The following is a 57,671-nucleotide window of genomic DNA, read 5'->3' on the forward strand; positions in this document are numbered from 1 at the left end:
GAGCAAGCAGCAGCTCGTTCTTCTCGGCCTCGGTCAGAACATGAAGCGGCGGTGGCGGCATCCGTAGGGTGAATCAGCCAATCGACCTCCGCGCAACACTTTTCTGCCAACCCCGTGAGCAATTACGATCTGGCTGCACTGGGCGCGGGGCCGAACCTGCACGGCGTGCGCATCGACGTGTCGGACACCGCTTCGGTCGAGGCGGGGTTCGCCGATGCCGATCGCTGGCTGGCCGGGCAGCCGCTGGACGTCGTGGTGAACTGCGCGGCGGTCTGTCCACTGGGCGCGGTGGAGGTGCAGTCCGAACAGGTCGTGCTCGATACGCTCAACGTCAACACGGTGGGTTCGGTGCGGATGCTGCGTGCCGCGCTGCCGCGCCTGCGCGGGCATGGCGGGCGCATCGCCCTCGTCACCTCGCTGTGGGGCAAAGTATCGGGGCCGATGCTGAGCGCCTACTGCGCCTCCAAGTTCGCCATCGAGGCGGTGGTCGATGCCGCCCGGCGCGAGACGGCGGGGCAGGACGCGCGCATCATCCTGATCGAGCCGGGCGTCGTGCGCACCCGCATGGTCGAGGGGCAGGTGGCCGAAGCCGAGCGCGCCACCCAGGCGCTGACCGGCGAGGACGCGCGGCTCTATCAGGACCTCTACCGGAAATACCACGCGATGATCCGCAAGAACGGCGGCGGCGGTGTCTCCGCCGAGGAATGCGCGCGGCAGATCGACGCGGCCGTCTCCGCCGCCAATCCGCGCACCCGCTACAAGGTGGGCGCGGACGCCAAGGCGGTCACCGCGCTGGCGCGCCTGTTCCCCGACCGCGCGCTGGACCGCGCCTTCGCGATGCTGCTCAAGTAGCGCAAAAAACGAATAGCAAGCATACCGGATTCGGCGATCATCCTGATGCTTCAGGATAATTCCATGTGCGCGGTTCTGCTGAATATTGCGGGGATTACCACCGGACATTCCGGAAATCAGCTGATCGCACCGAACACGAAATCTCTTGACAGATAGTATGCCAGCATATCATTTATCCGTCTGACCGGACGGAGATTCCGGCATCAAGGACAAGGAGAGCAGGGCACCAGACCCTGTCCGTACACAGGCCGGCGCGGATGCGCGGCCTTCAGAGGAGGATGACATGAAGCGCCATTTCCCAATTCTGCTGAGCGGAGCAGCGGGCCTTGCCATCGCGGCGGCTCCTGCGCTGGCCCAGACCACGCCGTCCGATGCGGCCACCACCAGCACTACGGCCGCCACCGCCTCGACCCCGCCGGAAACGCGCGGCATCCAGGACATCATCGTCACCGCGCAGCGCCGTTCGGAGCGCCTGCAGGACGTGCCGATCTCGGTCAACGTGGTGGGCGGCGATACGCTGAAGACCTCGGGCGTCTCGCTCTCGGCGGACCTGCCGACGCTGGTTCCGGCGCTGAACTTCTCGCACGTCGCGGGCGCGGGCACTGCCTTCCTGCGCGGCATCGGCTCCAACGCCGCCAACCCGAACGACGAGCCTTCGGTGGCGACGTATGTGGACGGCGTCTACATCGCCTCGCCTTATGCCAACATCATGAACCTCAACAACCTTGAGCGCGTCGAGGTTCTGAAGGGGCCGCAGGGCACGTTGTTCGGCCGCAACGCCACCGGCGGCGTCATCCAGCTTGTCACCCGCACACCCAGCTTCGCGCCGACGCTGGAAGCCGACGTGGGCTATGCCAACTACGATACGATCTCCGGCTCGGTCTATGCCTCGGGCGGGCTGGGCGACGTGGTGGCAATGGACGTCGCCGCGATGTATTCCAACCAGCGCAACGGCTGGGGCCGCAACCTCACCGTCGATGCGGATACCTTCCTCAGCAAGAGCAAGTCGATCCGCTCGAAGATCCTCATCAGCCCGTCGGACGCGTTCAGCCTGACGCTGGCGGGGGACTATTCGACGATCAAGGCCAACTTCGCCGATTACCGCCTGCCCAAGGGCGCCATCGGCGCTGATGGCGTGGAAGCGCCCGCCAACGGCTACGACACGCGCGGCGCGATCACCAGCTTCGGCGATCCCTTCGTGCCGGTCATCAAGAACCGGCAGTACGGATTTTCCGCCAAGGCCAACGGCGACATGGGCTTCGCCGATCTGGTGACGACGTTCGCCTATCGCCATCAGGACGGCTACTATTACGCCGAGGCCGACGCTACGCCGCTGACGCTCGTGGAAGCGAAGCTGCCCACGTATCAGGCCAACGTATCGGGTGAATTGCAACTGGTGTCGAAGAAGGGCTCGAAGCTCGACTGGACCCTGGGCGGCTATTATTACAGCAACAAGGCCGGGTACAAGGATCTGATCTTCATCGTGCCCTCGGTACCGGTGCCGATCTCGGCGACGACGCTGCAGAGCACGGAATCGATCTCCGGCTACGTGCAGGCGACGTATGAAATCCTGCCGCGCCTGCGCATCACCGGCGGCGCGCGCTATACCGACGAACGCCAGAGCATGCGCGGCAATGTCGGCCTCGTCGGCGTGCTGCCCAACTTCGGGGTCAGTTCGGGCAAGCGCGGCTACAAGGAATGGACCTGGCGCGCGGCGATCGACTACGGCTTCACCGACGACATCCACGCCTATGCCAGCTTCAACCGGGGCGTGAAGGGCGGCGGCTTCGACGTGCTGTCGATCTTCAACGCGCTGGGCGGCGCGCCGGTCACCAGCTTCGACCCCGAATTCCTGAATGCCTACGAAGTGGGCATCAAGAGCAAGCTGCTGGGCAACACGCTGCGCCTGAACGTGGCGGGCTTCTACTACGATTACACCAACATCCAGGTGCAGGTAATTCCGGCGGGCGCCACCAGCGCGGGCGTGGTGCAGACCACCAATGCGGCGGCGGCGACGATCAAGGGCATCGAGACGGACTTCGAATGGCGGCCCTTCGGCGGCTTCGCCCTGTCGGGCGGCGCGGCCTATATCCATGGCCGCTATGACGATTTCCAGAACACGGTGTCCTACGGCAATTCGGCGGGCGTGGTCGTCGCGCCCTATGACGCCAGCGGCAACCCGACCGTGCGCCCCCCCAAGTTCACTGGCAACCTGACCGCCAGCTACGATTTCGAGGGCAGCTTCGGCAAGGTCACCCCTTCGGTGACCGCCAGCTACAACAGCGGCTTCTCGTTCGGTTCGGACAATCTCCTGCGCAACAGCGGCTACACGCTGCTCAATGCCTCGCTGCAGTGGCGCTCCGAAGACGACCGCTTCGGGGTGCGCGTGTGGGGCCGTAACCTGCTCGACAAGTACTATCTGGCGCAGGGCGTGCCTTCGGCGCTGGGGGCGCTGACGACACCTGCCGCGCCGCTGACATATGGCATCACGCTGAGCACCAAATTCGGCGGATAAGCGGCGACTGAAGGGTTGGGGCCGGGCGTGTTGCAGGCGCGTCCCGGCCGCATTCCACGACTGGAACACCGAGGAGAGAACGGATGACCGACCAGCCATTCTATCTGGCCAACAACGCGGCGCTGCGACAGGCCGTGCCCGAAGACGATCTGCTGCACCCCGCCGTCAATGCCGGGGTATCGGGGGATACGCTCACCGAGACGCAGTATTTCGGCTTCAACGTGCCGGAGGAAAACATCCACGGCCTCACCTACATGTGGCACCATCCCAACCTGAATGTGGTGACCGGCGGGCTGATGGTCTGGCAGGGCATCAAGCCGGTCAGCATGGCGGCGGAGCTGTTCGACTTCCGCGCTTATATGAATGATGGTGTGCTGGCGAACGACCTTCACGACTACCGGCTGGACAACGGTTTCGGCGTGAAGATCCTGGAGCCGAACAAGCGCTTCCACCTGACCTACGACGACGCGGCGCGCGGCAACGGCATCGACCTGATCTCCGAAGGCGTCACCCCGATCGCGCTGTTCGGCGACGGCAAGCACTTTGAGCAGGGCATGCGCGTGCGCGGCACCCTGCGCCTGCGCGGCAAGGAGTACGCGGTCGACTGCCACAACGTGCGCGATCGCAGCTGGGGCAAGCTGCGCCCCGAAGCGATCATGCCGATGCCGCCGGTCGCCTGGATGACCGGCTGCTTCGGCGACGACTTCATCTTCAACTGCAACATGATGGACCACGTCGGCAGCAACCCGCAGCTGACCGCCCCGTTCGAGATCCCGACCGACAAGGCGCTCAACGGCGGCTGGGTCTGGAAGGACGGCAAGCAGTTGCTGGTCACTTCGGCCCGCAAGCAGGTGCGGCGCGACGACGGCAATTTCAGGCCGCAGACGATCGTGCTGGACATGACGCTGGAGGACGGATCGCAGATCACCGCCAACGGCCGCACGATCGCCAGCTGCCCTTATGCGACTTGGCCGAACATGCTCGCCCACATCTCGCTGATCCGCTGGGAGGTCGACGGCCGCATCGGGCACGGTGACGAGCAGTGCGTGATCTGGAACGATTTCGCCCATGCGGTGCACAGTCAGGAAGCGCTGGTCGACGGATGACGGACCTGCGCTCTGCCCGGTTGCTCGACACGGCGGTCGCCACGCTGAGGGGGGAAATCCTGCCGCTGCTGGGCGACCCGGTGTCGCGGATAAAGCTCGATCACGTGACGCGCCTGTTGTGGGACGTTTCCGCGCGGATGTCGGCGCGTGAGGCGGGCTTGCGTACCCTTGTAGGCACGTTGAGTGCCATTGTGTGTCTGCCCCCGCCTCCCGCCGATGCGGACCTCGAAACCCTCGAAAGGCTGCGGGGCGAGGCAGAGGCGAAAGTGGCGGAAAAGCTGCCCGAATGGCTGTCCGGGGCCGATGGCGAGGGGGGGGAGGCGCTGGCCAAACTGGTCGCGGCAGAGCGCGATTTCTACATCTCGCAGGATCCCGACGTCGCCAACGGCAGCGCCGTAGTCTACCGCGGCGGGCGCATCGAAAACGAGCGGGTGAAGGCGGTTGGGGCCGGTTTTCCGGACCTCGATGCAGAGGGGCTGACCGGCTATCTGCGCACCCGTTTCGGCCGCGACGAGGTGACCGCGACGGGCCTGAAACGGATCCCCGGCGGCTTCTCGAAGGAGACGATCTTCTTCACGCTGGAGGATGCCGCGAGCGGCAAAAGCGACCCGCTGGTGATCCGCAAGGATCTGCCCGTGCCGCTGATCGAGAAGACCGTGGTGCGGGAATTTCCGCTGCTCAAGCACTTGCACGCGCAGGGTTTTCCTGTGGCCGAGCCGTTGTGGCTGGAAGACGACGCGGCCCGTTTCGGCGGCGCCTTCCTCGTCTCGCGCCGGGTCGCGGGAACCAGCGACGTCGCCGCCTGGAGCAGCGACCCCGAGCGCGCCCGCGCTGCCTGCAACGAACTGGCCCGCCTGCTGGCAAGGCTCCACACTTACGACCCGGTGGCGCTGGGCGCCGACCCGGCACTGGCGGCGCTTTCGGCGGGCGAACAGATGGTGCGCGAGGTCGACCTGTGGATCGATCTGTTCCACCGCAAGCGCGCCGAATCCTTCCCCCTGCAGGAACTCCCGCTGGTCTGGCTGCGCGCCAATGTCCCGCCCGTCCTGTTCGATCGCCCAGCCCGCGTGATCCACGGCGACGTCGGCTTCCACAACCTGATGTTCGACGAAAACGGGCAGGTGACGGCGCTTCTGGACTGGGAATTCTCGACCCTCGGCGACCCGACGCAGGACTTGTGCTTCGTGCGCCAGTTCGTCGAGCCGATCGTTGGCTGGGACGCCTTCCTCGCCGCCTATATCGCGGCTGGCGGCGCGGCGCCTTGCGAAGAAGCCTCGTTTTTCTATGACTTATGGACGCGCACCCGCAACGGGGTGGGCTGCGTCGATGCCCAGACGCTGTTCGACCGGCATATGCCCCATGAGATGCGCTTCGCCCTCGCGGGCCACATCTTCGCGCCCTACATGTTCGTCGACCAGTGCGAGGTGCTGCTGCGCCATCTCGCCCAGCCGGTGCCCGCATGATGCTGCGCGGCAAGTCCCCGGCGCGGCTGGTGCCGACCACCGACCGCACCTTGCGCGGTGTCCTTCAGGCGCTGGCCGAGATCGACCCCGGCGAGCGCACCGACATCGCGCATGTGCTGGGCATGGCGCAGATGGTGCTGGGCAATCTCGTCACCCGCGAAAGCGCCGAAACGCTTGCGGTTCTGGGGGGGCTGGAAGCTGATATCGATGCCCTCGTCACCCGCTGCGGCGGAGGCATCGCGCCCGCCTCGCCGCTAACCGGATACGACGCGATGGTGGCAAGGCTGACCGGCTGCATGGCACGCCTGACGGCTGTGCTTCATGACGGCGCTGCGGTCGATCCGGGCGTCCTGCAGGAGGCCGAGGCGCTGGAAGCGCGCTTCTACGCCGCGCTCATGCCCGCTGCCGCCAGCGCGGTATCGGAGATACCGCCGCTGACGGCCGAACGGTTCGAAGCCTATCTCCACGCCCGCTTTCCCGGCGATTACGAACGCGTCTCGCGCTTCACCCGCCTCGTCGGCGGGTTCCAGAAGGAGACGATCCTCGTCGACGCCATCCGCAGCGACGGCGAGGAAGTCGCCATGGTCATCCGCGCGGAAAAGAGCGACCGTTTCGTGAAGTTCACCGCCAGCGCGATCACCGACGAATTCTCCGTGGTGCGCCTGATGTGGAAGCGCGGCATCCCCGTCGCCGAGCCGCTCTGGCTGGAGGCGGACGAGGCGCGTCTGGGGCGCCGCTTCATGGTCTCGCGCCGCGCGGCGGGGCGCAATACCGGCAGCGCTTACGGGGATTCCCAGCGCTTTCCCGAGGCGCTGGTCCGCTCCTACCTTGACACGCTGGCACGCATTCACAACCAGCCCATCGACGACCGGCTTGCCGCCACTGCGCTAGGTCAATGGACCGGTCATGCCACGCTGGCGGAGAACACCCGCGCCGAGATCGCCGCCTGGCGCCACCAGATCTGGCTGAGCCCCGCGCCCGCCTCACCCAGCTTCGCGCGGCTGTTCGACTGGCTGGAAGCCAACGTTCCCGACGACGACGAACCGGTGCGCGTGCTGCACAACGACTTCGGCCCGCACAACATCCTCGTCGAAGGCGACACGGTAAGTGCCGTGCTCGACTGGGAAATCGCCCGCCTCGGCGACCCGGCGGAAGACCTCTCGTTCTTCGTCCAGTGCGCCGGCTCCGCGATCGACCGTGAGGACGCCGTGGCTCTCTACGAGGAGCTGTCCGGCAACCGCATCAGCCGCTTCCGCATGGCCTATTTCGACGTGCTGAGCATCGGCAAGGTGCTCGTCTCCACGCTGTCGGCCGCCGCCATGTATCAGGAGACGGAGCCAGCGCTGATCGACTGGATGCAGATGCCGCTGCGCGGCCACGGCGCCTACCAGGCGCTTACCGAGACCCGGATCGCGGCGGCCGAGGCCGTGCGCGGAACTTGAACGGAGAAGTCCCTTGCTGACCCCCTACGACGAATACCCCGTCCACCAGGCCCCCCAGCCGTTCAGCTACATTCCCTCGACCGACTACAGCTGGGACGAGGGCTACTGGTTCGCCGTGTTCAATCCCGAGGAAAAAGTATTCCTCGGCATCGGCGCGCGGGTGAACCCGAACACCGACATGTTCGGCGGCTACGCGATGATCAACGTCGATGGCATCCAGCGCACGGTGCGCTTCAGCCGGACCTGGCGCAGCAATTTCGAACTGGACCTCGGCCCGCTGCATATCCGCTTTCCCGAGCCGATGAAGAAGATCGCGCTGACGCTGGACGACAACGAGTCCGGCATCGCCTTCGACCTCCTGTGGGAGGGCACGTCCGCCGCCTATCAGGAGGACCGCCAGACCGTGGTGCATCGCGGGCGGCGCACCACCGACCAGACGCGCTATTCGCAGGCCGGGCGGGTGCACGGTTCGCTGTCGGTGGGAAAGCTTTCGTGGGCGCTCGATCCCGAGAAGTGGGTCGGCGGGCGCGATCATAGCTGGGGGCTCTATGTCGAACGCGCGCCGCTGGCTCCCCCTGCGCACCTGCTGCCGCCCCGGCTGGCGCCCAAGGGCAAGCCGCGCGCGCTGCGGGTCTGGACGTGCTTCCGCACCGGCCCGGTCAGCGGCTTCTTCCATATCCATGAGGATGCCGACGGCGAGCAGGGCCAGCTTGACGATCCTTTCGGCGCGCCGTTCGGCGGTGTGTTCAACGTGCCGGGCCGCGACGAGGTGCTGCATCTCGCGAGCGGCAGCCACCGCATCGCCGACTATCTCCGCTACCGTCCCGCCGACGTACTGGACGTCAGCACGGCGTGGCGGGCTGATACCGAAACCGCGCAGGCCTATTGCGCACGCCGACTGGACCGCGAGATATTCGACGTTCTGGTCGATCCGCTCATCCGGACCTACACCATCAATCGCGGCGCCAACGTATCGGCGCTGGAATGGTTTTCCGGCCTCGCCAACCTTGCCGGCCAGCGAATGCTGGCGCTGCGGGGAGGGATCGAGCGATTTCCGGCGGCGCTTGCGGCGATGCTCGACGTGCGGCTTTCGACTGCGGTGCGCGAGGTGCGCCGGCACCGGGGCGGAGCCGTGGTGACGACCGCCACCGGCGAGACCATCGAAGCCGACGCCTGCGTCATCGCCACGCCGCTGCCGCAAGCCGCGGACATGGCGCCCGAGCTTGCGCCGGTCATCGGTCCGCTCGCCGCGCGTATGGCGTACAATCGCGCCGTCAACGTCTACCTCGGCTATAGCCGCCGGACGGCCACCAAGGCGCTGGGGGTGCTGGTGCCCGTCGCCGCGCATCCCCACATCGGGCTGGTCTGGCTCGACCATAACAAGCTGGCGGAGACCGCCCCCGAAGGCCATTCGCTCATCACCTGCTACTTCGAGGAGGGAGGGCTCGACGCGCTGCGGGGAAGCGACGACGCGGCATTCGTGGATATCGCCGACCGGTTCGTGACCCGGCTGTTTCCCGAGCTTGGCGGTTCCCGCGAGATGGTGCAAGTCGTGCGCTGGGACCAGGCGATCCCGAACCCGGCTCCCGGCGTCTACACGGCGATCCATCGGATGAAGCAGCAACTCGATCCTGCCGATCCGATCCAGTTGGCCGGCGATTATTTCACCTGCACCGGGCAGAACAGCGCGATCCATTGGGGCCAGGTCGCAGCCAGGAACATCATCGGGTACAGGGATGGTCGATCGCATTCCCGGGACGATGGGCACGGCTGAACCGGACCCGATCGCCACCTGGCACAGATGCCACTTCTTCCCGGCGAGCCCGGGAAGGATGTGGACGGCACATACGACAACGCCCGCTGGCGAGTGCGGGCCTAACGCCGGGGGAAGATCAACGCATCCGAGGTGAACATCGGGTCGGCGTCGGGAGCGTCCAAGCAGGGACGCGGGGTTTTGTTTTCCGTGAAGCGCGGGCGAATGGCCGGGTAACTCACGGTGCAGCCCGGCTCGACCTGTATTCCATCGGAAAGTCCCATGTGGCCGTCGTTAGGGTTCGCGTCGTTATCGGCCGACGGCTATCCGGGATGGTCCTCCCAAGTCCTGCCGTGTGGCGCAGGAACGTATGGACGACTTTTCCGGTAGCTCAGAGACAGTCCGGGTCTTCGTTGGGCGCGTGGTTTGCGTGATCACGGCTTGAAACCGCATCCCGGCCCACGACGCCGACCCGATACACCGGAAGCGACGTGTACCTCGTAACTCCGGATGCCGGGCCATATAACCTATGTGGTTATAATTGTCAAGCGTGAGCGTGCGGGAACGCGCGCGGAACACACTCGCGGGCAATCTTGCGATCGACAGGGATAGAGGCTCGGGCGGAAGTCGTTGCGACTATATCCCATTGCAAAAAAAAGGGGCGCCGCTTTCGCAGGCGCCCCAAGGGTGGATCACTTGCCCGTGCTGTCGGGGTAGAGCGTGTTGAAGAACGCCTTGTACGCCCCGTGCGACTGGCCGCGCCACTGTGGGCGGAAGCCGTAGAGGTAGACCTTGCCCTTGCCGTACTCGACCACGACGGCGGCCGCCTTGCCCTGGATCGCCTCGGGGTGGAGCAGGACGCCGCTGCGCAGCGGGTTGCCGGTGGGGGCGTAGGAGGCCAGCACCTCGCCCTTGAAGCCGGGCTTGGGTTCGAAGGCGGGGCCGCGCTCGAACATCACGATGGGATCAAGCGGCATGCCCGCCGCCATCTTCGTGCCGGGCGTCAACTGTACCTGCAGCAACGCGCCGGAGCAGAAGAAGAACTCGGCCTTGGCGTCCTTCAGGATGTTGGTCACCGGCAGGTCGAACAGATCGATCACCGCATCGGAGGCATTGTTCAGCGCCACCAGCGTACCGCCGTTCTTCACGAAGTCCTTGAGCTTCTTCGCACCGTCCTCGCCGATGCCGCCGGCATAGGGGGCGGGCATCTGGGCGGGGCTGAACCCGTCCATCAGCGAGGCGAGGGGGCCCTTGTACTTGGACTCGAAGTCGGCGGCAGGCGCCGTGTCGCCGGGGCGGGATTTGCCCGGAGCGGACATGTCGGGCAGGACGATGGTGTCGTACTTGCCTGCAAGGCCCGCCTTGACGTCGGCGTTGTAGACGCTCTTCGCACCGAAGTCGTACTGCTCCAGCAGCCAGCGGGTCCAGCCCTCGTCGATGTTGGAGCCCCACGGACGGTAGAGCGCGACGCGGCCCTTGCGCACCGCCTCGCCGGTGGGAGCATCGGTGCTGGCGGTGACGTTGACGCTGTACTGGCCGGCAAGCTTGCCCACGGCGTCGGACGAAAGGCCGGTGAGGGCGATCGTGTCCGCGCTCCAGCTGGCCTTGCCGCCCGCCGCCAGCGCCGCGTTCATCACCCGGTAGCTGTTGTTGACGCGGCGATCGAGCAGGTAGGTCGAACCCGACCCGGTGACCCCGCCTGCGGGCGGCGTCGCGGCCGCGACCTTGGTGAGAGAGGCGCGGGCAGAAGCGTCGAGCGGTTTGGCGATGCGCTCCACCTTGATGCCCATCTGCATCGGCAGCGTCCAGCCGGTGACGTCGTAGGGCAGGTCGGCCGGGTTGCCGTCCCCGCCGAGGATGGCGTCGGGGTACTTCTGCGGGTCGAACAACTCGCGCGCCAGGCCCGCGAAGGGCTGGTCCATCGGCACGACCCAGCTGCCCGCCGCATAGGTCTGCCCGCCGATCGCGGTCGGCGCCGAGGTCTGCATCACGTCGAGACCGTGCGAAATCATCAGCTGTGCGAGCGAGGCGGCCTCCGGCACGTCGGTCTGGTCGGCCGGGATGACGTAGGCGCCCGGGCCGTCCTTCGCGGCGGCGGCGATCATGTCGCGGCCCGCCTGATAGCGGTTGAACAGCAGCGTTTCGCGGTACTTCTGCGCCGTTTCCAGCACCGACATCGAGGCGGTCAGCATGTAGTCGACCGAGTTCTTCAGGTGCCACTCGCCGCCCTGCCAGGGGTGCGGATACATGATCTGGGCCTTCAAGTCCTGCTGCGCCTTGGGGAAGTCGCTGACCTTCCAGGTCTTGGGCGTCGCGCTGTCGTGCGCGGTCTCGGTGAAGAACGAGATCGTGTTGCGGAAGACGTGGATGTAGTCGAGGAACCCGGCGTACCAGTTGTCGAACCGGGCCTGCGCGATGGCGCCGGGCTTGCCCTCGGTTTCCATGCGGGTCATGATGTTGGTGCCGATGGCGTTGGTCCAGATCCGCATGTACGGGCTGATGTTGGACGAGACGGGATCGGCGAAGGGCGGCACCCAGATGCGCGCGGGGAACGGCGCGACCTGATGCTGGCTGTACCAGATCACCGGCGCGTAGTCCTGCTCCGTCGCGTTGACGACCTGGCTCTCCTTCATGTTGAGCATGTAGCCGTCGCGGTTGTTGTCGTGGCCGACGTACTCCTGGTAGAGCCAGGGCGTGCGGCTCGTCTCCCACTTCGTGCCGCGCTGCTTGCGATACCAGTCGACCACCATGTCCTGCCCGTCCGGGTTCAGCGTGGGCCACAGGACGAGCACGACGTTCTTGAGGATGCCGTCGACTTCGGCGTCGTTCTTCGCCGACAGCAGCTTGTGCGCCAGCGCCAGCGGCAACTGGTGGTCGGACACTTCGCTAGCGTGCATGCCGCCGTCGATGTGGACGATGATCGGGCTTTCGGCGGCGAGCTTTTTCGCCTCCGCATCGCTCAGCCCGCGCGCGTCGCCGAGGCGCTTGGAGATCGCCTTGTACTTGTCGAAATTGGCGATGTTCTCCGGGCTGGAGATGACGGCGTAAACGAAAGTCTTGCCGTGCGTGGACTTGCCGCTCTGGAACAGCTTGATGCGGTCCGAGGCCTTGGCGAGCGCCTCGAAGTAGCGGACTGCATCCTCGTAGTTGGCGAGGTAGTAGTCCTCGCCGACTTCGTGGCCTAGCACGTCCTTGGTGCTCGGCACGTTCTGGGCAAGTGCCGGAGCACAGAGCCCCAGCGCCGAGGCGGCCATCAGGACGCGTGCGAAGCGCGCCGACTTGTGCGTTTTCATGTGCTGGGACTCCGTGAGCAGATTGGGATCAAAAGGTTTTCCACGCCCCGCTTCGTCATTGTGAGGCCCGCAGGGCCGCGGCAATCCAGAGCGGCGGGACCGCCCTGGATTGCTTCGCTACGCTCGCAATGACGAAGTCGGGGTGAGCATCAGAAGCTGCGACGCACGTTCACGCCGATGGTGCGCGGCGCGGCCGAGGTGGCGGCGTAGCTGTTGGGCGTGGACGACATCGATGCGCGGTTGATCGCGACCGCGTCGAAGACGTTGTTCACGAACAGGTAGATGCCCGCATCGCTTTCCGGCAGTTCGAAGCCGACGCGCAAGTTGGCGAGGACGTAGTGGTCCATCTTCACGCGATAGACGTTGGTGGGGCGGAACTCCGAATAGGACGAGCCGACGTAGTTGAGGTCTCCGCGAGCGAAGAACTCGACCGTGTCGCTGACCGGCGTGCGGTATTCGGCACCCACCGATCCGGCGAAGTGCGGGATGTAGGGGATGCGGTCCCCGGCGCGGCCGGCGGCGACGACGGCATCGTTCACCTGGTCCTCGGTCAGCTTGGCGTCGAGATAGTTGCCCGAGAAGTTCAGCTGCACGCCCTTGACCGGACGCACGAAGGCTTCGGCCTCGAGGCCACGGATGCGCGCGGCGCCGGCGTTGGACAGGAACGAGTAGGCGCCGTTGGTGGTGCGCCCGCTGACCTGCATGTTGTCCCAGTCGATCTGGAACGCGGCAAGGTTCAGGGTCAGCGCGCGGCCCAGCAGGCTGAGCTTGCTGCCGACTTCATAGTTCCACAGCTTGTCGGCCTGGTACGGGGTCAGGTCCGCCGAGAGGCCGATGACCTGGTTGGCGCCGCCCGGACGGTAGCCCTGCGATGCCGTCGCGTAGAACAGCATGTCGGGGTTGGCCTGCCACGAGGCGTTGAACTTGAGTAGGGTGCCGTCGGCCGAGGACTTGACGGTGCTGACCGGGCGCGCCGGTGCGCCGATCAGCGACCAGGCGATGTCGGTATAGCCGGTGACGGTCTTGTCGTAGTCGTAATAGCGGATGCCGGCGGTGAGGCTCAGCGACGGGGTGACGTGGTACGTACCCTCGCCGAAGACGGCGACCTGCTTGAGCTTGTCGAAGATCTCGCGGCGATAGATCAGCTGAACCGGGAAGATGATCTCGCCGGTGGCGTCGTCGGCCAGCGCGTCTTCGGACGTGACGTGGTTCTTGCGGTTCTGGAAAAACGCGCCGACGGTCCAGTCGATCGGGCCGCCCTCGGTGGAGCTGAGGCGCACTTCCTGCGTGAAGTCCTTGGTCGATCCCGGATAGTAGATCGCCGCCGGGCTGATGCTGTCGAGATAATCGTAGTAGCTGGCCAGCGTGTCGGACGAGCAGGCACCGCCGGTGTAGGACGCGCACTTGGCCTCGGTCCGGTAGGTGCCGATGTAGTAGCTGTCATCGGCGGCGTAGGCCGACTTGCGGTGCTGGTAGCTGGTGATCGAGGTCAGGTTGGCGAAGCCCACGTCCCAGTTCGCGGTCAGGCTGTAGAGCTGCGACTTGTCGGTATAAGGCAGGTTGACCTGCGCCGCCGACTTGTACTTGCCGACCGAGGGGTTCCAGGTGGCGGAAACCGCATCGGTGTTCTCGAAGGCGGCGGTGCCGTCGATCGTGAAGTTGGAAGTAGGCGTGAAGCGCAGCATCAGGCGGCCACCGGTGGCGGTATAGTCGTTGACGTTCTTGCGGTTCAGGTAGGTATTGTCGATGTAGCCGTCGCTGTCGCGGCGGTAGAGGACCGCGCGCGCGGCCAGCACGTCCTTGACCAGCGGCACGTTGACCATGCCGTTGACGAAGTAGCCGAAGCCGCCGCCCTTGGTGGACATGGCCTGGCCTTCGACGGTGCCCTCGTATTCCTGCGTGGGCTTGTTGAAGATCACGCGGATCGCGCCGCCCATCGAGCTGGCGCCGTAGAGCGTGCCCTGCGGCCCGCGCAGCACTTCGATGCGGTTGACGTCGAACAGGGTGAAGTCGGCGGTGCGGCCCGCCGCGTCGCTCGATACGCCAACCGAGCCGGTGACGGGGGTGTCGTCGTAATAGACGCCCACGGTCGCCTCGCCCGATGCCTGCACGCCGCGAAGGCTCACGCGGCGCTGGCCGGGGCCGTTGTCCTGGATGCGCAGCGAGGGGACGAACTTGGCATAGTCGGCGATGTTGGTGACGCCGGCATTGGTCAGCGTCTCGCCGGTGAGGGCGGTGATCGCCATCGGCGTGGTCTGCACCGTGGTGTCGCGGCGCAGCGCGGTCACGACGATGTCGTTGCCGTTGTTCGCGGCCGCTTCATCGGCTGCGGGCTTTTCCGCTGCAGTCTGGGCGTTTGCGACACCGGGAAGGGCGACCAGGGTAAGGACGATGGATGCGGCCCCGCACTTGAGCGCGGCGCGACGAAGCTTGCTCTGAATGGTCATCGACTTGGCTTTTCCCTCAAATGATGGCGAAGGCGGCTTCTCTTGGCCGCTACTTCCCCCCTGTTGGCGACTCGCATGATGCCGCGCCATTAATGTATATACAAGAAATTTTATTGCTCAATTATTGGTCATGAGGCAATCGTAGTTGCTCAAAAATTGTGCAACCGCGAATGCCGTGACGCCTCCACCCGAAAGCGCGTCGGAATGCAAGCCTAATGACGGGATAGGCGCCAATCTCTCTCCTGTTCGGCTTCGGTCAACTCGCGGCCAGGATGGCAGCGCGCCGCTGGCAGTGGCGGCATCTCTACGCGGGACATGAACGGGAAATACATCGGAAACGATGTTGTAACGTATCACGGTCCGGTGTAGATGGCGGCTTCGCGATTCCCCCGATCGCGGCACAACCGGTGGCGTAGACGATACGTTATCCCATAACATCACCCTGTCATATCCGAGGTTCCCCCATGAGGTTTCGACTGCTTTCCGGCTGCGCCGTGGCCGCCATCCTGCTCCCCGCCCCGTCCTTCGCCGAAGGGGCGGATGCCGGGGGAGCGACCAAGGACGACACCTACCACAGCGCGCAGGGCAACGAGATCATCGTCACCGGCGTCCTGCCCACCAACCGCCAGGACATGCTGTCCAGCGTGGCGGTGGTGCAGGGCAAGGATCTGACGCAGGCGGTGCGCGCCTCGATCGGCGAGACGCTGCAGCACCAGCCCGGCGTTTCGGCGACATCCTTCGGGCCGAGCGCGTCGCGCCCGGTGCTGCGCGGCCTGCAGGGTGAGCGCGTGCGCGTGCTGACCGACGGCCTCGGTTCGATCGACGTCTCGAACACCTCGGTCGATCACGCCACGGTGGTCAACCCGCTGCTGGCCGAACGCATCGAAGTGCTGCGCGGGCCGCAGTCGCTGCTTTACGGTTCGGCCGCGATCGGCGGTGTCGTCAACGTCATCGACAAGCGCATTCCGACCGCCGTGCCGGACGAGCCCGTCCACGTCGGCGCGCTGGCATCCTACGGCTCGGCGGCGGACGAACGCTCGCTGGCAGGGTCGGTGGACGTGCCGCTGTCCGCGCACTGGGTCGCCCATGCCGACGGCAGCTATCTCAAGAGCGACGACATGCGCATCGGCGGCCATGCGCTGACTTCGGACTTGCGCGCGCAGGCGCTGGCCAGCAGCCTGTTGCCGGCCGATCCCGATGCGGAGGAGCCGATCGACTTCGCCGCCAATGCTGCCGTCAAGGGCAAGCTGCCCAACTCGCAGTCGAAGACCTGGACCGCCGGCGCGGGCATCGCCTATATCGGCGATACCGGCAACATCGGCATTTCCTACGGCCATTACGACAGCCTCTACGGCGTGCCGATCCGCTACGCGACGGAACAGGGCCAGGAACAGGAAGCGCCGCGCCTCAGCCTCAAGCAGGATCGCGTCGATGCCCGCGCCGAGATCGACACCGGCGGCGAGGTGCTCGACAAGGTCTCGATGCGCCTCGGCTATGCCGACTACTCGCATTTCGAGCTGGAAGAGGACGGCTCGGTCGGGACCGCGTTCTACAACAAGGGCATGGAAGGCCGCATCGAATTCAGCCAGGCTAGGCATGGCGCCTGGCGCGGCGTGACTGGCGCGCAGCTCTACACGCGTGACTTCAACGTCGTCGGTGACGAGGCCTTCCTGCCGAAGAACTCCACCACTCAGTTCGGCCTGTTCACCCTGCAGCAGCTCGATTACGGGGCGCTCAAGTTCGAGGCCGGCGCCCGCTACGAGCACACCGCGCTCAGCGCCAGCCCACAGTTGGACCAGAGCCAGTTCTTCGACGGTAACCGCTCGTTCGATGCCGTCTCGGGCTCGCTCGGCGCGTCTTACGGCCTTACCGACAACTGGCGCATCGGCCTCAACGTCTCGCGCACGGCTCGCGCGCCGGCGGCGGAGGAACTCTTCGCCAATGGTCCCCACGCGGGCACCGAGGCCTACGAACTGGGCAACCCGAACTTCAAGCTGGAGAAGTCCACCAGCGTCGAGGCGATCCTGCGCGGGCGCGGTGACAACTACACCTTCGAGGCCTCGGCCTATCACAGCTGGTTCTCGAACTTCATCTACGAGGATCTGACCGGCGAGGTCGAGGACGGCCTGCCCGTCTACGCCTTCCGCCAGGCGGACGCGCGCTATTACGGCTTCGAGGCGCAAGGCACGCTGACGCTGGCGCGGATCGGCGACGCCAAGATCGTGGCCGATGCGCTGGGCGACTATGTCCACGCCCAGATCGAGGACGTCGGCCCGGCGCCGCGCATCCCGCCGCTGCGCGTGCTGGGCGGGCTTGCCTACCAGGCGAGCAAGTTCGACGTGCGTGGCGAGGTGGAGCACGTCACCGCGCAGCACCGCATCTCGGAGTTCGAGACATCGACCCCCGGCTACACCATGGTCAACGCGGAACTGAACGTGCGACCCTGGGGAACCGAGCGGCCGATCAGTTTCGCGCTCTCGGCCAACAACATCTTCGACGTGGTGGCCCGCCGTGCCGCCTCGTTCCTGAAGGACTATGCGCCGCTCAGCGGCCGTGACATCCGCGTCACTGCCCGCCTCGACTTCTGAGCGACGAACGCCGACGGGAGGCGCCGTGGCACGCGGCCCTCACGTCGGCGGCCTTTACGTGGATGGTTGCCGCGCGCCTCGCGCCGGCGGCATGGAAAACTCCACCGGGACGACCAGTTCGATCGTCGCGCCGGGCATCTCCGCCGGCGGGCGCGGGAACGGCTGGGCCCGGCGTGGCAGTTCGAGGGCGGCTTCGTCGAGCGCGGCGAGGCCGCTCGCCCGTTCCAGCCTGGCGAAGATCACACGACCCTCGCGATCGATCGCGAAACGCACGATCGGCACGCCCTGCCAGCGCCTCGCCTGGGCCTGGGCCGGGTATCGCTTGACCCTGTCGAGCGAGGCGAGGACCAGCCCTTCCCATGTCGGCGCCGTGTCGCGATCGACGTCTGCGATTACAGGAACCGGCGGCAAGGCATGCTCCAGCACGATCGGCGAAGGCGGCGCCGGGCTTGCCGGCAGCGCGATCTCGATGGTCTGCCCAAGGGCATGGCGCGCGATCGGCAGTGGCGGCGTCGCAGGGCGGAACTTCTCACGCGCGGGCGCGCTGGCCTTGGCGCGTGCCTGGTGCTCGCCCGGGACCGGCTTCGCGGCGGGATGGCGCCGCGCCGGCGGCGGCTTGACCGCGAAGAGGCTCACGGTGGTTGGCGGCGGCACGAGTATCGATCGAGACCACTGCATGTTCGCGAGCGCGGCCAGCGCGATCACATGAAGCGCCGCAGTCACGACGAATGCGACGCTGCGTCCTCGCCGCGCAGCCGTGTAACCTTCGTGCGGGCGAATATCGCGCGATGCTTCGAGGGCGCGCATATCCACGGCCGGGATGACCGCGCGATCGATCTGCCAGATGCTCTCGTGCTTCAGTGCCGCCTCCTTCCCTTCAGATCGGCACGGCGGCGTTAGCATACGTGATAATGATTATCATTATGATTTTGTGATGCCGTTATGTCTTGGGGCAATCGCGCCAGGCAGTGAAAAATCGCCTCGCTCAAACGTCTTGAAGATATGAGCGAGGACGAATTGCCTCTGCTGGCGTGGATCGCCGCTGCCCAGCGTGTCGCGATCGGACGATGGCGCTTGCCCAGGCACGAACTCGCGCCGGTCATCGCCCAATGCGCCGAGACGCTGGGTGCGAACGACCTCCACCTCGCCCCGTTCAAGCTCTACGCCAATCGCCTGCGTGTGCCCGGATGAGCGGCAGGACTTGCAAATAAGTCGCAAAAGCGGTCAAGATATGCGCCGGTTCGTCGTCTGCCTCTTACCGGAGAATCCCCATAGCGATCGTCGCATCAGCCTCGTATCCCGCCGCGTCGACCGGGGAGAGGGCGCCGTGGACACTTCGGGCGCTTTTCACCGTCGCGTTCCTGGGCGTGACGGCCGGCGTCCAGATGAGCGATCGCGGCCTGCAGTCGATCCTGCTGTCGGCGATCCAGACCAGTTTCGGCGTCGGCGACGCGACGATCGGCGCCTTGCAGGGGCTGGCCGGCGTACTCGTCGCCAGCGCCATCGCCGTTCCGATCGCCCGTCTGGCCGACCGCATCTCCCGCAAGCGCGTGCTGTTCGGCCTCATCGCCGGGTGGAGCGCGCTGATGGTGCTGAGCGCGCTGGCGCCCAGCTTCCCCCTATTCTTCATCGGCCGCGCCGCTTCGGGCGTGACCGAGTTCGCGATGATCCCGATCGTCTACTCGCTGATCCCCGACCTCGCGCCCGAACGCCATAGGGTCGCCGCCAATCTCTCGTTCGCGGCGCTGATGGCGGCCGGTTCCAGCGCGGGATTCTACTTCGGCGAGACGATCGTGCAGGCCGGGCAGGCGGTGTTCACTTTCGACGCGGAACCCTGGCGCAAGGGCCTGCTGCTGCTGTCGCTGGCGGGCTTGCCACTGCTGGGGGCCAGCCTGCTGACTGACGATCCGCGCCGGGGCATCATTGCTTCCGGCGATCCGGTCTCGGCCTCGCTGATCGCCTTCCTGAGCGAGCGGTGGCGCGCGATCGGCCTGTTCGTGGGCGTCGCCGGCAGCCTGATGATCGCCGTGCAGGCGCTCAACCCGTTGATCGCGCTGGCACTGGAGCGGCGCTACGGGGCGCCGATGTCGGTGATCGGGCACGCGCTCGGCGTGGTGACGCTGCTCACCAGCATCGGTTGCCTGCCGGTCGCGGGGGTGCTCGACCGCATGCTGCGCCGCCGTTTCGGCCTGGCCGCAAGGCCGATCATCATGGGCTGCGGCGCGCTGGCGGGGATCCCTTGCGCGGTGCTGCTGCTGGCGGCCGGGACCGTGGACGGTGCGCTGGTGCTCGTCGGCCTGTTCCTGTTCGTAACCTGCATCGCCAATGCGCTGGTGCCGACGATCCTCCAGGATCTGACGCCGGAATCGCTGCGCGCCCGCAGCTTCGCGGTCTGGAGCTTCGTGGTTTCGGTCTTCTGCGCGGTCGGTCCGGTGGTGGCGGGGGCGATCTCGGACCTTTTCCTCGGCGGCAGGCTGCTGACCGCCATCGCGGTGACGGCGGTGCCGGCGCTGGTCATATCCACCGTCTGCGCCATGCGTTCGGCGCGGCAGCGCTAGCCTCCGGCCGTTACCCCGGCCTCCGCGCGGTGACGATCCAGGCCGCGCCGTCGATCATGACCGAGTGTTCCCCCGGCCGCGCCGCGAAGGCTGCGTGCACGGCTTCGGCGGCGCGGCCGCGCACTTGCGGCGAGGCGTGGGCGAGCGCGCGCGACAGCGGGCCGACATCGAAGGCCATCGCCACCGCATCCTCCACCGCTTCCTCTCGCGAGGCGCCCTGACCGAACGGGATCGCGTGGTCGAGCGGCGTCATGGCGATCCGATCGAAGCCCGCTGCGGCCAGGATGCGTTCAACCCGGGCGCGCTCGCCGAAAGAGAACGGACCCGGCGCCTCGGGATCGGGTGGCGGAGAGGGCGGCACGATCCCGGCGATGGCGCCCATCGGCAGGCGCACCCAGTCGTTCAATCCGGCCGCGCGCCAGCATACGAAGACCAGCCGTCCACCGGGCCGCAGCGCCTTCCCGAGGTTGGCGAGTGCGGCGACGGGATCGGCGAAGAACATCAATCCGAAGCGCGAGAACAACAGGTCGTATGCGGCTTCGGGCAAGGCTGCCTCGGCGGCGTCGGCGACCGCGAATTCGGTGCCGGGCACACCGGCGGCAACGATCCGCGCGCGCTCCACCAGCGCCTGCGAGATGTCGAGGCCCAGCACGCGTCCTTCGCCTCCGACCCGTGCGGCCAGATCCACGCTGGAGGCACCCGCGCCGCAGCCGACGTCCAGCACCCGTTCGCCGGGGCGCGGGTCGGCGGCGTCCAGCGCGGCGTCACCGAAAGGGGCCAGCATCGCATCGAGGCGGACCTGATGGGCGACCCAGCGCGCGCCGGTCTCGCCGTCCCAGTCGGAAACGCGGTAGGGGGTGGTCACTGGCGCGGTGCTCAATAGAGGTTGTCCTTGTAGTCCTTGTCGAGCCCCTTCTTCATGAGGCCCGTCATGCCGGGCAGGGCGATGCTGGCCCGCGCGATGGCGCCGCCGATCCCGCCGCTGCGGTTGAGCTTGATATGGTTCACGAAGAGGCGCGTGGTGTCGATCTCTTCCGGCGCGGTGACCGGCCAGAGGGCTGCGCATGCCAGCGCCGCGCTCTCGCGGATGTCCAGTGCGTCGATGGTCACGCCGATGGCGAGTTGCGGGATCTTGCCGTTGACCGCGAAGCCTTCGCGCATGCCCTGTTCGGTGGTCAGGCGCGCATGGCCGCGGACCCGAGCCACGCTGGCGCTGCCGGGAACCAGCAGCGCGCAGGCGACGCGCGGTTGCTCGACGATGTTGCGGAAGCTGTCCACCCGGCGGTTGCCGGGGCGGTCCGCGAACCACAGCACGTCGCCGTCGAGCCGCGCCATGCCGCCGGCAGGGTCACCCTTCGGGCTGAGGTCGGCCCAGCCCAGCGCGCCCATCGTGGCGAGCGCCATGAAGCGGGCGGCGGCGGCGAAGGGCGCGGGCTTGTCGGGGGCCTCGCACGCGCCGGTGGTCCAGAAGCCGGAGCGGATCATCGCCTTGGCGCAGTGGCCGTAGCATTCCTCCACGGCAATGCGGACAACCCCGCCGTCGATCCCCGAAACCCTCCCGTTGACGCGCAACGTTTCGCCGACGCCCGGCAGCAGCAACAGCGTCCCCACCGGCATGCCGGGCGCGAAAAGGTCCGGATCATCGAGCATGGCGAGCGGCAGGCGCAGTTCGCCGGTGTCGCCGGCCGCGAAACCCGCGCTGCCGCCGGCGAGCGTGACGGCGAGTCCGTCCGCACGGCCCGCGCCCACGAAGGCCAGCGGCGAACGGGAAATCCAGTGCAGCGCGCCGGCGTCGAGGTGATCGATGACCTTGAGATGCATCGCCGGCGGGGTCTTGCCGACGACGTCCTCCAGCGCGGCCATACTGTCGATCGCGCTCATGCGCCGGTGCCGATCGGGGCGCTCAGGATCGTCGCCATCAGCAACCGGGTGGAACCAATCGCCGCGTCGAGCGGCCGTCCCGCCGTGGCCGGGCAGGGAATGCAGGCGCCGCGTTGCACGCTGCCGTCGAGCAGGGCCACCAGCATGTGCTCGTCACCGCTGAACCGCCGGCCGCGTCCGGTCGCCAGCGGGCGCTGCATGGCATGCTCCCACAGCAGGATCAGGCTATGAAACGCGGGCGTCAGCATGTCCCAGTCGCGTGCCGAAAGGAAAGCATGGAGCCGATGCTGAACGGGTTGCCCGCGATCGCGTGACAGGCGCCAGCGGCGGGCCACCAGGGTGACGATGCGTCCCATCGCCGATATCGAAGGCGCCGGGGTTATCACGCTGTGCATCATCATGGCGACTAGGTCTCCTGGTCATCCCCTGCTTCGATGAGATACCTCTAGTATATTTGCGAATGATTATCAACAGCAATTAAAAATGCCGAGATTCCGCGGATTTTTCCGGTCGTGGCGAGGCTACCGAGTCGGGCCCGATGCGTTCGGCCCAGACCACGCGCCGCCATGGACCTCCGTATTCGGTGCCGCCGAAAGGGTAGCAGGTGGCGAGCGCCAGCAGGGCTCGCGCCGGATCGACGGGATAGGCGAAGCGGTCCCAGCGTACCGTCTCGAACCGGGTGACGCGGTAGCGCTCGGTGGCGCCATCAACGAACTGCATGGTCAGGGTATCGCCCAGGCGCAAGTCGCGGATGAACAGGAAGTGGGTGTCGCGGTGCGCGGCGAGGATCGTGACGGGGGCGGGGCCCGTGGTCCGCCGGATCAGCGTCGGCCCCTCGGCGAGCTGTTCGTGCGTGCCGTTGCCGGCGAGGACGATCTGCCGCACGCCCAGCCGGGGGACCGCGATGCGGGCGATCGCGCCCTCGTCCGGGAGCGACAGGGCGGCGGTAGCGAGGCGGGCTCCGGGCCGTGCTCCGGGTGCCACCTTCTGTCCTGCCGCGAGCCGTGCCTCGAAGCTGCGCTCCAGCCGGTGCTGGGCGATCCCGGCCTTGACCGGGACCGCCAGCCCGCTGGCGAACTGCGCGCCCCCGGCAAGGCAGGCGACCAGCGACATGCCGCCGGCCAGCCTGCGCAGCGCCCGGTTCACGAGCCCCTCCCGAACCGGCGTAGCGAGGCCACCAGCAAGCCGCCGAGGCCGAGCGCCAGCAGCGCCAGTCCCGACAGTACCGAGCCGAGGAAGCCGGTCGCCGTCTGCGGCAGGTCCATGTCCTGCTGCGTTTCCGGCAACGGCGTGCCGACGGCGGGCGCGGGGGCGTCGCGGCCGAGCAGCGTGTCGAAGTCCCAGCCCTTGGGCAGCAGCAGCGGCAGATCCTCGCGGGTCAGCCGGGCGCCGTCGGGCCGCGCCGGGGTCTCGTCCACCGCGACCAGGCTGGTGCGGGTGGTGACGAGGCCATAGGCGAGGCCGGTGCGGGCGATTTCTTCGTCGGCGGCATCGTCGGCCAGCTGGCCCGACCAGCGCTGCGCCTCGACGTCGGCGATGTGCCGCCCGGCCCAGAGCCGCGCCACCGCGGGGCTTTCGTCCGCCTTGCCGAGATCGACGGTGCGGCTCCACGGCTTGCCGCCGATCGTGCCGGTGACGACCAGGCGACCCTGCGGCGGCGCCGCGCCCTTGCCCAGCAGCACCAGCGGCTCGCCGGCGTAGAGGTCGGGCAGGCGCGCGGGCGTCAGGTCGAACGCGCCGCCCTCCACCCGCACCGCCAGGTCACGCACCGCCGGGGCCCTGAGCCGGTCGAGCAGGGCGGTCATCTTCGCCATCACTTCGGCCCCGTCGCCGATGTTGGTGTAAGTGCCGCGTCCGGCCTCGGCCATGCGGCGCATCAGGAAATTGTTGGGGGCGGAGCCGATGCCGACCATGAACACCCGGCTGCGCCCGCCGTGCGCGGCGATCTCGGCCATCATGTCCTTCTCGTTCGAGAGGTCGCCGTCAGTCAGGAACACCACCTGGCGCACCGCCCCGTCATCCGGATGGCCATCGATCAGCGCGGCCTTGAGCGCGGGCAGCATCTCGGTCCCGCCCGATGCCTCCAGCCCTTGCGTGAAGCGGCGGGCCAGCTCGATCTGGTCGCCGCTGGCGGGGGTGGCATGGTCGAACAGCTGGGTCATGGTATCGTCGAAGCGGATGACGTTGAAGGTGTCCTCGGGCCGCAGCGTGCCCAGCGCGTAGAGCAGGCTGCGCTTGGCCGCCTCCATCGATTCCCCGCCCATCGAACCGCTGTTGTCGATCACGAAGACCATCTCGCGCGGGGGCACCTTGCCGGGCTCGACCGCCGCCTGCGGGGTGATCGCCGCCATGACGTAGTGCTGGCCGTCGCGCTCCTGCCGGAACAGGCCGATGGTGGGGTCGGCCGAGGCCGAGCGCCAGCGCAGCTCGAAGTCGCGGTCGGCGGGGGCCTGCCCTGCGGCGAGGGTCACGGTGCGCTCGGCCGGGCCGGCCTCGGCGACGTTGACCTTGTGGTAAGGGCTTATGACGTTGGCCGGCACGAAGCCGGGGGCGAGGTGGACGGTGATTGACACCGGGTTGAGCGAGCGGCCGAGTGCCGGATCGGCGAGCGGTGCGGTGACGCGCGCCGCGTCCGCCACCGCTTTCCCGTCCGTCAGGCTGCCCGGCGATACGTAACGCGGACCGGCGACCAGCGGCAGGCGCAGCGCGAATTCGCCGCCGAGCTGGCGCACCGGGGCCTGGTACTCGATCGAGATCAGCACCGTCTCGCCCGGTCCGACATTGGCGACGTCGGTGCGAAACAGGTTCGCCCGCTCGGCCTCGACGAGACCGCTGCGGCGTCCCTGCGCCTTGGCGTCCTCGTAGATCGCGCGGGCTTCCTCGCGGCGCTTGACGTGGCCGACGATCACGCGCTGGCCGACCACCATCTTCATGGTGTCCACCGCACCGTCGTCGGGCAGGGGGTAGAGGTAGGTCGCCTCCATCCACGTGTCGCCGGTGTTGCGGAACGCCTGCGTCACCCGCACGCGCAGTATCTGGCCGCTGACGGTGACGTCCATGTCGGTGCCGAGCCGCACGGCGGGCAAGGCGCTGGCGACGCCGTCGCGCCCCTTGAGCATCAGCGCGCCGCCAGCGGCGGGATCGACGGCATCAGCGGCGCGGGCCTGGGCGACCAGACCGCTCGTCATGACCGCGACGAGGCCGATGGTGGCGATGGCGAGGCGGCGGTGCGCCTGCGGGCGAAGAAGCGAGGGAAGGGCAGGATGCATCGACATGGCAAGGCTCCGTATGGTCTGGAGCCCTTTCACTAGGCACTGCCGATGCCGGACAGCCACGCGAAAGGTCCGCCAGTTTCGGCAAGCGGCGGACGGGCGAGGATGGTCGTGACGGTGCTCTTGACGAAATGTGCGCACTTGTGAGGAATTGTCCGGTATGGAGACGGGCATGACCGACGACACCGAACTTCAAGCCGAAGAACTTCAGGGCGCCGACAACACGCGCATCGCGGCGGCCTTGCGAGAGGAACTGGCGCGGCGGCGGATCTCGCGCCAGGCGCTCGCCGACATGGCGAAGATCAGCCTCTCGACGCTGGAAAAGGCGCTGTCGGGCAGCCGGCCGTTCTCGCTGGCGACGGTGGTGCGGATCGAGGACGTGCTCGCCACCTCGCTGCGCGGGCGGCCGGACGACCGGGGCGCCGGCGGCGCCGCTACGGAGACTCAGCTGGCCCCGGCGCACATGGGCTCCTACAGCCGCCCGGCGGTGCGCTGGATCGAGGGCGCCTACCTGACGCTGCGGCCGGCGTTCAGCCAGCCCGGCGCGATCTATGCCTATGTCACCGAGATATTCTGGAACGCCGCCGCCGGGCACCTCGACTTCGCCGAGAGCGAGCGGGCGGACAGCACCTTCACGCAGGCGGGTTTCGTGTCGATGCCGAACCTGTCGGGGCATACCTATCTGGTGACCAGCGAGGAGGGTCAGTACCGCCTCATCATGCTGGGGCGCGGCACGCGCGAGCGGCGGATGTTCGGCCTGCTCTCGACGCTGCAGGTCGGCTCGGGATCGCAGCTGCTGCCGGTGTCGTGCCCGATCGCGCTGGTGCCGGTGGAGCAGATCGCCGACCTGCAACTCGGCGTGATCGGCGAGGACAACGCGGTGCGGGCCGAATATCGCGAAATCCTAGACCGGGCGCTGACGGCCGAGTTCTGCCGCTGGCATGGTTGAGGTTGGTGTCGCGCCGCTTGTGACGGGGCGTTGACGGTCCCATTTGCCGTCATTCCCGCGAAGGCGGGAACCCATCTCCCGGGATTTCCGGTGGCGCCGTCATCAGCTGGGTTCCCGCCTTCGCGGGAATGACGGAAGGAAAGTTGAGTATCAGACGGACCGTTCCAGCCCGCTTCAACCCACCGCGCTGAGGGTCACCGGGATCGACTTATAGGCCGGGGTGCCGCTGGCATGGTCGCAGTCCTCCAGCGGGATCAGGCAGTTCGCCTCGGGATAGTAAGCGGCTAGCGAGCCGCGCGCGATGGCGTGGCGAACCAGCGTGAAGCCCTCCAGCCTGCGGCCGCCGGGTGTTTCGACATCCACCCGGTCACCTTCGGTGAGGCCGAGCATGGCGATGTCCACCTCGTTGGCGAAGATCACGTCGCGCCGCCCGGTGACGCCGCGATAGCGGTCGTCGAGGCCGTAGATCGTGGTGTTGTACTGGTCGTGGCTGCGGATCGTGGTGAGCAGCAGCGGTTGCTCGCCGGGCTCCTCGGAGCGCGGATGGGTAAGGAACTGCGCCTTGCCGCTGGGGGTCTTCCAGATGCGGGTGCTGGGGCCGATCGTCAGGCGGAAGCCGCCCGGCTCGCGCACGCGCAGGTTGAAGTCGCGAAAGTCGGGATAGACCGCCTCGATCTTGTCGCGGATGCGGTCGTAGTCGGCCACCATCGCGTCCCAGTCGACCTGGGTATGCGGCAGCGCGGCCTTGGCCAGCCCGGCGACGATCGCGGGTTCGGACCGCACCATCGGCCCGGGCGCCTTGAGCTTGCCCTTGGAGGCGTGGACCATCGACATGCTGTCCTCCACCGTCACCCACTGCGGCCCGGCCTGCTGCACGTCGAGTTCGGTGCGGCCCAGGCACGGCAGCACCAGCGTCTCCTTCGCGGTGAGCAGGCAGGTGCGGTTGAACTTGGTGAGGATGTTCACCGAGAGGTCGAGCCCGCGCACGGCGGCGAAGCAGGCCTCGGGATCGGGCATGGCGACGGCGAGGTTACCGCCCAGCGAGATCAGCGCCTTCGAATGCCCGGCGCGCATCGCCGTCAGTGCCTCGACCGCGTTGTGCCCGTGATGACGGGGGGAGGCGATGCCGAAGGCGGCGTCGAGGCGCTGCAGCATGTCCTCGGCCGGAAGCTCGGTGATGCCCACGGTGCGGTCGCCCTGCACGTTGCTGTGGCCGCGCAGGGGGCAGATCCCGGCGCCGGGCTTGCCGAACTGGCCGCGCAGCAGCAGCAGGTTGGCGATCGCCTGGACGTTCTGGGTGCCGTGGCGGTGCTGGGTGATGCCCATGCCATAGCAGATGATGACGCTGTCGGCGGCGGCGAACGTCTCCGCCATGCTCTCGATCGCCTCGCGCGTCAGGCGTGATTGCGTCTCGATCCAGTGCCAGGAGGTGCCTTCTATATCCGCGCGCAGGGCGTCGATGCCCTCGGTGTGCTCGGCGATGAAGGCGTGGTCGAGCACGTCGCCGCGCGCATCGTCCATCGCGAACAGCGCTTTCATCATGCCCTTCAGCATCGCCATGTCGCCGCCGATCCGCACCTGGTGATAGGCGGAGGCGAGCGGGGTGGAGAACGGCGTGAGCATTTCGGTGGGATGCTGCGGCGACTTGAAGCGTTCCAGCCCGCGCTCGCGCATCGGGTTGGCGACGACGATCGGCGCCCCGCGCTTCGACACCGCCGCCAGCGTGCCGAGCATGCGCGGGTGATTGGTGCCGGGGTTGTGGCCGATGCAGAAGACCGCGTCGGCGTGGTCGAAGTCTTCCAGCGTGACGGTGCCCTTGCCGATGCCGATCGACTTGGGCAGGCCGACGCTGGTGCCCTCGTGGCACATGTTCGAGCAGTCGGGGAAGTTGTTGGTCCCGAATTCGCGCGCGAACAGCTGGTAGAGGAACGCCGCTTCGTTGGACGCGCGGCCCGAGCAGTAGAACTCCGCCTGGTCGGCATGGGCGAGCGCGCGCATCACCGTGCCGGCGCGGGCATAGGCCTCGTCCCAGGTGATCGGCACGTAGTGGTCGGTCTCGGGGTCGTAGCGCAGCGGCTCGGTCAGGCGGCCGGCGTCCTCCAGCTGGTGGTCGCTCCAGGACCACAGTTCGGTGGCGGAATGGCGGGCGAAGAACTCGGGATCGACGCGCTTGACGGTGGCTTCCCAGGTGACCGCCTTGGCGCCGTTCTCGCAGAATTCGAACGAGGAGGTGTGCTTGGGGTCGGGCCAGGCGCAGCCGGGGCAGTCGAACCCGTCGGGCTGGTTCATCTGCAGCAGTGCCCGGGTGTCGGGACTGGCCTTCATCTGTTCGCGCACGGTGCGCGCCACCGCGCCGAGCGCGCCCCAGCCGCCGGCCGGGCCCTTGTAGTCGCTGATGCCTTCGGGGCGGGTTTCGGGCTCGCGGGTATCGGTCATGGTCACATCGCTGGCAGGAGGCGTCTGACGCCACCGGGGCGATATAGCACTCGTGCCAGCGAATTCCGATACTTGACGCAGAGGATTGCGACGAGCGCTCGCTTGCCCTGACATTCGTCATTGCTTCGCTTCGCTCGCGATGACGAGACGGGGTTATGTCGCCGGACCATATCCTACTGCGGCTTCGCGCTCCGCCGGATCGCTGGCGCCCTCGAACCAGTCGGCGATCTGGCTGCCGGTCATGAACACCGTGTCCTCGCGCGCCTGCAGCAGGTCGAGCATGTGTTCGAACCACGCGAAGCGGTGCGGCACCGCTATCAGGTGCGGGTGCAGGCCGAGGGTGACGATGCGCGGGCCCTTCTCCAGTTCGGGCGCGTAGCATTCCAGCGTCTGCACCAGCCGGTCGTGCATCTCGGAGGAGGAATGCTTCTCCACCGCGTAGATCACGCTGTCGTTGATCTCCAGCGAGTAGGGCACGCCGACCATCGCGCCCTGTGCAGTCTTCATCCACACCGGCAGGTCGTCGAGCACCCAGTCGCAGCAGTAGCGGATACCCTTCGCCGCAAGGTGGTCCAGCGTGTCCGCCGTCTGCCGCAGGCCCGGCCCCAGCCAACCGGCCACCGGTCTGCCGGAGAACGCGGCGATCTTGTCGATCGCGGCGCCGAGCAGATCGGCCTCGCTGTCTTCGGCGGTGAGGGCGCGCTGGTGCATGCCGTGGCCCATGAATTCCCACCCGGCGTCCACCACCGCCTGCGCCAGCGCGGGGTAATTGTCGATGACGCTGGCGTTGAAGGCGCAAGTCACCGGCAGGCCGCGCCGGGCGAACGTCTCGAACAGGCGCGGCATGCCGCAGCGCATCCCGTATTCGGCCCAGGAGAAGTTGGGAATGTCAGGCACCGCCTCGGCCCCGTGGGGCGCGGGGAGCAGCTTGCGCGGCATCGCGTGGTCGAAGCGCCAGTTCTCGATGTTGACGACGAGGTGGACGATCAGCCGCCCGCTCTCGGGCGCGGCGATCGGCGCGCGCTGGCTGGAGAGTTGGTACGGTACGCGCGGGTTGGTCGACATGTCAGATCCTCCGGACGGCGCCGCCGTCGGCGGTGAGCGAGGTGCCGACGAGCATGTCGGCGGCGTCGGAAAGCATCATCGCGGCAAGGCGGCCCATCTCGTCCGCCGTGGCGATCCGGCCCAGCGGCTGCGCGCCGAGCAGCTCGGCCTCCACTTCCGCCGGGTCGCGGCCTTCCGAGAGCCGGGCGACGAGGCCGTCCCAGCGGTCGGTGCGGGTGGGGCCGGGATTGAGCGCGTTGATGCGGATGCCATGCGGCGCGAAGTCTTCGGCGAGCCCCCGGATCACCGCGAGGCAGGCGGCGTTTGCGGCCGAGCCCGGCAGCATCGCCTTGTTGGCCTGCACCCCGTTGTTGCCGACGATGACGAGGATGCGCCCATGGCCCGCCGCCCGCATCGGCGGCACTAGCGCGCGCAGCGCCCGGATCATGCCCATGAACTTGAGTTCGAGCGCGCTGGCCCAGACCTCGTCGCCAAGCTCGGTGAAGCTGCCGCCCTGCGCCGCTCCGGCGCTGACGACGGCAAGGTCGATCCGCCCATGCCGGGCCAGCGCCGCCGCGACCGCCGCCTCGGCGTCGCCGGGCTTGGTTAGGTCGGCAGCGAGCGCCTGTGCCCCCGGCATCGCGGCGAGGCTGCCTTCCAGCGCCTCCTCGCTACGCGCGGTCAGTGAAAGCGCCACGCCCTCGCCATGCAGCGCGCGGGCGGTGGCGGCGCCGATGCCCCGGCTGCCGCCGAAGACGAGCGCCGCGCGGCCCTCCAGCCCGAGGTTCATGCCCCCACCGCGTCGAGCGCGCCCCAGTCGGTGACGTCGATCAGCGCGCCCGCGTCCGGCGCGGTCTCCAGCGACCAGACGAGATCGAAGACCTTCTGCTGCCGCTCCTCGTCCAGCAGGCCCGCCGCGTTGTCGGCGAACTTGCCCTGCAGTTCCGCGTCCGAGAGCGGGTTGTGCGGGCTGCCGCGATAGGCCTCGTTCGCCCAGCGTTCGAACTTGCGGCCGTCCTTCGTCACGATCTCGACGCGCGAGCGGATGCGGTCCCAGCCCATCGCCTCGATCTCGTCCGAGAAGTGCGTCTCGATGCGGTGCTGCATCGCCTGGCAGGCATCGGAGGAAACGAATTCGTCGGTGAACTCCTCCTTGCCGCAGCGGCCGCGCAGCGCGATCGCGGCGAGCAGGAAGGCGAACGAGAACTTGCCCTCCAGTTCGGTCTTGGCGATGCGGAAGCGGATCGGGCCCAGCACGTTGGAGCCTGCGTAAAGGCCCACGCTTTCAATGGCCTCGGGCGCGATGTTCTCTTCGCGCATGAGGAACAGCATGGCGTCCATACTCGGATGGGTGAGCACGCCCGAAGGGTAGGGCTTGATGCTGACGCCGGGCGAGACCATCGTGAAGGGCGCGCCGAACCTGCCTGTCACCAGCGCCGGATCGCCGCCCGGCCCGGCGATGGTGAGATAGCCCCACTTGCCGTCGAGCGCCTCGGTGTTGGCGCTGAAGCCCTGCCGTGCGAGCAGCGCGGCGGTGACGCCGTTCTCGGCGGCGCGGCCGACGTGGAAGGGCTTGGTCATCGTCCCGAAATTGGCGCGGATGCCCGCCGAGCACGAGGCGGCGATGCCGATCGCGCGCGCGGTCGTCTCCTCGTCGAGGTCGAGCATCCTGCAGGCGGAAGCGGTCGCGGCGAAGGCGCCGATTGTGCCGCTGGTGTGGAAGCCGCGCATGTAGTGGTCGGGGTTGATGGCCTCGGCGATCTTGCAGCCGACCTCGAAGCCGGTAACGAAGGCGGTGAGGAACTTCGCGCCGCTGACCGGCTTCCCGGTTTCCTTCGCGACCATGTCGGTCAGCGCCATCGAGGCGGCGAGCGGCGGCATCGTCGGGTGCATGAGCAGGCCGTAGGGACGGCCCGGACCTTCGGCGAGCTGGGTATCGTCCCAGTCCATCGCGTGGCCCGCGGTGCCGGTCCACAGCGCCGCGAGGTGGGCGGGCAGGCGGCGGCGGGCAGCGCCCATCGGACGCGCATCTGCGCTGCCGCCGAGCGAGAGGATGTAACGCCCCAGCGGCGCCATCCCCGGCTGCTGGCTGCCGCCCAGCGCCACCGCGAGCCCGTCGAGCACGCAGCGCCGCGCGAGGCGCAAGTGCTCGCCGGTCAGCGCGGACGCGTCGGCGCGGGTGATGAACTGCGTGACCGCATTGGTCAGCATGGGCGTTTCACTCATTGTCATTGTCCCCAGATGGTCAGGATGTCTTGAAGCGGCGGCGTCACGCCGAAGCGGTGCCGGACGTTGGCGAGGGCGGCCTCGTGCAGGTCGTGGTCCCACGACGCGCACGTCTCGGGCGGGACGACGACCGCGTAGCCAAGCTCGAATCCGGCGCGGAAGGTGGTCTCGACGCAGACGTTGGTGGAGACGCCGGTGACGATCAGCGTGCGCACGTCGCGCGCGCGCAGCAGCAGGTCGAGGTTGGTGGCGGTGAAGGCGCTGTAGCGGTGCTTGCGGATTTCCAGCTCGCCGGGGACGGGGGCGAGTTCGTCGATGAACCGCGCGCCCTCGGTGCCCGCGATGCACAAGGTGGGCGAGGACACCGTCGCGCCCTTGCGCTTCCACAGCCAGGTGTCGGAATCGCTGCCGTTGTCGGGCAGGGTCCAGAAGCCGACGTGGGCGACAGCGGCGCCCACCGCGCGGGCGCCGTCCAGCAGGCGGCGGATATGCGGGATGGCGCGATTGGCGGGGCCCATGTCGCGCCCGGCCTGCTCGGCGCCGAAGCCGGGGGTGCAGAAGTCCTTCTGCATGTCGACGATCAGGATCGCGGTGTGAGCGGGATCGACCTGCCTGGCCAGCGTGTCCATCGTAGTGCGCATGGGAGCCTCTGTTCGGTTGGTATGCCCATCGACAAAGCGGCAAAGCACCGGCGGCGGGGAGGCGGCCCGGACGGCTTGATCGGCAGACGAACACGCGGCAGGCTTGAAATCGGCAGCGGCATCGCGTGATGTAGGCTACGCCCCGATGATCGCCTTTACCGCTCACCATGTCTCGCATGACAACTTGCGCTTTCCCGTGATCGAGGCGGGGAGCGGTGATCCGCTCGTGCTGCTCCACGGCGGCGGATCGCGCGCGGCGCACTTCATGCCGCTGATGCGCGAGCTGGCGCCGCATTTGCGCGTCATCGCCTACGACCAGCGCGGGTTCGCCGCGAACCTGGTGCCGACCGGCGGGGCGATCGACCATCCGCACTGGGCGACCGATCTGATCGGCGTGCTCGATGCGCTGGGGATCGATCGGGCGCCCGTGCTGGGCTGGTCGCTCGGCTGCTCGGTGGCGATCAACGCGGCCGCCGCGTTTCCCGAGCGGATCGCCGCGCTGGTGCTGGTCGGCGCGCCCGATCCCGCGAGGCCCGTCGCCGTCGAGGCGCTGCGCCGCCGCCAGGCCGAATATGCCGCGCTGGACGAGGACGAACTCGCCCGCCGCGCCCGCGCCGACCTTGCCGCGCAACTTGCTCCGGATTTCGCGGATGATGCAGCGATCCTCGATGCCCTCGTCGCCGACCGCATGGCGTCGAGCCTGCGCGCGCAAGTGGCGGTGATCGACGCTTACGCCACCCGGCCCGACCTGCTCGCCGCCGCCCGCCGGGTGCGCGCGCCTGCCGCGCTGGTGACAGGCGCGCACGACCGCATCAGCCCGCCCGAGGCTGGCGCCGCGATGGCCGCCGCGCTCGGCACCGGCCCGCTGCGCATCGTGCCGGATGCCGGCCACTACATCGCCGCCGAACGGCCCGCCGCGCTCGCGCAGGCGGTGCTCCAAGGCCTCGCCGCCCTCAAGCCTGCCATGGAACAATCCGCATGACCCCACCCGCCGCCGTCACGGCCGACACCGCCTCCGAAGCGCAAGGCGCCCCTGCCGCCTATCCGCCGCTGCGGCTGTGCCTCGGCTTCGGGGTGGGGACGTCGGGCATCTCGATCCTGCTCAACACCGTCTCGGTCTACTTCCCGGCGCTGATGGCGACGGTGCTGGGGGTCAACCCGGCGGTGGCGGGGACGCTGGTGATGCTCTCCAAGATCTACGACGCGGTCGCCGACGTCGTCATCGGCCAGCTCAGCGACAAGTGGCGCGCGCGCATGGGCCGCCGTCCGTTCCTGCTGGCAGGCGCGCTCGTCTCGTTCGTGTCGCTGCTGATGATCTTCCTCGCCCCGCCGATGAGCGGCAATGCCCTGATCGCGTGGATGGCGGTGGGGCTGGTGATCTATTCGACCGGCTACTCGCTGTTCAACGTCCCCTACCTGACGATGCCGTCCGAGATAACCTCCAACAATGCCCAGCGGCTGCGGCTGATCTCGTTCCGCACCGCCTTCATCGGCGTCGGCCAGCTGACCGCGCTGGCGCTGAGCGCCTGGCTGATCCAGCTCGGCGGCGGCGGGCGCATCGGCTACCTGATGATGGGCGGGGTCATGGCGGTGCTGGCGCTGGCGACGATGCTCGGTTCGTGGTGGGGCACGCGCGGGGCGAAGGAAAGCCGCGCGGCGGGCACCCCGCACCGCCTGTCGATGGAGGACTTCCGCAGCCTGCTCGACAACCGGCCGCTGTTCGTGCTGCTGGGCGCCAAGCTGTGCCAGTACGTTGCGTTCGGCGTGCTGATGCCGATCACGCTGCTGTTCCTGCTCAACGTGATGAGCGTGGGCTATACCGGCATGATCCACCAGTCGGTGGTGCAGAACGGCGCGGTGTTCCTGTCGATGCCCGCCTGGACGCGGATCGGCCGCCGCATCGGCAAGCGCAACGCCTACCTCCTGGCGCAGGTCATCATGATCCCGGCGGTGATAAGCTGGTTCTGGGCGGACGCGGCGACCGGCTATCCCGGCATCTGGTGGCGCTCGGCGGTGTTCGGCTTCGCCTCTGGCGGGGCGCTGCTGATGAGCACCTCGATGCTGCCCGACACCATCGAGTTCGACCGCCTGAAGAACGGCCTCGAACGCGGCGGCGTCTTCGCCAGCCTCTATTCGGTGAACGAGAAGCTGGGCTTCGCCATCGGCGCGCTGGTGCTGGGTTGGGGGCTGTCGATCGCCGGTTACGTGGCGACGAAGAACGGCGCGCTGGTCGAGCAGTCGGCCCGCACGATCGCGGCGCTCTACGCGATCAAGACCACGGTGCCGGCGGCGATGCTGGCGGTGGGGGCGGCGCTGCTGCTGCTGTACGATCTCGACGAGGACAAGCTGGAGCGGCTGCGCGCGGCGAAGGGGGGAGCCGATCCCGTCATCCCGGCGCACGCCGGGACCGTGGGCAAATCTTGAGGCGATAGTTCTCGTCAGGACGCTCCGGCGCAAGGGCATGCCTAAAGACAGCCCACGGTCCCGGCATGCGCCGGGATGACGGGCGAGAGCGCCCCCTGACCGGCAGACGAACACCCGCGCGGCGGCGCCTGCCCTTCGCCGCAGCCTCGGCCATCATGCCTCCAGCAAGACCCGAGGGACTCCCATGACCGACGCCGCCACCTCCGAACCCGGTCCCGAAACCGGCTTTCCCCGCCCGCTCTACGCCTGGGGCGCGGTGGCGCTGCTGACGCTGGCTTATGCGCTCTCGCTGCTCGACCGCTGGGTGTTGACGCTGCTGGTGGCGCCGATCAAGGCGGCGCTGGACATCTCCGACACCGCCGTCGGCCTGCTGATGGGCCCGATCTTCGCGGCGGTCTACGTCCTGTCCGGCCTGCCGTTCGGGTGGGCGGTGGACCGGCTCAACCGGCGCAACCTGGTCACCGGGGCGATCGGCTTCTGGTCGGTGATGACGGTGGCCTCCGGCTTCACCCGCAGCTTCTTCCAGCTGGCGGTGTGCCGCTTCGGCATCGGCTTCGGCGAGGCGGCGCTGAGCCCCGCCGCGACCTCGCTGATCGCCGACATGTTCCCGCGCCGCAAGATCAATGCCGCCGTGGGCGTGTTCAACCTGGGCATCTACACCGGCATGGGCCTGTCCTACCTGATCGGCGGCGCGCTGCTGGCCTGGGCGACGCTGCATCATGCGACGTTCCTCGGCGGCAGTATGGCGCCGTGGCAGATCGTCTTCGTGCTGGTCGGCGTGCCGGGCTTCCTCGTCGCGCTGGCGCTGATGGCGGTGATCCGCGAGCCCGCGCGGCGCGGCGCCGCGAGCGCGCAGGGCGCCTCGATGAAGGCCTGCTTCGCCCATATCGGCCGCCACCGCTCGGCGCTGGTGCCGCTGGCGGTGGGGATGGGGACGGTGGCGCTGTTCGGCTATGCCTTCACCTGGCTGCCGACGCTTTTCACCCGCGTCTGGGGCTGGCCGCCGCAGCAGTTCTCGATGTACTACGGCGTGATCCTGCTCACCCTCGGCCCGCTCGGCACCGTGACCGGCGGGGTGATCGCCAACCGGCTCTACGACCGGGGCCACAAGGACGCGCCGTTCCGGGTGCTGTCGGTGAGCCTGCCGATGCTGGTCCTCGTCGGCGGGACGGCGGCGCTATGGCCCAATCCCTACCTTGCGATCGCGGCGCTGGCGGTCTCGGCGTTCTTCAGTTCGATGTCGACGTCCACCGGCGTCGCCTCGGTGGTCTTCGCCACGCCTTCGGCCTATCGTGGCCGCGTGCTGGCGCTCTACACCATGGTCAATTCGATGATCGGCACCCTGATCGGGCCGACCGGCGTGGGCCTGCTCAACGACACCGTGTTCGGCGACGGGGCAGGCATCCGCTGGTCGCTGGCGAGCATCCTGCTCGTCGTCGGCGGCGTGCTGACCGCCTACCTGCTCACCGGCCGCAAGGGTTATGCGCGCGCGGTGACCGAACTCGAGGCTGCGGCCTGAACCAGTCTTCCCTAAGGAGTACCTTCGATGTCCCGCGACTATTCCGGCCTGATCCGCTATGCCTCCGACGCCGAGGGCGACATCGGCCGCGAGACCTTCTCGGTCACCGTCCACGACGACGGCACCCGCACCTTGCGCTGCCAGTGCCGCATGGACCAGCTGGCGCTGGTGCGCGACGTGACCTACACCGTGAACGCGCGCTTCGAGGCGGTCGACGCCTTCGTGCGCGTGGTGGCCAGGGGCGCGTTCATCGGCAGCGGCTTCTTCCGCTTCACCGACAGCTTCGCGGAAGGCGAGATCGTCTCCGCCGCCGAAGGCCGCGTCAGCCAGCGCATCGAGACGCCGGGCCGCGCGCGCCTGTTCGGCTCGCACCCGATCAGCGTCGATATCTGGAAATGCACGCACACGCCGGCGGAGCGGGCCGGTGAGAAGCAGCCGCTGACCAACTGCTTCTCCAGTTCGCTGGCCCCCGGCGGCGCCTCCGGCCCGATGCTGACGCCCAAGACCTACGACATCGTGTTCGAGGGGCCGGAACGGCACGAAGGCCCGGCAGGCAGCTTCGATGCGCTGCGCTACAACTGGGACACCTACACCGGCCGCACGCTGGTGATGCACACGGCGGGCGAGGACTGGCTGCCGCTGAGCGTGCGCGTGCCGGAAGTCGGGCGGTATTACGAACTGGTGGAACTGACTGGCGACTGGAAGTAGCTTGCCGTCATCCCGGACTTGATCCGGGACCGTGGGCGGTCTTTAGGCGCACCTTTGCGCCGGGACGCGCGAACGCCCGCTTACTCCTCAAGACTTGCCCACGGTCCCGGATCAAGTCCGGGATGACGATGTTGTGTGTGTGGCTCACTCACGCGAAAACGCCCGCTGGCGAGTGCGGGCCTAACGCCGGAGGAATTCAACGCAACCGAGAGTGAACATCGGGTCGGCGTCGGGAGCGTCCTCACCGGGACGCGGGGTTTTGTGTTCCACCTGCTCTGACGAGCGGCCGGGTAGCGGTGGTCAGCCCGGCTCGACCTGGGTATTCCATCCGAGCCGTCCCGTATGACCGACGTTAGGGTTCGCGTCGTTGGCGGTCATGGGTCATCCGGGATAGCCTTCGCGGTGTCTGTCCAGAAGGACAAAGCGGTTCGAAGGACGTTTCCAGAGCCGAGAGGACGGTCCGGGTCTTCGTTGGACGCGTGGTTCGAACAGCTGCGGCTGAAACCGCATCCCGGCCCACGACGCCGACCCGATACACCGAAAGCGACGTGTACCTCGTCACTCCGGATGCTGGGTCATATAACCCATTAGGTTATAAACGTCAAGATCAGAACGAACGTGGCATCCCCAGGACGTGCTCGCCCATGTAGGACAGGATCAGGTTCGTGCTGATCGGCGCGACCTGATAGAGCCGGGTCTCGCGGAACTTGCGCTCGATGTCGTATTCGTTGGCGAAGCCGAAGCCGCCGAAGGTCTGCATGCAGGCATTGGCCGCTTCCCAGCTGGCCTTGGCGGCAAGGTACTTGGCCATGTTCGCCTCGGCGCCGCAGGGCTGGTGCGCGTCGAACAGTTCGCAAGCTCGAAATCGCATGAGGTCTGCGGCGCAGGTCTCTATATAAGCTTCACTTATCGGGAACTGCACGCCCTGGTTGCGCCCGATCGGACGGCCGAACACCTCGCGCTCGCCGGCATATTTCACCGCGCGATCGACGAACCAGTAGCCGTCGCCGATGCATTCCGCCGCGATCAGCGTACGTTCCGCATTAAGTCCGTCCAATATATACTTGAAACCCTTACCTTCTTCCCCGATCCGGTTTTCCTCGGGAATTTCGAGGTCGGTGAAGAACAGCTCGTTGGTCTCGTGGTTGACCATGTTGGGGATCGGGCGCACTTCCATGCCGCTTTGCATCGCCGCCTTGACGTCGACGAGGAAGATCGAGAGGCCCTCGGAGCGCTTCGCCACCTGATCGCGCGGGGTGGTGCGGGCCAGCAGGATCATCAGGTCGGTGTGCAGGACGCGGCTGATCCACACCTTCTGGCCGTTGACGACGTAGCGGTCGCCCTTCTTCACCGCCGTGGTCTTGAGCTGGGTGGTGTCGGTGCCGGTGGTGGGTTCGGTCACCCCCATCGACTGCAGGCGCAGTTCGCCGCTGGCGATGCGCGGCAGGTAGCGCGCCTTCTGCTCGGCCGAGCCGTGGCGCAGCAACGTGTTCATGTTGTACATCTGCCCGTGGCAGGCGCCCGCGTTGCCGCCGCTGCGGTTGATCTCCTCCATGATGACCGAGGCTTCGGCAAGGCCGAGGCCCGAGCCGCCGAACTCCTCGGGGATCAGCGCCGCCAGCCAGCCGTTGCTCGCCAGCGCATCGACGAAGGCGTCGGGATAGCCGCGTTCCTCGTCCACCTTGCGGAAGTATTCGTCGGGAAACTCGGCGCACAGCGCGCGGACGGCGTCGCGGATGTCGGTGTAGGGGTCATCGCGCAGGTCGGTGGGCATTTTCAGGTATCCTCAGTCGAAATGGGCGGTTGCGGTCATCCGGACGACGCCGTCGCCGCGGCGCGCCTGCATCCGGGCGGTGCCGTCGCTGCCGGGCGGACCCGCCTCAAGCGTCATGGCGTCGGTGTCGAACAGCGGGCCGATGCCGCGAAAGGCGAAGCTGCGCGGGCGCCCGGCATGGGAAACGAGATGGTCGAGCAGCAGCGTCGCGGTCAGCGGGCCGTGAACGACGAGGGCGGGGTAGCCTTCCTCGCCTTGCGCATAGGCGAGGTCGTAATGGATGCGGTGGGCATTGCCGGTCAGCGCCGAATAGCGGAACAGCAGCACCGGATCGGGCTGGAACGGCCGGGACCATGGCATCGCGGAGGCCGGTTCTGACGGGGCTGCCTGAGCAGCGGCGCCACTACCGACCGCCTCGCGGTAGACGATGTCCTGATGCTCGGTGAGAATCGGACCGCGCGCATCGGCGACCTCGTGCCGCACGGTCACGAACACCAGTTCGCCGCTGCGCCCGGACTTGGCGCTGACCGCCTCGATGGTGGACCTCCGCTCCAGCGCGGCGCCGAGCGGAATGGCGCGCTCCCATGTCACGCGGCTGCCCGCCCACATGCGGCGCGGCAAGGGGACGGGGGGGAGGAAGCCGCCTTTGGCCGGGTGTCCGTCAGCGCCGGTGTCGCCGCGCATCATCGCGGGCCGGAAGCACAGCCAGTGCCCCAGCAGCAGCGCGCCCGCGGCGGGGTCGAGTTCGCGCGAACACAGGGCGCCCAGCAGCCTCGCGGCGGTGCCTTCGTCCAGCACGTCGCGCGCGGTCTCGCTGCGTCCGATCCAGTCCTGATACGTCATGTCCGCTCCATGCCGCGCCGCCGTGGGTGGCCGACAGCCGCGAGGCGGTTTTGTTCGGATGCCGGTCAGTGCGCGTCGAGAACGTCCAGGATCGCGTTGGGGAGACGCGAATCCACCCAGTCGGCGGCGAAGTCCCCGATCCGCACGATTACCAGATCGCGCGATGGCGAGACGTAGACCCGCTGCCCCACCGCACCGTCGAAGATCAGCATGTCGTCCGCGCGAAACGGCGCGCCCATCGGCAGCGGCGGCGCGGCGCCGCTGCCATAGCTGCGCGTGGCGGCATGGGGCGATCCGCGCCAGATCTGCAGGCCGTAGTTGGAGTTGGTCGGCGAAGGCGCGGTCATCGTGTCCATCCACGCGCGCGAGATCACCTGTGCGCCGCCCACCGCACCGTGATCGGCGATCAGGCGGCCGACGCGCACCCAGTCGCGCGGGGTCGCCAGCAGGCAGCAGAACGTGCGGGCCATGCCGTGCGGCCGGTCTAGCCAGGCAAAGGCGTCGCCCGCGCCCAGCGGCTGCCACACGGTGCGCGAGAGCCAGCGGGCATAGCGCATGCCGGTGGCGCGCTGGAGGACCAGCATGGCGAGGGCATTGTCGGTGTTGTTGTAGTCGAAACGAGTGCCGGGCGCGTGATCGAGCGGCGTCGCCAGCACTTGTGCTTCCAGCCGGGTGCCCAGCATCTGCGCCTCGCCGGGGCCGCCCCTGGTGGCGGCGCCGACCTTGTGCAGGCCCGAGCGCATCTGCAGCGCCTGACGCAGGGTGATCGCCCCGCGCGGGTCGTGCGCCCACTCGCCGATCCAGCGCGAGACGGGCGCGTCGATATCGATCAGCCCCCGGTCCACCGCCGCGCCGACCGCCAGCGCGAGCACCGGCTTGGGCATTGAGGCGGGCGCGGAAAGCATGCCGGGGCCGAAGCCCTCACCGTAGTGTTCGAGCCGCAGAGCGCCCTGCGACCATACCAGCAGGGCGGCGGTGCGGTGCGCGCCGATCGCGCCTTGCGCGGCGGCGAGCAGCCGCGGAGCGAGGGCATCCGATACCGGCAGCGGGGCGGCATCGCGGCCGGGCACCCGTTCGAGCGGACGCAGCTTGCTCACCTCCAGCGCGTGGCCGGGCGAGGCCCACCAGGCGCGGCGTTCTTCGAGCAGCCGCGTCTCGTTCACGCTGGTGCAGCTCGCCGCCAGCATCAGCAGTGCCGTGATGGCGATGCGCTTCACGGCGCCGTCCCGGCAACCTTGCGGGTGAAGGCGAGCGAGGCGGCCAGCGCCTTGCGGTGGGCCTCCAGCGTCGCCGCTTCGGTGGGTGCACGGAAACCATGGTCGGCGCCGTGAATCATCACCAGTTCGGCGGGGATGCCCTTGGCGCGCAGCAGTTCGAGGAAGTGCGTGCTCTGCGCCGGAGGTGCGGACTTGTCCGCCGAGCCGTGGACCAGCAGCATCGGCGGGTCGCCCGGATCGAGATAGTGCGCGGCCGAAGGGGCCTCCAGCTGCTCTTTCGTGCAGCCTTCGGGCTTGCAACCGAAGTAGGGATGCTGCTCGATTGGGAACGGGCCGCCGATCGGGCGGGTGAAATCGTAGGCGCCGTACCACGCCACCGCGCCCTGCACGCAGTCCGAGACCGAGGTGGGCGGCCCATGCAGCACCGCGCCGTAGCCGGGGGCGGTGTCCGGTTCGAGCGCGGCGACGCCGCAATTGGTGGCGGCGATCGCGGAAAGCTGGCCGCCCGCCGATCCGCCCCAGGTCACGAAATGGCCTGCGTCCAGCCCGAATTCGGCGGCATTGGCGCGCAGCCAGCGGATCGCGGTCTTCACGTCCTTGAGCGCGGCGGGGAAGGGGGCCTCGCTGCCGAAGCGGTATTCGACCGAGGCGACCCCGAAGCCCTGCGCGGCGATCTCGGCCAGCACCTTGGGCAGATCGGCGAAGGCGCCTTCGTGGCGCGTATCGCCGAAGATCCACCCGCCGCCGTGGATCAGGACGATGACCGGCAGCGGTCCCTTGCGCGTCTTGGGCAGGTAGAGGTCGAGCGTCAGCGGGCGAAAGCCCTGCAGATCGGCATAAGTCATGGCCGGATAGACCACCGCCTCGCCCAGCGGCACTTGCGCGCGGGCAAGGCTGGTCGGGGCGCAGGGCGCTGCGGTGCAGACGGTGAAACCGGGCACGGCATCGGCCGCGCCGAGGAGCGACGGCGAGGCCAGGAACGCGGCGCCGGCAAGCACCAGCGGGAGAAGGCGGGAAGGCATCGTCATCTTGCTCCCAAAAACGACCGCGCGCCGCCTCTCCCTTGCGGGACGGGCGGCGCGCGGGGACAGGTTCAGGTCAGAAGCGGACCCCGAGCGTCGCGGTGACGCGGCGCGGGTCCATCGGGTAGACGCGGCTCGCCAGCGCCAGCATGTAGGCATGCTGGCCGGTGCAGTTGGTGCAGCCCACCGAACCGTACCAGTCGCCGCGATCGTAGCGCACGCTGGCGTCGATCATGTCCTGCGTGACGGTGCGCACCGGGTTCAGGATCGCGATCTGGTAGGGAGACATGTGCCGCCACAGGCCCGAGAACGTCAGCTTCTGCTTGTCGCCAAGGTCCATCACGTACGTCGAGCCCGCGGTGACCTGGAACTTGGGCGCCTGCGTCGGGATCTCCGAGTCCGAAAGCTGGGCCGTCGCCGGGACGTTCGGGAACTCGTAGGTCTTCAGGTACTTGGCATCGAGGTAGCTGCCCGTCGCGTTCAGCGAGAGGCCCGGCAGCACTTCGAAGGCGGCGTCGAACTCGATGCCCATCGTGCGCACGTCGGCGATGTTCTGGAGCAGCGTGGTCAGCGTCGAGGTGCTGTCGAGGAACACCTGCACGGTGTTCTGGTAACCCTTCAGCTTCTGGTAGAAGCCGGTCAGGTTCAGCTTGCCGCGCCCGCCCATGAACTGCGAGCGCAGGCCCGCCTCATAGGACCACACCTTCTCCGGATCGACCGCGATGACGAGGTTGGGATTGCTCACGCGCGCGTTCCAGCCGCCCGCCTTGAAGCCGTTGGTGGCCGAGACGAAGACGTTCACATCGCGCGAGAAATCATATTGCAACGCCACGCGCGGGGTGAAGCGGTTCGAGGTCAGCTTGACGGGCTGGCCGCGCGCGATGACGTCGGCGGTGGAGATCGTCGGCGCGTTCACCTCGTCCATCGGGATGTAGGCGAGTTCCTTCACGTCGTGCGTGAAGCGGCCGCCCAGCGTCAGGGTCACGCCTTCCACCGGCTTGATGTCCGCCTGCGCATAGGCCGCGTAGGAGTTCGTCGTGGTGCGGATCTTGATGTCCTGGGTATAGGTGATCGTCGATCCGCTGGCGCTGGCGTTCGACAGGCGGTTCTCGTCGACGAGGTTGAGGTAGTAGAGGCCCGCGACGTACTGGATCTTGTCGTCCCAGGCCTCGCCCGACCACTTCAGCTCGCCGCTATGCGAATAGCCGTAGCCGTCCGAGAACAGGTTGCTGCCGCCGTAAGGATAATTGTCGACGGTGCCGACCGGGAAGCTGTAGACCGCCCAGTACTGGCGGAAGCCGTAGAGCACCTGCAGGTCGCCCGCGTCGGTCTCGAAGTCCATCACCGAGCCCAGGCCCAGCGAACGCGCGACCGAGCAGGCGCCGCCCTTGCCCGCGGCCCAGGCGGCCATCGGGTCCTTGCCGCAGTCGCCCACGGGGACGCCGACGGTGGTGTGATACCAGTTGGCGGGCGGCGGGCTCGTGGTGTTCGGCGCCGGCTCGCCGGTGGCCGATAGCGGGAAGCCGAGACCCTGGTTGCGCTGGTAGCTGGCCGAGAGATCCCAGGTCATCGTGTCGGTCGGCAGCAGGCGCACGTCCTCGCGCACGCCCCAGTTCTTCTCGCCGCCCACGGTCTTGCCGGTGGCGTCGTTCTTGATGAAGCCGGGGTCGTTGACCCAGAAGCCGCTGGTCTTGGTCAGCACCTTGTCGCTGATCGGCGCATCGACCGATCCCTTGACGCGGATCTTGTCGTAGCTGCCGTAGGAGCCCTCCAAATAGCCGCCGAAGTGGTCGGCCGGCTTCTTGAGGATGACGTTGACCGCGCCGCCCGAAGTGTTGCGGCCGAACAGCGTGCCTTGCGGGCCGCGCAGCACTTCGATGCGCTCGACGTCGAACAGGCCGATGTTGTTGGCGTTGGAGCGGGCGATGATAAGGTCGTTCTCGTACATCGTCACCGGCGGATCGTTGGTGGTGGTGATGTCGAGCGTGCCGATGCCGCGGATGAAGTAGGTCGCGGTCGCCTTGAACGACGACTGCGTGATGTGCGTCGAGGGCACGAAGTTGGCGACGTCGAACACGTCGTCCATGCCCAGACGCTCGACGTCGGCGCTGGAGAAGGCGGTGATGGCGACCGGCACGTCCTGCAGGTTCTGCTCGCGGCGCTGGGCGGTGACGACGATGTCGTTGCCCGTGCCGGAGGAGGAAGCCTGCGGGGCTTCGGGCGCCTCGTCGGCGAAGGCGGGTGTGGAAAGTAGGGCGACGGCGCAAGCCGACAGCCTGAGAAGTGACCTCATGCTCATGGTAATCCCCCTGCAATGATCTTGGAATGGCAAGTCTGGCAGTGCGGGAATGCTGCGATGATTCGGGCGAAATGCGGGGGGTGTTCGTGAACTTGATCGACAGCCGATCATTCCGCCGTCAACGCCGGATATGCGGTGAAAAGCGCGCAATATGGCGATGTGCAAGGTGGCGCGATCTGTCTCGTCGGATAAGTTCGCAGGCCGCCTTCGGGCTCGTGCAGTAGAGGGCTATTGTGAAGTTTCAAAGAAGCCTGCGCCGTCATCCGGTACTCTATCCGGTGATCTTCGTGCTTGTCGTGTTCGTGGCCTGGACGCTGGCGACCCTGCCTGTCGTCAAGCCGCGCTTCGGCGATGCGGCGCGGCCGCTTTCCGGCGAGGGGGCGGTGCTGGCGCGCGTCACCGGGCGTGATGGCGACTGGTCCGGCACCGGGGGGGATCCGGGCGGCAGCCAGTGGTCGCCGCTCGGCCAGATCACGCCCGCCAACGTGAGCGATCTCGAAGTCGCCTGGACGCACCATTCGGGCGACTTCAAGGACGGCGACACCTATTCGGGCACGCGCATGGAGTTCATCCCGCTGGTGGCCGGGCGCACGCTCTATTACTGCACACCGTTCGACCGTGTGCTCGCCGTCGATGCGGCGACCGGGAAACAGAAGTGGGCCTTCGATCCGTTCAAGGCCTCGGGCGGACACCCCGCGCTGCTGGCCGGCACGATGGCGCCCAAGCACTGCCGCGGCGTCGCCTACTGGCGCGATCCGCAGGCGGCGCCGGGCGCGACTTGCGGCGAGCGCATCTATCGCTCCTCGGGCGACCGCGCGATCGTCGCGCTCGATGCCGCCACCGGGCGCCCTTGCGCGGACTTCGGGGCCGGGAACGGCCATCACGGCTTCGTCACTCATGCCGATTTCGATCCGCGCGGCGAAGGGCCGGTGCCTGCCAGCTCGCCCCCGATCGTCATCAACGGCGTACTGATCGCCGCCACCGGCGCGCGCGACAACTTGCGCGACGCGGCCGACGGCATCGTGCGTGGCTTCGACGCGCGCAGCGGCCGGATGCTCTGGGAATTCGACCCGATCCCCGCCGGGCACGAGCATGATACCGGCGCGGCGAACATCTGGTCGCTGCTCTCCGGCGATCCGGGCCGGGGTCTGGTGTTCCTGGCTACCACCAGCCCTTCGCCGGACTATTATTCGGGCACCCGCCGGTTCGACATTCCCTATTCGGACGCCGTCGTCGCGGTGGACGTGAAGACGGGGCAGGTGCGCTGGCACTACCAGACCGTGCACAACGACCTGTTCGACTACGACCTGCCGACCAACCCGATGCTGGTGACCATCCGCAAGGACGGCGCCTTGCGGGACGTGGTGATCCAGCCCACCAAGAGTGGCCTCGTCTTCGTGCTCGACCGCGATACCGGCAAGCCGGTGTTCCCGGTCCGCGAGACGCCGGTGCCACAATCGACCGTCCCCGGCGAAAAGGCCTCGCCCACGCAGCCGATCCCGGTCCTGCCCGAAAGCTTCGCCAAGACCAGCGTGACGCGCGGCGAGATGTTCGGCCTGACCCCGATCGACCGCGCCTGGTGCCGTGCGAAATTCGATTCGCTGCGCTATGACGGACCCTTCACCCCGCCTGACGCCAGGGGCTCGCTGACCGTGCCGAGTTCGATGGGCGGCACCAACTGGGGCGGCGCTACCTACGATCCGGTCACCAACCTGCTCGTCGTCAAGACCGACAACCTCGCCTCCACCATGGCCATCCGCGAGAAGCCCAAGGGGTTCAAGAACGGCGACTTCATGACCCGCGAACTGCCGGGCACCAACCTCATCGCGAGCGGCGAGTTCTTCCTCTCCCCGCTGGGCGTGCCGTGCATGCCGCCGCCCTGGGGCACGCTGACCGCGATCGACATGAGCAGCGGGAAGATCGCGTGGCAGGTGCCGCTCGGCCAGTCGCACCGCTTCGGGCTGACGGTGCCGGGCTTCCTCAACTGGGGTTCGCCGACGGTGGGCGGGCCGACCTCGACGCGCGGCGGCCTGGTGTTCATCGGCGCGACGCTGGATTCGCGGCTGCACGCCTACGATATCCGCACGGGTCGTCAGGTATGGAACGCCGAACTGCCGGCGCCCGGCATGTCGGTTCCGGCCAGCTACGAGGTGGATGGAACCCAGTACGTCGCCATCGCCGCAGGCGGCAACGCCTTCGCGGGCACGAAGCTGTCCGACGCGCTGGTGGTCTACAAGCTGAAGAAATGAGGCGAAGCGCTCCCCGCAAGGGGAGCGCGATCTCGCCGGATGGCGCCTGCGAAGTGTTCGATCAGTCCGGGCAGGCCGCGCCGCTGTCCACCCATGCCTGCGTGAGCGCGCCGAACAGCGCCTGCGTGCCGGGTGCGGGCTTGCGGCCGGGGCCCGGGCGCCAGGCCCAGCCGACGAGGTGGTCCTCGCCGTTGTGCTCCACCAGCTGCGCCAGCGACTTGCCGCCATTGCGCGACGGGTCCGACATCTGGCGGCAGATCTGACCGAGCGTGCGCCCCTGCCAGGCCATCTCGCGCGGGGCGAGATGCCAGTGCGGATCGCCCGGAATGCTGCCCTCGCTGCCGGAAAAGGCGACGTTGGCATCGCCGTGGCAGGTACGGCAGCGCATTGCCGTCACCCCCTCGCCCCGGGGCCCGCGCGTCACCGGCGGACTGTGGAGCGTCATCGCATCGCCCTGGGTAGGGCTGTCGGTGCGCGGGTGGCAGTTGAGGCAGCGGGGGCTCCGGATCACCTTGCCCATCTCCGCGAACAGCGCGAGCGAGCGCTGGCGCGGGTCGGCGATTCCGGCGAAGTCGGCCGGACCGCGCAGCGTCTCAGGCCCATCGCCCACCCGCGCCAGCACCGTCGCCGAGACGAGCGCGAGGCTGGCCGCAAGCACGATCCGCGCCGCCCGCATCAGCGCTGCTCCCGCAGCCGCGACGCCGCGAGCCGGATGCCCTGGCGGATGCGCAGGTAGGTGGCGCAGCGGCAGATGTTGCCGGCCATGGCGGCGTTGATGTCGGCGTCCGAAGGGTCCGCGATCGCGGCGACGAGCACGGTGGCGGCCATGATCTGGCCCGACTGGCAGAACCCGCACTGCGGCACGTCCAGCTCGGTCCAGGCCTGCTGCAGGGCGCGGGCGACGCGTCCCGGCGTTCCGTGCGCGGCCGCCGCACCCTCGATCGTGGTCACCGCCCTGCCGGCCACGCTGCCGAGCGGGGTGACGCAGGCGCGGCGCGTGGAACCATCGACATGCACGGTGCAGGCCCCGCACTGGGCGACGCCGCAGCCGTACTTGGTCCCCGTCAGCCCCAGTTCGTCGCGCAGCACCCAGAGCAGCGGCGTATCGGCATCGCTGGCAGCGGCGACCTTGCGGCCGTTGAGCGTGAAGGCGGTGGTCATGCGCGGGCTTCCCGGATGGCGCGGGCGAAGGGCAGGCGCTCGATCGCCATGCCGGTCAGCTGCCGCCAGGCGCTGGCGATCGCAGGGGCGAGCGGCGGCACCGGCGGCTCGCCGATACCGCTGGGATCGGCGCCGCTGGCGATGATGGCGACCTCCACCTCGGGCATGTCGCCGATCCTGAGCGAGGGGTAGCGGTCGAAGTTCGTCTGCATGACGCGTCCGCCTTCGCCGAGCACGATCTCGGCATGGAGCGCGTGGCCAACGGCAAAGCCGATGCCACCCTCGACCTGGGCGCGGATGTTGTCGGGATTGATCGGCAACCCGCAGTCCACCGCGCACCAGACCTTGTGGACGCGCGGCGATCCGTCTTTCCCGCGTGAGACTTCGGCGACTTGCGCCACGTAAGTCCCGAAACTCTTCACATAGGCGAAGCCCAGCGCGCGGCCTTCGCGGCGCGGGCCGGACCATCCGGCGATTTCGGCGGCGCGACGCACGACCGTGCGCCCACGCTCGTCCTCCATCAGCGCGAGGCGCCCTTGGACGAGGTCGATGCCCACGCCCGCGAGCAGGCGGTCGATCATCGCCTCGACCACGTAGCCGGTGTGGCTGGCGCCGACCGAGCGCCACCAGTTGACCGGGATCCGGCTCGGCAGTTCGCTGACGCCGAGGCGGCGGGCGGGCACGCGGTAGCCGATCTCGTCCGCGCCCTCGACCATCAGCTTGTCGTAGCCGCGCTTGCGTGCGCCCGCCTCGAACGGGGTTCCGGCGACGATCGACTGGCCGGCCATGCGGTGGTCCCAGCCCAGGATCGTGCCGTCCGCGCCGATCGCCGCGCGTACCTTGTGGACCATCATCGGGCGGTAGAAGCCGCCGGTCAGGTCGTCTTCGCGCGTCCACAGGAACTTGACCGCCTCCGGCCCGCCCCAGGCGGCGCAGACCTTGCCGGCCTGATGGCCGAACTCGCGCCCGGGCGTCGCGCGGCGACCGAAACTGCCGCCGGCGTAGCACTGGTGAAGCGTGACCTTGTCCGCCGCGACGCCGAGTTCCTCGGCCATGGCGGCGGGTTCGAGCACCTGGAACTGGCTGCCGGCCCAGACGTCGAGCCGCCCGTCGCGCAGCCGCAGCGTGGCGTTCAGCGGCTCCATCGGCGCATGGGCGAGGTAAGGCAGCACGAATTGCCCCTCGACCACCCGCGCGCCTGTGGGAAGCGTCGCGGGGAAGGGACCGGTATCGACGACGGCGAAGCCCGGCAGCGCGGCGAGGCGCAGCGCCTCGGCCTCCAGCGCTTGCGAATCGCGGGTCTCCGCGCCGGTATGGTCCCAGGTCACCGCCAGCGCCTTGCGCCCCCCGAGGGCGGCGGCCATGCTGTCGGCATAGACCGCGACACCGGCGTCGGCCGGTGCCACCTTGCGCACGCCGGGCACTGCCAGGGCAGCGGCAGCATCGTACGTCGCCATCCTCGCCCCGAAGGCGGGCGGGTGCGCCATGACCGCGTGGACCATGCCATCGTGCCGCACGTCCATCGCGAACCTGGCCGAGCCGTCGGACTTGCACGCCGAATCGCGGCGCGGCGCGACCTTGCCGATCAGGCGGAACCGCTCCGGCGACTTCAGCGGCGGATCTTCCGGCACCGGCAGGCGCGCGGCGGCGAGGGCAAGCTCTCCGTAGTGCGCGCGGTGGCGCCCGGCCTGCGCCACGCCGCGCTCGGTGGAGATCTGCGCCGCCGCGACGCCCCAGCGCGCGGCCGCCGCATCGACCAGCATCGCCCGCGCCGCCGCCCCGGCCTTGCGCATCTGCAGCCAGGCGCTGGCCATCGTCGTCGAGCCGCCGACCGCCATCGTGCCCATCCGCAGGTTGGCGTAGCGCTTGTCGTCGTTGGGCGCGAATTCGAAGCGGACCTTGTCCCAGTCGGCATCGAGTTCCTCCGCCACCAGCGTCGCCAGCCCGGTCGCCGCGCCCTGTCCGAACTCGACCGCCTTGATGACGACGGTGACGAGGCCGTCGGCGTCGATCCGGACGAAGGCGTTGGGCTCGAAATTCCGGGACAGGGCCGCCGCGCGCACGCGTCCGGGCAGCGGCAGCAGCGCCGCGACCAGCAGCGCGCCGGTGCCGGACAGCACTTGCCGGCGGTCGGCGCGGATCATGCGGGAACGTCCGTGGACGGGCAGGGCGATGTCATGGGCGATCAGCTTACCGCGCCGTCCCGCCGCGTCCAGCGATGGAATTTTCGAAAAGCCGCCTGCCGAACACTTGGTGGTTTTACTGAAGTTTCATGTCCGCGCACGTCGTGCGTCCGGAGACGGCACACTTCCGGCGGCAGGCAACGCGCTGGAATAGTTGCGTTTGCCGGGGGAAGCGACGACATACCTTCATGAAAACGTTACCATCAGTGTTGCGCTGATCGCAACGAATATCACGGATTGGCTGCATTGAAGGAAAAGGGGGGGCGTATGTGACGTTCCTGTCATCCGGCGGATGCGGGGACACTTGCTGTCGAAGCCGGCGAAAGCAAACAGGGTTGAAAGGGGTTCCATGAAAAATCAGATCGGGTCGCTCAGGCTTATCGTTTCCGGCATGCTCGCCGGTACGGCGCTGTGTTCCATGCCGGCACTGGCCCAGGACGCGGCAGGCGCCAGCGACGGCGTCGGGGGCGACATCGTCGTCACGGCCTCCAAGCGCACGTCCTCGACCATCCAGGACACCCCGATCGCCGTGCAGGCGCTGGGCGGAGACTCGCTCAAGGAGAAGGGCGCGGTCGATTTCGCCGACTTCTACCGTTCGATCCCGGCACTGAACGTCCAGGACGAAGGCCCGGGCGACAAGCGCTACGTCATCCGCGGCATCAACGCTGCCGGCGCCGGCACCGTGGGCCTCTACCTCGACGAGACCGTCATCACCGGCGAGAACTCGCAGGACGGCGGCGGCCAGGCTCCTGACGTGAAGCTGTTCGACATCGACCGCGTCGAAGTGCTCAAGGGACCGCAGGGCACAACCTTCGGCGCCAGCTCGATGGCCGGCACGATGCGCTACATCACCAAGAAGGCCGATCCCGACGGCGGCGTGAACGGCTACTTCCAGTCGGCCCTGCGCGCCACCAAGGGTGCTGCGCTGGGCATGCAGAGCGACGGCGCGGTGAACATCCCGATCGTCAAGGGCGTGTTCGCGGTCCGCGCCTCGGGCTTCTATGCCGACCTGCCGGGCTGGATCGACAACAAGTTCGAGAACGGCGCCAACGCCGAGAAGAGCAAGGCCGGCCGCATCACCGCCCGCCTGCAGGCGACGCCCGACCTGACCGTGGATGTCACCGCGATGTACCAGGACGTCCACCAGGACGCGAAGAACTATTACAACCTGCAAGACTACAGCGGCGCCGCGCTGCCCAGGGACTATCAGGCCGACGAGGTCCGCTCGCCCTACGACGACAAGAGCGAGATCTACAACGCCACCGTCAACTACAAGCAGAGCTACGGCACCTTCACCGGCACCGTCTCGCGCTTCGTGCGCGACACCGGCTTCACGCGCGATGCCAGCCTTGCGGCGGACTCGTTCTTCGGGCTCGACTACAGCGACGAAGGCCGCAGCGCGCTGGTGCAAAAGAAGCACCGCCGGGTGGACAGCGGCGAACTGCGCTTCGCCTCGGACTTCGGTGGCCCGATCCAGGTGCTCGTCGGCGGCTTCTTCCAGAACGAGAACCGCTTCTACCACAGCTCGTGGCCGACCGCCGATGCCCAGGGCAATATCACGGCCGATTCCGACATGCTGCTCGACCGCACCGTCGACACCCGCATCAAGGAACGCGCGCTGTTCGGCGAACTGAGCTACAAGTTCCTCGACAACCTGACCTTCACCGCCGGTGCCCGCCTGTTCGACTTCAAGCTCAGCCAGCTTTCCACCTCGCTCGTCGCTGCGGGTGGCGGCGCCGGTTCGGGTGCGGGCAACATGCTGCACGCCAAGGACAACGGCGTGATCGGCCGCTTCAACCTGGCATGGAAGGTCAGCGATCAGGTCAATACTTACGTGCAGGTCGCGCAGGGCTATCGCTCGGGCGGCACCAACGATCCGACCGCGGCCGAGATCGCCGGCGTGACCATCCCCGAGGGCTACGGTTCGGATTCGCTGTGGAACTACGAGTGGGGCGTGAAGACCACCCTGCTTGACCGCAAGCTGTTCCTTAACGGCGCGCTTTACTACATCGACTGGTCGGACATCCAGGTCTCGCAGCAGGCCACCAGCGGCACCGTGTCGTTCAGCTACACCGGCAACGGCGGCAAGGCGACGGTCAAGGGCGCGGAAGTCACGCTCGAAGCGCGTCCGGTCGCCGGCCTCGACATCAATGTTTCGGGCAACTACAACGTCGCCGAACTCAGCGAGGACAACCCCATCGTGGCGACCGGCCGCAAGGGCGACCGCATCCCCTACGTCCCCAAGCTGACCGGCGCGGCCAGCGTCGATTACACCACGTTCGTCGATGCACTGGGCTTGGACGCCTCGTTCGGTGCCAACGTGTCCTACCAGGGATCGTCGGCCACCAAGTTCAACGCGACGATCGACAACTACCAGAAGCTGGACTCGTACTGGATGGTGGGCCTGCGCGCGGGTATCAACAAGGCCCCGTGGTCGCTGAACCTCAACGTCAGCAACCTGTTCAACGACCGCACGACGATCAACTACAACGAGATCGTTCCGGGCCTCTATCCGCTGGGCTACTACACCAACCGTCCGCGCACGGTGAGCCTGTCGGGAATGGTGAAGTTCTGACCATGACCGTTGCTGTCTCGACGTTCGTTTTCGGATCGCACCGGATGGCAATCGCATCCCGGAGAGCCTTGCTCTCCGGGATCGCGTTTTGCGCCGTGGCGACCGTTCCTGCCTTCGCAGCCGAGGCACGGCAGCCCTGGCTGGAAACTGCCCTCGAACCCGAACAGCGGGCCGATCTGGTGGTCGCGGCGATGACGGATGACGAGAAGCTGAAGCTCCTTCAGGGCGATACCGAGCTTGATGCCAACGGCACCGGCGTCAACGCCTGCGTCGGCCACATCAGCGGCATCGCCCGCCTCGGCCTGCCGCGCCTGTGCATGGGCGACGGCCCGGCAGGCGTCGGCAACGGCATGAAGGGCGTGACGCAGTTCCCCGCCCCCGTCATGGACGCGGCGACTTTCGACCGCGACCTCATGACCGCCTACGGCAAGGCGCTGGGCGCCGAACACGCGGGCAAGGGGCGCAACGTGGTGCTCGCGCCCACGATCAACATCATCCGCACCCCCAAGTGGGGCCGCCTCGCCGAGACGCTGAGCGAGGACCCTTATCTGACCGCGCAGCTGGGCACTGCAATCACCGGCGGCATCCAGTCGCTGGGCCTGATCGCCACGCCCAAGCACTTCGCGGCCAACAATCAGGAATGGCTGCGTCTGGGCGACGGTCCCGCCTACGAGGCGGTGGACGCCATCGTCCCCGAGCGCGCGCTTCGCGAAATCTACTACCCCGGCTTCGAGGCTGTGGTGAAGCAGGGCAAGGCCGGCTCGATCATGTGCGCGTACAACCGCGTCAACGGCCAGTACGCCTGTGAGAACCCCGGCACGCTGGGCAATCTCAAGCGCTGGGGCTTCGACGGGTTCGTCGTGGCGGACTGGTATTTCGCCCATCGCTCCACTGCGCCCTCGGTGAAGGCGGGGCTCGACATTTCCATGCCCGGCGGCGTCAGCCCCTTCGGTTTCGCCGAGTTCTACGGCGTCAAGGAACTGAAAGCCACGCGGGCCAGCGGCGCCATCACGCAGGCCGACATCGACGGCATGGTGAAGCGCATCGTCACCCCGATGTTCCGCCTCGGCCTAGTCGATCATCCGATCGCGGCGGCCGACGCCAATGCCAACGTGCGCGATCCGGCGCACCTCGTTCTCTCCGAGAAGATCGCCGAGGAAGGCACCGTGCTGCTGCGCAACGAGCGCGGCGTACTGCCCCTGAAGGCGAAGACCATCGCCGTGATCGGCGACGATGCGGGCGCGAACGTCCAGACGTCCGAGCGCTACGGCGGCTTCGTGAAGACCGAGGACGTCGGCACGCTCAAGGCCCCGGTCGATGCGATCAAGGCGGCGCTCGGCGACAAGGCGAGCGTGACGTATGCGCGCGGCACCCTCGGCATCGCGCCGCTGCCCGCCATGCCCGCCTCGGCTTTCGAGGATCTGACGGCGCGCTATTACGCCTCGCCGGACTGGAAGGGCGAACCGCTCGTCACCCGCAAGGAAGCGTCGATCGACTATGCCGAGGCCGGCCCCAAGGCGGGCGTGCAGGGCTTGCCCTCGCTGTGGTCGGCGCGCTGGACGGCGGGCTTCGTGCCGCCGAAGACCGGCACCTACCGCTTCTCGCTCAACGGCGGCGGCGAGATCGCGCTGCTGATCGACGGCAAGCGCGTCGCCTACGTGCCGAAACAGAGCTTCCGCCTTGCCACTCACGGCACCGTCTGGCTCGAAGCGGGCAAGCGCGTGGCGTTGCAGCTTGATTATTCCAACGCGCCGACGCTCTCGGCCAACGAACTGCGCCTCGGCTGGCAGGCTCCGGATTCGACACTGATCGACGAGGCTGTCGCCGCCGCGAAGAAGGCCGAAGTAGTGGTGATCTTCGTCGCAGATCACGTTTCCGAAGGCGCCGACCGCACCGACCTGAAACTCCCCGGCGATCAGGACGCGCTGGTCGAGGCGGTCGCGGCGGCCAACCCCAACACCGTCGTCGTGCTCCACACCGTCGGCCCGGTGCTGATGCCGTGGCGTGACAAGGTCGCGGGTATCCTCGCCGCCTGGTATCCGGGCGAGCAGGCGGCGGACTCCATCGCCGCGCTGCTGACCGGCAAGGCCAACCCCTCGGGCAAGTTACCGGTGACGTTCCCGGCGGACGAGGTCAACGGCCCTGCCGACCAGCCCACGCGCTATCCCGGCATCGGCACCACCGCGCGCTATGACGAGGGCATCCTTGTCGGCTACCGCTGGTACGACGCCAAGGGCATCGCGCCGCTCTATCCCTTCGGCCACGGCCTGTCCTACACGAGCTTCACCTACAGTGGCCTGAAGCTGGCGAAGTCGGGCGAAGGCTGGACGGTCCGCGCCACCGTGCGCAACACCGGCAAGGTCGCGGGCGACGAAGTGGCGCAGCTCTACGTCTCGATGCCTGTCGCCGCGAACGAGCCGCCGCGCCAGCTCAAGGGCTTCGCGCGCGTCTCGCTGCAGCCGGGCAAGTCGGCCACGGTCGAATTCCCGCTGGACCGCCGCGCGCTGTCCTACTGGGACGAGACCACGCACGACTGGCAACTGGCCAAGGGCAGCTACCGCGTCCAGATCGGCTCCAGCTCGCGCGATCTGCCGCTGGGCAAGGACTTCGATCCGGCGCGCTGACCTGCTAGGGACTGGCTTCGTCATTGCGAGCGAAGCGAAGCAATCCATAGCGGTGTAATGCTGCCCTGGATTGCCGCGCCCCTTCGGGGCTCGCAATGACGAGCGGTGTGCGAGTCCCAAAGGAGTTCGATTTGTCCGAAGCCGGAATGCGATACCTGCTGGAAGCGCTCAGCGCCGGATCGATGCGCGCGGCGGGGGATCGGCTCAACGTCGCGCCGTCCTCGATCAGCCGCCAGATTGCGCAGTTGGAGAGCCAGTACGGCCTCGCCCTGATCGAGAAGGGGCGGCGCGGCGTGCGGCTGACCCATGCGGGCGAGATCGTCATCGCCCACTACCGCAACCAGCTGGCCGACCGCGAAGCTCTGCGCGCCAAGCTGGAGGAACTGCGCTCGGTCCGTACGGGCCAAGTGACGGCGGCGATCGGCGACGGCTTCGCGGGGCAGAGCTTCACCTCGATCGTCAGCCAGTTCTCGCAGGCGAACCCGCTGATCCGGCTGGAGATTCTCACCGGCTCCACCACCGAGATCCTGCGCATGATCGCGGACGACGAGGCGCATTTCGGGCTAGTCTTCTCGACGCCCAACGACATGAAGATTCACGTCCGCTCGGTGATCGCGCAGCCGCTGATGGCGATCATGCTGCCCGACAACCCGCTGGCCGCGCAGCCCAGCGTCACCATCGCAGAGCTGGCGGGGGTGCCGCTGGTGCTGCCGCCCGCCCATTTCCGCATCCGCCAGATCCTGAGCGCGGCCGAGGCCAATTCGAAGACCTACTTCCAGCCCGCGATCACCTCGAACTCGATCCACGTCATGCAGGACATGGTGCGCGCGGGGATCGCCGTCGCCATCCTGCCGCAGATTTCGGTGTGGTCGGAACTGACCGAAGGCGCGATGGTCAGCGTGCCGATCGCCGACGACAGCATCGAGGAAACCACCACCAGCCTCGTCCTGCGCTCCGGCCGCCAGCTGGAAGGCGCGCCCTTGCGTCTGCTCAAGCGCATCGAGGCGCAATTGCGGCAGTGGAACCGGCCGGTGGCGCGGGAACGGTGATGTCAGGTTACCTTCGGGTCGTCATTGCGAGCGCAGCGAAACAATCCAGGGCAGTATGAGGCCGCCCTGGATTGTTTCGCTGCGCTCGCAATGACGAGATGGGCGGAAGACAGTCATGCGGGATGACGTTTCGTTTTTCGCAACGTTTCGAGCATTGATTCGTCATTGAATGCAACGTTGACAGCGTCCACGCTGCTCATTGCAATATCCGAGAGCACTGATGACTGACCCGACCGACACTCCCGACAAAACCGGCCTGTCGCGCGCCGACCTGCTGCTGTTGCTGCCGTTCGTGTGGCAACTGGGCTTCGCGCCGTGGGCCAACGGCGTCGAGTGGGCACCTCTGGGTCTGCCGTTCGGGATGGTCTGGCAGATGGCGGGCATCCTTTTCGCCACTGCCGTTCTGGGCCTCCGCTTCATGCTGGACACGCGCAACAGGGAGGGCGGGGCATGATCCTCTCGCTCATCCTGCTGATCGTGTGCGGCACCGTCGCCGGATCGATGCTTTACGGTCGCCGCAAGCAGAAGCGCGCGCAGACCATGGAGGAATGGGCGCTCGGCGGCCGCAAGCTGGGCACGCTGGTCTTCTGGTTCCTCAACGCCGGTGAGATCTACACGACGTTCGCCGTGCTCGGCATCTCAGGATTCGCCTGGGCCTATGGCGCGCCTGCCTATCTGGCGTTCTGCTCGGTCTCGCTCTCGGCGGCGCTGGGCTACTGGCTGACGCCGATGATCCATGCCTATGGGCGGCGCCATGGTCTCGTCACGCAGGCGGACTTCTTCGCGCACCGTTATCAGGCGCGCTGGCTGGGGGTCTGCGTTGCGGCGGCGGGGCTGATCGCGCTGGTGGTCTACGTGCAGATCCAGGTCACCGCGCTGACTCTGGTGGTGCGCCTCGCCGCAGGACCGTGGGTGAGCCAGGGCGCGGCGGCCGGTTTCTCGGTCGTTCTGATGCTGCTCTTCGTGTTCCTCGCGGGCCTGCGCTCCGCCGCGTTCGCCGCAGGCGTGAAGGACGTGCTAATGCTGATCGTGGTGATCGTGCTGGCCTGGACCGTCGCGAGCGTGGTGGGCGAGGCCTCGGTGCTCGACGTCTTCCGCACCGTTGGCGAGCGCTTCCCCGAGGCCATCCGCTTCCCCGGCCTCAAGCCCGAACTCGGCCTCGACGTGACCTGGCTGGTGACCTCGGCGATCAACGTGGCGCTGGGGACGTACATCTTCCCGCACATGTTCCAGCTGTGCTACTCGGCCGACAGCGGCACGACGATCCGGCGCAATGCGGTGTTCCAGCCGATCTACTCGCTCTCCTATTTCTTCATCATCCTGCTCGGCTTCGCGGCGCTGCTGGCCGGGACCAAGGCCCCCGGCGGCGACCCCAATGCGCTGCTGCTGGCCTTCGTGGAGCAGCGCTATCCGGCGTGGATGCTCGGCGTGCTGGCGGGGACCGCCTCGCTGCTGGCGCTGGTGCCGGGCTCGGTGCTGCTGCTGACCTGTGGCTCGATATTCGGGCGCAACATCGTGCGCCCGCTGGTGCCCACCATAGACGACCGCACCGAACTGC

The 57,671-nt window shown here is 68.0% G+C and carries 41 protein-coding genes (1 of these 41 running past the window's edge); 20 read left to right on the top strand and 21 right to left on the bottom strand.

Annotated features, from left to right (window positions below; genetic code table 11):
* Positions 1-114 precede the first annotated feature (114 nt).
* The 6 genes from V2S85_RS15480 to V2S85_RS15505 all read left to right on the top strand — a co-directional run bounded on the left by V2S85_RS15480 (position 115) and on the right by V2S85_RS15505 (position 9,152).
* Positions 115-852, top strand: coding sequence for an SDR family NAD(P)-dependent oxidoreductase (locus tag V2S85_RS15480; RefSeq protein WP_330703743.1), 738 nt, complete (start codon positions 115-117; stop codon positions 850-852).
* Positions 853-1,135: 283 nt separating this feature from the next.
* Positions 1,136-3,367: a TonB-dependent receptor gene (locus V2S85_RS15485; protein WP_330703744.1), complete on the top strand. Its 2,232-nt coding sequence runs from the start codon at positions 1,136-1,138 to the stop codon at positions 3,365-3,367.
* Between the two features lie 83 nt (positions 3,368-3,450).
* The gene (locus V2S85_RS15490; RefSeq protein ID WP_330703745.1) at positions 3,451-4,473 is read left to right on the top strand and encodes a DUF7064 domain-containing protein; all 1,023 of its coding nucleotides are present in this window, start codon (positions 3,451-3,453) and stop codon (positions 4,471-4,473) included.
* Entirely contained in the window at positions 4,470-5,936 is a 1,467-nt protein-coding gene (locus V2S85_RS15495; protein ID WP_330703746.1) for a phosphotransferase family protein, read from the top strand. The genes V2S85_RS15490 and V2S85_RS15495 overlap by 4 nt, the downstream gene beginning before the upstream one ends.
* On the top strand, positions 5,933-7,378 hold the full coding sequence (locus V2S85_RS15500) for a phosphotransferase family protein (protein ID WP_330703747.1): 1,446 nt from the start codon (positions 5,933-5,935) through the stop codon (positions 7,376-7,378). Before V2S85_RS15495 ends, V2S85_RS15500 begins: the two co-directional genes overlap by 4 nt.
* 13 nt (positions 7,379-7,391) lie before the next feature.
* Positions 7,392-9,152, top strand: a complete 1,761-nt coding sequence (locus V2S85_RS15505) for a protoporphyrinogen/coproporphyrinogen oxidase (protein ID WP_330703748.1) — start codon at positions 7,392-7,394, stop codon at positions 9,150-9,152.
* 671 nt (positions 9,153-9,823) lie between these two features.
* Here V2S85_RS15505 and V2S85_RS15510 read toward each other — a convergent pair.
* Both V2S85_RS15510 and V2S85_RS15515 read right to left on the bottom strand, forming a co-directional pair.
* Positions 9,824-12,424: a M14 family metallopeptidase gene (locus V2S85_RS15510; RefSeq protein WP_330703749.1), complete on the bottom strand. Its 2,601-nt coding sequence runs from the start codon at positions 12,422-12,424 to the stop codon at positions 9,824-9,826.
* Positions 12,425-12,573: 149 nt separating this feature from the next.
* Positions 12,574-14,871 carry a TonB-dependent receptor gene (locus V2S85_RS15515; RefSeq protein WP_330703750.1) on the bottom strand — a complete coding sequence of 766 codons (2,298 nt, stop codon included), beginning with the start codon at positions 14,869-14,871 and terminating at the stop codon, positions 12,574-12,576.
* A 464-nt stretch (positions 14,872-15,335) separates the two neighbouring features.
* Between V2S85_RS15515 and V2S85_RS15520 the strand changes: the two genes are divergently transcribed.
* Positions 15,336-17,459: a TonB-dependent receptor gene (locus tag V2S85_RS15520; RefSeq protein ID WP_330703751.1), complete on the top strand. Its 2,124-nt coding sequence runs from the start codon at positions 15,336-15,338 to the stop codon at positions 17,457-17,459.
* 54 nt (positions 17,460-17,513) lie between these two features.
* On the opposite strand, the gene V2S85_RS15525 is transcribed toward V2S85_RS15520, so the two are convergent.
* Positions 17,514-18,266: a TonB family protein gene (locus tag V2S85_RS15525; RefSeq protein WP_330703752.1), complete on the bottom strand. Its 753-nt coding sequence runs from the start codon at positions 18,264-18,266 to the stop codon at positions 17,514-17,516.
* A gap of 195 nt (positions 18,267-18,461) precedes the next feature.
* On the opposite strand from V2S85_RS15525, the gene V2S85_RS15530 reads away from it, so the two are divergent.
* Positions 18,462-18,650, top strand: a complete 189-nt coding sequence (locus V2S85_RS15530; protein ID WP_330703753.1) for a hypothetical protein — start codon at positions 18,462-18,464, stop codon at positions 18,648-18,650.
* Between the two features lie 86 nt (positions 18,651-18,736).
* Entirely contained in the window at positions 18,737-20,017 is a 1,281-nt protein-coding gene (locus V2S85_RS15535; protein ID WP_419198206.1) for an MFS transporter, read from the top strand.
* Between the two features lie 10 nt (positions 20,018-20,027).
* Here V2S85_RS15535 and V2S85_RS15540 read toward each other — a convergent pair whose 3' ends face one another.
* The 5 genes from V2S85_RS15540 to V2S85_RS15560 all read right to left on the bottom strand — a co-directional run bounded on the left by V2S85_RS15540 (position 20,028) and on the right by V2S85_RS15560 (position 25,173).
* Positions 20,028-20,897 (bottom strand): class I SAM-dependent methyltransferase, encoded by an 870-nt coding sequence (locus V2S85_RS15540; protein ID WP_330703755.1) that lies wholly within the window; start codon positions 20,895-20,897, stop codon positions 20,028-20,030.
* Positions 20,894-21,898, bottom strand: coding sequence for a pyridoxamine 5'-phosphate oxidase family protein (locus V2S85_RS15545; protein WP_330703756.1), 1,005 nt, complete (start codon positions 21,896-21,898; stop codon positions 20,894-20,896). Before V2S85_RS15545 ends, V2S85_RS15540 begins: the two co-directional genes overlap by 4 nt.
* On the bottom strand, positions 21,895-22,299 hold the full coding sequence (locus V2S85_RS15550; protein WP_330703757.1) for a hypothetical protein: 405 nt from the start codon (positions 22,297-22,299) through the stop codon (positions 21,895-21,897). Before V2S85_RS15550 ends, V2S85_RS15545 begins: the two co-directional genes overlap by 4 nt.
* Before the next feature lie 76 nt (positions 22,300-22,375).
* Positions 22,376-23,044, bottom strand: coding sequence for a class D sortase (locus V2S85_RS15555; RefSeq protein WP_330703758.1), 669 nt, complete (start codon positions 23,042-23,044; stop codon positions 22,376-22,378).
* Positions 23,041-25,173 (bottom strand): marine proteobacterial sortase target protein, encoded by a 2,133-nt coding sequence (locus V2S85_RS15560; protein WP_330703759.1) that lies wholly within the window; start codon positions 25,171-25,173, stop codon positions 23,041-23,043. The genes V2S85_RS15555 and V2S85_RS15560 overlap by 4 nt, the downstream gene beginning before the upstream one ends.
* 169 nt (positions 25,174-25,342) lie before the next feature.
* Here V2S85_RS15560 and V2S85_RS15565 point away from each other — a divergent pair, with 169 nt between their 5' ends.
* The gene (locus tag V2S85_RS15565; protein WP_330703760.1) at positions 25,343-26,119 is read left to right on the top strand and encodes a helix-turn-helix transcriptional regulator; all 777 of its coding nucleotides are present in this window, start codon (positions 25,343-25,345) and stop codon (positions 26,117-26,119) included.
* 174 nt (positions 26,120-26,293) lie between these two features.
* Here V2S85_RS15565 and V2S85_RS15570 read toward each other — a convergent pair whose 3' ends face one another.
* The 5 genes from V2S85_RS15570 to V2S85_RS15590 form a co-directional block, all read right to left on the bottom strand.
* Positions 26,294-28,555, bottom strand: coding sequence for an FdhF/YdeP family oxidoreductase (locus V2S85_RS15570; RefSeq protein ID WP_330703761.1), 2,262 nt, complete (start codon positions 28,553-28,555; stop codon positions 26,294-26,296).
* A gap of 153 nt (positions 28,556-28,708) precedes the next feature.
* Entirely contained in the window at positions 28,709-29,620 is a 912-nt protein-coding gene (locus V2S85_RS15575) for a polysaccharide deacetylase family protein (protein WP_330703762.1), read from the bottom strand.
* A 1-nt stretch (position 29,621) separates the two neighbouring features.
* Positions 29,622-30,389, bottom strand: coding sequence for an SDR family oxidoreductase (locus tag V2S85_RS15580; protein WP_330703763.1), 768 nt, complete (start codon positions 30,387-30,389; stop codon positions 29,622-29,624).
* On the bottom strand, positions 30,386-31,825 hold the full coding sequence (locus V2S85_RS15585; RefSeq protein WP_330703764.1) for an MmgE/PrpD family protein: 1,440 nt from the start codon (positions 31,823-31,825) through the stop codon (positions 30,386-30,388). Before V2S85_RS15585 ends, V2S85_RS15580 begins: the two co-directional genes overlap by 4 nt.
* Positions 31,826-31,827: 2 nt before the next feature.
* Positions 31,828-32,466 carry an isochorismatase family cysteine hydrolase gene (locus tag V2S85_RS15590; RefSeq protein WP_330703765.1) on the bottom strand — a complete coding sequence of 213 codons (639 nt, stop codon included), beginning with the start codon at positions 32,464-32,466 and terminating at the stop codon, positions 31,828-31,830.
* A 145-nt stretch (positions 32,467-32,611) separates the two neighbouring features.
* Between V2S85_RS15590 and V2S85_RS15595 the strand changes: the two genes are divergently transcribed.
* From V2S85_RS15595 to V2S85_RS15610, 4 genes are all read left to right on the top strand, one after another.
* Positions 32,612-33,448, top strand: coding sequence for an alpha/beta hydrolase (locus tag V2S85_RS15595; RefSeq protein WP_330703766.1), 837 nt, complete (start codon positions 32,612-32,614; stop codon positions 33,446-33,448).
* Positions 33,445-34,890 carry an MFS transporter gene (locus V2S85_RS15600; protein ID WP_330703767.1) on the top strand — a complete coding sequence of 482 codons (1,446 nt, stop codon included), beginning with the start codon at positions 33,445-33,447 and terminating at the stop codon, positions 34,888-34,890. The genes V2S85_RS15595 and V2S85_RS15600 overlap by 4 nt, the downstream gene beginning before the upstream one ends.
* Positions 34,891-35,074: 184 nt before the next feature.
* Positions 35,075-36,409, top strand: coding sequence for an MFS transporter (locus V2S85_RS15605; protein ID WP_330703768.1), 1,335 nt, complete (start codon positions 35,075-35,077; stop codon positions 36,407-36,409).
* 27 nt (positions 36,410-36,436) lie between these two features.
* A complete protein-coding gene (locus V2S85_RS15610; RefSeq protein WP_330703769.1) occupies positions 36,437-37,117 on the top strand; it encodes a hypothetical protein in 681 nt (226 codons plus the stop codon).
* A gap of 607 nt (positions 37,118-37,724) precedes the next feature.
* On the opposite strand, the gene V2S85_RS15615 is transcribed toward V2S85_RS15610, so the two are convergent.
* The 5 genes from V2S85_RS15615 to V2S85_RS15635 all read right to left on the bottom strand — a co-directional run bounded on the left by V2S85_RS15615 (position 37,725) and on the right by V2S85_RS15635 (position 44,272).
* Complete coding sequence (locus V2S85_RS15615; protein ID WP_330703770.1) at positions 37,725-38,891, bottom strand: acyl-CoA dehydrogenase family protein; 1,167 nt, start codon at positions 38,889-38,891, stop codon at positions 37,725-37,727.
* 12 nt (positions 38,892-38,903) lie between these two features.
* Positions 38,904-39,734, bottom strand: coding sequence for an FAS1-like dehydratase domain-containing protein (locus tag V2S85_RS15620; RefSeq protein ID WP_330703771.1), 831 nt, complete (start codon positions 39,732-39,734; stop codon positions 38,904-38,906).
* A gap of 65 nt (positions 39,735-39,799) precedes the next feature.
* Entirely contained in the window at positions 39,800-40,951 is a 1,152-nt protein-coding gene (locus tag V2S85_RS15625; protein ID WP_330703772.1) for a serine hydrolase, read from the bottom strand.
* Positions 40,948-41,979: an alpha/beta hydrolase gene (locus V2S85_RS15630; RefSeq protein WP_330703773.1), complete on the bottom strand. Its 1,032-nt coding sequence runs from the start codon at positions 41,977-41,979 to the stop codon at positions 40,948-40,950. Before V2S85_RS15630 ends, V2S85_RS15625 begins: the two co-directional genes overlap by 4 nt.
* A 70-nt stretch (positions 41,980-42,049) precedes the next feature.
* On the bottom strand, positions 42,050-44,272 hold the full coding sequence (locus V2S85_RS15635; RefSeq protein ID WP_330703774.1) for a TonB-dependent receptor: 2,223 nt from the start codon (positions 44,270-44,272) through the stop codon (positions 42,050-42,052).
* A gap of 233 nt (positions 44,273-44,505) precedes the next feature.
* Here V2S85_RS15635 and V2S85_RS15640 point away from each other — a divergent pair, with 233 nt between their 5' ends.
* The gene (locus tag V2S85_RS15640) at positions 44,506-46,521 is read left to right on the top strand and encodes a pyrroloquinoline quinone-dependent dehydrogenase (RefSeq protein WP_330703775.1); all 2,016 of its coding nucleotides are present in this window, start codon (positions 44,506-44,508) and stop codon (positions 46,519-46,521) included.
* A gap of 61 nt (positions 46,522-46,582) precedes the next feature.
* On the opposite strand, the gene V2S85_RS15645 is transcribed toward V2S85_RS15640, so the two are convergent.
* Genes V2S85_RS15645 through V2S85_RS15655 form a run of 3 tightly spaced genes read right to left on the bottom strand, consistent with a single transcriptional unit; the run spans position 46,583 to position 49,826 of the window.
* Positions 46,583-47,197, bottom strand: a complete 615-nt coding sequence (locus V2S85_RS15645; RefSeq protein ID WP_330703776.1) for an Isoquinoline 1-oxidoreductase subunit — start codon at positions 47,195-47,197, stop codon at positions 46,583-46,585.
* Positions 47,197-47,682 carry a (2Fe-2S)-binding protein gene (locus tag V2S85_RS15650; protein ID WP_330703777.1) on the bottom strand — a complete coding sequence of 162 codons (486 nt, stop codon included), beginning with the start codon at positions 47,680-47,682 and terminating at the stop codon, positions 47,197-47,199. The genes V2S85_RS15645 and V2S85_RS15650 overlap by 1 nt, the downstream gene beginning before the upstream one ends.
* Positions 47,679-49,826: a xanthine dehydrogenase family protein molybdopterin-binding subunit gene (locus tag V2S85_RS15655; protein WP_330703778.1), complete on the bottom strand. Its 2,148-nt coding sequence runs from the start codon at positions 49,824-49,826 to the stop codon at positions 47,679-47,681. The genes V2S85_RS15650 and V2S85_RS15655 overlap by 4 nt, the downstream gene beginning before the upstream one ends.
* A 388-nt stretch (positions 49,827-50,214) precedes the next feature.
* Here V2S85_RS15655 and V2S85_RS15660 point away from each other — a divergent pair, with 388 nt between their 5' ends.
* From V2S85_RS15660 to V2S85_RS15680, 5 genes are all read left to right on the top strand, one after another.
* The gene (locus V2S85_RS15660; protein ID WP_330703779.1) at positions 50,215-52,440 is read left to right on the top strand and encodes a TonB-dependent receptor; all 2,226 of its coding nucleotides are present in this window, start codon (positions 50,215-50,217) and stop codon (positions 52,438-52,440) included.
* A gap of 95 nt (positions 52,441-52,535) precedes the next feature.
* Positions 52,536-55,064: a beta-glucosidase gene (locus tag V2S85_RS15665; RefSeq protein WP_330703780.1), complete on the top strand. Its 2,529-nt coding sequence runs from the start codon at positions 52,536-52,538 to the stop codon at positions 55,062-55,064.
* 131 nt (positions 55,065-55,195) lie between these two features.
* Positions 55,196-56,113: a LysR family transcriptional regulator gene (locus V2S85_RS15670; RefSeq protein ID WP_330703781.1), complete on the top strand. Its 918-nt coding sequence runs from the start codon at positions 55,196-55,198 to the stop codon at positions 56,111-56,113.
* Between the two features lie 220 nt (positions 56,114-56,333).
* The gene (locus tag V2S85_RS15675) at positions 56,334-56,567 is read left to right on the top strand and encodes a DUF3311 domain-containing protein (RefSeq protein WP_330703782.1); all 234 of its coding nucleotides are present in this window, start codon (positions 56,334-56,336) and stop codon (positions 56,565-56,567) included.
* Positions 56,564-57,671: the 5' portion of a sodium:solute symporter family protein gene (locus tag V2S85_RS15680; protein WP_330703783.1), read on the top strand. It continues 347 nt past the right edge of the window; only the first 1,108 of its 1,455 coding nucleotides appear in the window; its start codon is at positions 56,564-56,566; its stop codon lies off the right edge, out of view. The genes V2S85_RS15675 and V2S85_RS15680 overlap by 4 nt, the downstream gene beginning before the upstream one ends.

The organism is Novosphingobium resinovorum (assembly GCF_036352595.1).
Taxonomy (GTDB): Bacteria; Pseudomonadota; Alphaproteobacteria; order Sphingomonadales; family Sphingomonadaceae; genus Novosphingobium; species Novosphingobium resinovorum_B.

Excerpts from the sequence above, each read along its gene's own strand:
- V2S85_RS15660 (WP_330703779.1), top strand. The coding sequence starts at position 50,215 with ATGAAAAATCAGATCGGGTCGCTCAGGCTTATCGTTTCCGGCATGCTC.
- V2S85_RS15630 (WP_330703773.1), bottom strand. The coding sequence starts at position 41,979 with ATGACGATGCCTTCCCGCCTTCTCCCGCTGGTGCTTGCCGGCGCCGCG.
- V2S85_RS15490 (WP_330703745.1), top strand. The coding sequence starts at position 3,451 with ATGACCGACCAGCCATTCTATCTGGCCAACAACGCGGCGCTGCGACAG.
- V2S85_RS15605 (WP_330703768.1), top strand. The coding sequence starts at position 35,075 with ATGACCGACGCCGCCACCTCCGAACCCGGTCCCGAAACCGGCTTTCCC.
- V2S85_RS15525 (WP_330703752.1), bottom strand. The coding sequence starts at position 18,266 with ATGCGCGCCCTCGAAGCATCGCGCGATATTCGCCCGCACGAAGGTTAC.
- V2S85_RS15495 (WP_330703746.1), top strand. The coding sequence starts at position 4,470 with ATGACGGACCTGCGCTCTGCCCGGTTGCTCGACACGGCGGTCGCCACG.
- V2S85_RS15485 (WP_330703744.1), top strand. The coding sequence starts at position 1,136 with ATGAAGCGCCATTTCCCAATTCTGCTGAGCGGAGCAGCGGGCCTTGCC.
- V2S85_RS15520 (WP_330703751.1), top strand. The coding sequence starts at position 15,336 with ATGAGGTTTCGACTGCTTTCCGGCTGCGCCGTGGCCGCCATCCTGCTC.
- V2S85_RS15530 (WP_330703753.1), top strand. The coding sequence starts at position 18,462 with ATGAGCGAGGACGAATTGCCTCTGCTGGCGTGGATCGCCGCTGCCCAG.
- V2S85_RS15560 (WP_330703759.1), bottom strand. The coding sequence starts at position 25,173 with ATGTCGATGCATCCTGCCCTTCCCTCGCTTCTTCGCCCGCAGGCGCAC.
- V2S85_RS15550 (WP_330703757.1), bottom strand. The coding sequence starts at position 22,299 with ATGATGATGCACAGCGTGATAACCCCGGCGCCTTCGATATCGGCGATG.
- V2S85_RS15590 (WP_330703765.1), bottom strand. The coding sequence starts at position 32,466 with ATGCGCACTACGATGGACACGCTGGCCAGGCAGGTCGATCCCGCTCAC.
- V2S85_RS15675 (WP_330703782.1), top strand. The coding sequence starts at position 56,334 with ATGACTGACCCGACCGACACTCCCGACAAAACCGGCCTGTCGCGCGCC.
- V2S85_RS15510 (WP_330703749.1), bottom strand. The coding sequence starts at position 12,424 with ATGAAAACGCACAAGTCGGCGCGCTTCGCACGCGTCCTGATGGCCGCC.
- V2S85_RS15635 (WP_330703774.1), bottom strand. The coding sequence starts at position 44,272 with ATGAGCATGAGGTCACTTCTCAGGCTGTCGGCTTGCGCCGTCGCCCTA.
- V2S85_RS15615 (WP_330703770.1), bottom strand. The coding sequence starts at position 38,891 with ATGCCCACCGACCTGCGCGATGACCCCTACACCGACATCCGCGACGCC.
- V2S85_RS15655 (WP_330703778.1), bottom strand. The coding sequence starts at position 49,826 with ATGATCCGCGCCGACCGCCGGCAAGTGCTGTCCGGCACCGGCGCGCTG.
- V2S85_RS15645 (WP_330703776.1), bottom strand. The coding sequence starts at position 47,197 with ATGCGGGCGGCGCGGATCGTGCTTGCGGCCAGCCTCGCGCTCGTCTCG.
- V2S85_RS15610 (WP_330703769.1), top strand. The coding sequence starts at position 36,437 with ATGTCCCGCGACTATTCCGGCCTGATCCGCTATGCCTCCGACGCCGAG.
- V2S85_RS15500 (WP_330703747.1), top strand. The coding sequence starts at position 5,933 with ATGATGCTGCGCGGCAAGTCCCCGGCGCGGCTGGTGCCGACCACCGAC.
- V2S85_RS15650 (WP_330703777.1), bottom strand. The coding sequence starts at position 47,682 with ATGACCACCGCCTTCACGCTCAACGGCCGCAAGGTCGCCGCTGCCAGC.
- V2S85_RS15585 (WP_330703764.1), bottom strand. The coding sequence starts at position 31,825 with ATGAGTGAAACGCCCATGCTGACCAATGCGGTCACGCAGTTCATCACC.
- V2S85_RS15545 (WP_330703756.1), bottom strand. The coding sequence starts at position 21,898 with ATGAGCGCGATCGACAGTATGGCCGCGCTGGAGGACGTCGTCGGCAAG.
- V2S85_RS15565 (WP_330703760.1), top strand. The coding sequence starts at position 25,343 with ATGACCGACGACACCGAACTTCAAGCCGAAGAACTTCAGGGCGCCGAC.
- V2S85_RS15575 (WP_330703762.1), bottom strand. The coding sequence starts at position 29,620 with ATGTCGACCAACCCGCGCGTACCGTACCAACTCTCCAGCCAGCGCGCG.
- V2S85_RS15515 (WP_330703750.1), bottom strand. The coding sequence starts at position 14,871 with ATGACCATTCAGAGCAAGCTTCGTCGCGCCGCGCTCAAGTGCGGGGCC.
- V2S85_RS15580 (WP_330703763.1), bottom strand. The coding sequence starts at position 30,389 with ATGAACCTCGGGCTGGAGGGCCGCGCGGCGCTCGTCTTCGGCGGCAGC.
- V2S85_RS15600 (WP_330703767.1), top strand. The coding sequence starts at position 33,445 with ATGACCCCACCCGCCGCCGTCACGGCCGACACCGCCTCCGAAGCGCAA.
- V2S85_RS15620 (WP_330703771.1), bottom strand. The coding sequence starts at position 39,734 with ATGACGTATCAGGACTGGATCGGACGCAGCGAGACCGCGCGCGACGTG.
- V2S85_RS15595 (WP_330703766.1), top strand. The coding sequence starts at position 32,612 with ATGATCGCCTTTACCGCTCACCATGTCTCGCATGACAACTTGCGCTTT.
- V2S85_RS15570 (WP_330703761.1), bottom strand. The coding sequence starts at position 28,555 with ATGACCGATACCCGCGAGCCCGAAACCCGCCCCGAAGGCATCAGCGAC.